This window comes from Pantoea sp. ICBG 985 (assembly GCF_002928365.1).
In the GTDB taxonomy this organism is placed as follows: domain Bacteria; phylum Pseudomonadota; class Gammaproteobacteria; order Enterobacterales; family Enterobacteriaceae; genus Pantoea; species Pantoea dispersa.
Genome location: NZ_POWM01000004.1, coordinates 346030 through 402674 on the forward strand (window position 1 = coordinate 346030; position 56645 = coordinate 402674).

Consider the following 56645-nt stretch of genomic DNA (forward strand, 5'->3'; position numbering starts at 1 on the left):
CGGACGCGGCTGCGGCGCGCTGGTGGAGGCAGGCAGATTGACGCGTACATCCACCGTGGCGAGCGGCGCAGCGACCATGAAGATGATCAGCAGCACCAGCATGACATCGATAAACGGCGTCACGTTGATTTCGTGCATTTCGCCATCGCCGACCGCATCATCGTTTAAACGCATCGCCATAATACTTACCCTACGCGCAGTTTCTGGGCCGCCGCCGGACGGTTAACTTCTTTTGCGGTATCGACGTTGCCGAGGTCCAGATCGCGGCTCTGCAGCAGCAGTACCTGCGCCGCCACGTCGCCGAGCGACGCTTTGTAGCTGGCGATCATGCGGGCGAAGACGTTATAGATCACCACAGCCGGGATTGCCGCTACCAGGCCAATCGCCGTCGCCAGCAGCGCTTCCGCGATGCCCGGTGCCACCACCGCGAGGTTGGTGGTCTGGGTTTTCGCGATACCGATAAAGCTGTTCATGATGCCCCACACGGTACCGAACAGACCGATAAACGGCGCGACGGAACCGATGGTGGCGAGGAAGCCGTTACCGCGACCGGCGTGGCGGCTGAAGCCTGCAACGCGACGCTCAAGGCGGAAGCTGGTGCGCTCTTTGATGCCGTCGAGGTCTTCGCTGCCAGCGGAGAGTTCCAGTTCGTTACGCGTGTCGGCGAGCAGCACAGCACTGTGGCTGTTGGCTTTGAAGTTTTCGGCAGCGCGATACGCGTCATTCAGTGAGCGCGCTTCGCCCAGCGCCAGCTGTTCACGCTTCAGGCGACGTTTCGCCCCGCTCAGCTCCGCGTATTTGCCAAAGAAAATCGCCCAGGTGACGACCGAGGCCAGCAACAGGCCGATCATCACAATTTTTACCACGATATCGGCATGCTGATACATGCCCCAAACGGAGAGGTCCGTTTGCATCAAGTCACTGGCTACCACGCTGCGTCTCCGACTTCTGTTGCACCGTTCACGATTGAAGCGCGGATCATAGCAAAAAAACCGACCGAAGTGATAGTGGTTCTCATTACTATTTACAAAGCTGTAACCCGCTGAATTGATACGGCGCAATGTTTAGCGCGATAAATCGCGCCGCTACGGTTGGGTGCGGTTTGCGGAATAGAGCAACAGGCACGGTTGCGCGATAAATCGCGTCGCTACGGTTGGGTGCGGTTTGTGAAATGGTGCAACTGGCGCGGACGAACATCCCGCACGGGTCGTAGCGGCGCAATTTATTGCGCTTTGCTTTTCCGCCGCGTAATAAAAGCCGCATCCAGCCTCTTTCCGCGATTGTGCTGGCGTCACTCTGATATTCGGCAAACGGGCTCAACCCCGCGCCGCGATTCGTGGTAAGTTGGATGCTTTGTGAGACGTGTCAGGAAAGGCAGTGATGGCAACGAAAAAAATTGATACCCGGCTTGTCACCGCGGGACGCAGCAAACGTTACACTCAGGGCTCGGTTAACAGCGTCATTCAGCGCGCATCCTCACTGGTTTTTGACTCCGTCGCGGACAAACAACGCGCCACCGCCGGACGCGCCAGCGGTGAACTGTTTTATGGCCGGCGCGGCACCCTCACCCATTTCTCCTTCCAGGATGCGATGACCGAACTGGAAGGCGGCGCCGGCTGCGTGCTCTATCCGTGCGGTGCGGCCGCAGTCGCCAATGCCATCCTCGCGTTTGTCACCAGCGGCGATCATATTCTGGTCAGCGGCGCGGTGTACGAACCCACTCAGGATTTCTGCACCAAAATTCTCGCGAAGCTTAACGTCACCACCACCTGGTTCGATCACTGCATCGGCAGTGAAATCGGCGAACTGGTGCAGCCGAACACCCGCGTGGTGTTCCTCGAATCACCGGCGTCCATCACCATGGAAGTGCAGGATATTCCGGCAATTGTCGCGGCGGTGCGCGCCAAAGCACCAGACGCGGTGATCATGATTGATAATACCTGGGCGGCGGGCGTGCTGTTTAACGCGCTGGAGCATGGCATCGACATTTCGATTCAGGCCGGCACCAAATACATCATCGGCCACAGCGATGCGATGATCGGTACTGCGGTGGCCAACGAGCGCTGCTGGGCGCAGCTGCGCGAAAACTCCTACCTGATGGGCCAGATGGTGGATGCAGACACCGCGTACATGGCCAGCCGCGGCCTGCGCACACTGGCGACGCGTCTGCGTCAGCACGAAGAGAGCGGCCTGCGCGTGGCCGAGTGGCTGGCGGCGCAGCCGGAAGTGGCGCGCGTCAACCATCCGGCGCTGGCGCAGTGCAAAGGCCACGAGTTCTGGCGGCGCGACTTCAGCGGCAGCAGCGGGCTGTTCTCATTCATCCTGCATGAAAAACTCACCCCGGCGCAGCTGGCAAATTATCTCGATCGCTTCCACCATTTCAGTATGGCCTACTCGTGGGGCGGCTTTGAATCGCTGATTCTGGCGAACCAGCCGGAAGAGCTGGCGGCAATTCGTCCGGCGGGCGGCGTGGATTTTGACGGCACGCTGGTGCGTCTGCATATCGGTCTCGAGCACGTTGATGATCTGCTGGATGACCTGAAAGCTGGTTTTGCCCGCCTGAAAGCGTAAAAAGATAAACCAAACTTAAACCATCCGGTGCGGCGTAGCGGAGATCAACGATTACGCCGTTCCGGACGGTTAAAATACAAGCCTTGTGACTCGATGGGATAGCTGATGGGTGTTTTACATGAGATTGTCCAGGCGCTGTGGCATCAGGATTTTGCCGCGCTGGCCAATCCGGATGTAGTGTGGATTGTCTACGGCGTGATGTTTCTGACGCTGTTCCTGGAAAACGGTTTGCTGCCTGCCTCGTTCCTGCCTGGCGACAGCCTGCTGCTGCTGGCAGGGGCGATGATCGCCAAAGGCGTGATGGATTTTGTGCCGACCATGGTGATTCTGACCACCGCCGCCAGCCTCGGCTGCTGGCTGAGCTATCTGCAGGGGCGCTGGCTTGGTAATACTAAAATCGTCAAAAGCTGGCTGATGCATTTGCCAGCGCAGTACCACCAGCGCGCCTGGCACCTGTTCAACCGCCACGGCCTGATGGCACTGCTGGTTGGCCGCTTTCTGGCCTTTGTGCGCACGCTGCTGCCGACCATGGCGGGCATTTCGGGTTTGCAGAACGGGCGTTTTCAGTTCTTCAACTGGCTGAGCGGCGCGCTGTGGGTCGGGATTGTGGTGGCGATGGGCTACGGCATCAGCCAGGTGCCGTTTATCAAGCGCCACGAAGATCAGGTGATGGCGATCCTGATGGTGCTGCCTATTGTCCTGCTGTTTCTCGGCCTCGGCGGCAGCATTGTGGTGATCTGGAAAAAGCGGCGCCAGAAAGCCTAACCTCTGTAAAGCGCCGCCGCTTCAGGCGGCGTCAAATGGCAGCAGCGCTCCGGTCTGGCGCGCGCGGCTCGCCTCTTCTCCCGGCGTCACGCCAAAGTACCGTTTAAACTCCCGCGAAAACTGTGACGGGCTTTCATAGCCGACGCGCACGGCGGCGGCGCTGGCCTTCAGCCCATCCTGCAGCATCATTAATCGCGCCTGATGCAGACGGTAACGCTTGAGATACTGCAGTGGCGAGGTCTGGGTCACCGCCTTAAAGTTATGGTGAAACGCCGAGACGCTCATGTTGACCTCTGCCGCCAGCATTTCCACGCTCAGGCTTTCGGCAAAGTGGTTCTCGATGCGGCGCAGCGCCCGGGCCACCTGGCTGAACTGCGTCTGGCGATTGACCAGCGACAGCAGCGCGCCGCCAATCGGCCCGATCAGTACGTAATAGATGATTTCACGCACCAGCTGCGGGCCGAGCACGCGGGCGTCACGCGGTTTATCCATCACATCCAGCAGCCTTTCCGCGGCGCACAGCATCTCCTCGCTAAGAAACGCAGAGTGAATGCCGGAGGTTTGCGGCTGCGGCTGAAACTGCTCGTCATCGCCAATGCTTAACAGCAGATCCTGCAAACTGGCCGGATCCACGGTGAGACTCATACCGGCCAGCGGCTGCTGCGGCGTGGCGTCAGTTTCGCACTCCACCGGCAGCGTGACCGTGAGCATCAGATATTTGGTGGCGTCGTAGCGAAACACCGTGCTGCCGAGGTAGCCGGTTTTGTGTCCCTGAAACAGGATCACGATGCCCGCCGGATACAACATCGGCGTGCGCGGCAGCGGTTCCTCTGCGTAGATCAACCGTACGTTTTCCACCGCACACAGCGGCTTTTGTGGCTCGCGCATCAGCGTGATCACGCGCTGCGCCAGCTGGCGGCAAAGGGCATCGTTCGGCATGGCACTCTCTCGGGCAGCAAAAAACGCAGTGTGCCGCATTGCTGCATAAAGCTCCAGATGGCTGGAGGATCAGGCAAGATTTTTGCAGGATTGCACCGGGCGAAAGTGCCGTTCGGTTGCCACAATGATCCTCAGGTCAGGTTTGTTGACTAGACTTAAGCACATCGTTTCTACGGTAAGTCACTGCAACCGATAAGGAGTCACTATGGCAGAGCAACCCCGGATTAAACTGCACGACGGCAACATGATGCCGCAACTCGGCCTTGGCGTCTGGCAGGCCAGCATTGATGAAGCGCGCAATGCCGTGCTGGAAGCGCTGAAGGTCGGCTATCGCTCCATCGATACCGCCGCCGCGTATAAAAATGAAGAGGCGATTGGCCAGGCGCTGCAGGAAACCGACGTGGCGCGCGATGAGATCTTTATCACCACCAAACTGTGGAATGATGACCAGCAGAATGTTGAACAGGCGATGGAGACCAGCCTGAAGAAGCTGCAGCTGGAGCAAGTGGATCTCTATCTGATGCACTGGCCGTGCCCGCAGAAAGACCACTACGTCGATGCGTGGAAGAAAATGGTGGAACTGCAGCAGCAGGGCCTGGCGAAAAGTATCGGCGTGTGTAACTTCCATGAGGCGCACCTCAAGCGGCTGATTGATGAAACCGGCGTGTCGCCGGTGGTGAATCAGATTGAACTCCATCCGATGCTGCAACAGCGCACGCTGCATGCGTGGAATGCGCTGCATCAGATTCAGACCGAGTCGTGGAGCCCACTGGCGCAGGGCGGTGAAGGCGTGTTTGATCAGGAGATCATTCGCGAGCTGGCGAAGAAGTACAGCAAGACGCCAGCGCAGATTGTGATTCGCTGGCATCTGGACAGCGGCCTGGTGGTGATTCCGAAGTCGGTAACGCCGGCACGCATTCAGGAGAACTTCCAGGTGTTTGATTTCCGGCTGGATAAGTCAGAAGTGAGCGAGATCGCGAAGCTGGATAAAGGCAAGCGACTCGGACCGGATCCGGAAGAGTTTAATGGGTGACGTGGGTTAAGGATGCGATGGGTGAAGGGTGCGGTTTGCCCCCTCACCCCGGCCCTCTCCCGCGCGCGGGAGAGGGAGATGTCCGCGCAAATCTGAAGCGGTGTGCCAGTGGGTCATACCGCTCAAAACGGTTCCCTCTCCCGCTGGCGGGAGAGGGTTAGGGTGAGGGAACAGCAACGCGCCTCACCCGACCGGATTCACCACCATCTGCCCTGCCGTGCCGCGATCGGCGAGCTCCAGCGTCTGGCTATAATAGACAAACGGGAAATGCTCTGACGAACTCTGCGGGAAACTCACCAGCAGTTCGACATCGCCATCCACCCAGACCGTATCTTTCCAGCCGCGATCTTCTCCCATCGACTGCGCGCCGTTGACGCTCTTAATCAGGAACATCACGCCCTGAATATGCAGCGACTGCGGTCGGTCGGCGTGAATGATCCAGCGCTCAAAGGTGCCCTGCTGCACCGTCGTATCGATGCGATTCATGTCCCACAGCACACCGTTAATGCCCGGCGTGCTGTCGCCGAGGCGGAATTCACGCGTGCGCACCGCCACGCCATCAAGAATCTGATCCGCCAGCAGGCGCATCGGCAGGTTGTCGGTCACCAGCGGCAGCAGGCCGGTTGGACGCAGCGTCAGCACCAGCGTATTGGTCAGAATCGATGACGGCTCAAACAGCCCGCGCAGACGATCCATAATGCCTGCCGCCGTGCCTGCGGTGATCGACACTTCATCGCCCTGCGACATGTCCACCAGCACTTCGCGACGTTCACCCGGCGCGAGCGACAGCGTTTGCACCGCTACCGGCGCGGGCAGAAAGCCCTGATCGCTGGCAATCACCGTAAACGGCCGGTTGTCGCTAAAGCTGAGATCGAAACGGCGCGCATTGGCCGCATTCAGCAGGCGCAAACGCACCCAGCCGCGCGACACTTCGACATACGGGTTTTGCACGCCGTTAACCAGCAGCGTATCGCCGAGGAACCCGCCGTCCGACGGTGGGTTATAAACCGGCGTGGCAAAGTTATCGAGGCGCTTGTCCTGAATAATCAGCGGGAAATCATCGACGCCGTAATGCTTCGGCAGCGGCAGCGCTTTGCTGATGTCATCTTCGATCAGCCACATGCCTGCCAGGCCGTTATAGACGTGCGGCGCCATGCGATTTGGCGTGTTGGCGTGATACCACAGCGTGGCTGCGCCCTGACGAATCGGCAGCACCGGCGCCCAGTCTACGCCGGCGGACATCATGCGCGGCGCACCGCCCATCAACGCGCCCGGCACCTGCAAACCGCTGACGGTCATCGCCACCGGTTCATTGAGGCGGTTGCTGTAAATCAGTTTGACATCGTCGCCGCTGTAAACGCGCACCGTCGGGCCAAGGTACAGGCCGTTAATGCCCCATACCGGCACTTTGTTGCTGTTGCCGTTGAAGGACCAGTGGCTGCGCTGCAGCGTAAGGAACAGCGGCTGACCGCGGCGTGATTCGATCAGCGGCGGCACCGGCAAAGGCACATCGCCCAATGGCGCGGCGGCGCGGGCGGCGTAAGGCATAACGCTGGAAGCCAGCGCCATACCGGCAGAAAGCTGAATAAACTGACGTCTGCTGCAAGACATAAAACTTCAGACCTTTTGAGCGTGGCGTGAAGACGCCGTGTCCATGTTGTTATTTTTAATCGTGTTGTGAAGCGCCCGAAAGGCGCGGCTGTGTGTCCGGGTTAGGTCAATGCGCATCCGGGACCCGGTGCGCATGAATGCGCACCCTACAAATGGCGGGATCCGCAACAAATCAATGCGTACCCGACAAACGGCGGGACACGGCGCGCCTCAATGCACCCGACAGATCGAGCCATGGCGCGCGCTGCGGGTGAGCCATTTTTTGCCGGCTAGATTTTACCGTTTTTTTCGCGTTCGGCGACTTCAGCGTTCAACTCTTCCAGCTTAGCAGACATTAATTCACGGCAGTGGGTCGCCAGCTTACGTACCGACGTGGTTTCAAACTGCGTGGTATCCACTGGCGGCAGCATTTCCACGATCACTAAGCCATTGTTCCAGCGATTCAGTTTGATTTTGCCGTGGGTGTTAGAGACCACCACCGGGATGATCGGCACGCCCGCCGCCACCGCCGCATGGAACGCGCCGGTCTTGAACGGCAGCAGACCGCGTCCGCGGCTGCGCGTCCCTTCCGGGAACATCCAGAAGGAAATTTTCTTCTTTTTAAACTGCGCCACCAGCTCGCCGATGGTGCCGTGCGCTTTGGCGCGGTTATCGCGGTCAATCAGCAGGTTACCGGTCAGCCAGTAGAGCTGGCCGAAGAACGGGATCCACAGCAGGCTTTTCTTACCCACCGTGACCGTGGTCGGCTGCACGATATTGGCAGCGGTGATCATGTCGTAGTTGTTCTGATGGTTAGCGATGTAAATCGCGTTACCGTAGCTTTCGGCATCCGCCGGTTTACGCAGTTCGACTTTGACGCCAAACACCGTCGACAGACGACCAAACATGTGACCAAAGGTCGCCACGTGGCGCGGATTACGCGGTGAAAACAGACACCAGATGCTGCCAAATATACAAACCAGAATCGAATAAATCACAACGATCAACGTGCGTAAAATTAGTAACATAGCTTCCTCAAATGTGGCAGTCCTTCGCCTTTTCAGTCTTACTCTTCGCTATTCGCGTCACTTTTTGGCCGCGCTGGCGCATTCACTTCCACGCTATCGATCCGCTGCAGTCCGCGCGATACGCTACCGCGACGGCCGCGCTCAGCACGCACTTTCTGCAGATCTTCATCACGCATGATCAGCTTACGCTTGCCGACATAGATAGTGATGGAACTGCCCGGCGGCAGAATCAGCAGCCACTGCAGCTTGTCCACGCCCGCGGCGGCGTCCGCGGACGGAATCGAGATAATCTTGTTGCCCTTGCCTTTCGACATCTGCGGCAGATCGGCCACCGGGAACATCAGCATCCGCCCCGCCTGGGTGATGGCCAGCAGCATGTCGTCGCCAGAGTGCACCGCCAGCGGCGTCATCACTTTGGCGTTTTCCGGCAGTGTCAGCAGCGCTTTACCGGCGCGGTTGCGCGACACCAGATCGGCAAAGGTACAGATGAAGCCGTAGCCGGCATCGGAGGCCATCAGCAGCTTCTGATCATCCGCTTCCATCAGCACCTGCTCAATCACCGCGCCCGGCGGTGGCGTCAGCTTGCCGGTGAGCGGCTCGCCCTGCCCGCGCGCCGACGGCAGCGAGGTCGGATCCAGCGTATAGCTGCGGCCGGTGGAGTCAATAAACGCCACCGGCTGGTTGCTCTTGCCGCGCGCGGCGGCACGGTAGCTGTCGCCGGCTTTGTAGCTTAATCCTGCCGGATCGATATCGTGACCTTTGGCGCTGCGCACCCAGCCCATCTGCGACAGCACAATGGTGACCGGCTCAGCGCTCACCAGCTCGTTCTCGCTCAGCGCTTTCGCTTCTTCACGTTCGTGCAGCGGTGAACGGCGATCGTCGCCGTAGGTCTGGCTATCGGCCAGCAGTTCTTTCTTCAGCAGGTTACTCATTTTGCGGTCAGAGGCGAGGATCGCCTGCAGCTGATCGCGCTCTTTTTCCAGCTCGGCCTGTTCACCGCGAATCTTCATCTCTTCCAGTTTGGCGAGATGGCGCAGTTTCAGTTCCAGAATCGCTTCGGCCTGGGTTTCGCTGATGTCAAAGCGCGACATCAGCACCGGCTTCGGCTCATCCTCGCTGCGGATGATGTGAATCACCTCATCAATATTGAGGAACGCCACCAGCAAACCTTCGAGGATATGCAGACGACGCAGCACGCGTTCCAGACGATGATTGAGACGGCGCGTCACGGTATCGCGGCGGTACACCAGCCATTCCGAGAGGATCTCCAGCAGGTTTTTCACCGCCGGACGGTTATCCAGCCCGATCATGTTGAGGTTAACGCGGTAGCTCTTCTCCAGATCGGTGGTGGCAAACAGATGGTTCATTACCTGATCGAGATCCACCCGGTTGGAGCGCGGCACAATCACCAGCCGCGTCGGGTTTTCGTGATCCGATTCATCGCGCAGATCCTCCACCATCGGCAGCTTTTTATTGCGCATCTGGCTGGCGATCTGCTCCAGCACGCGCGCACCCGACACCTGATGCGGCAGCGCGGTGATCACCACCTCGCCATCCTCTTTTTTCCACACCGCACGCTGGCGGATCGAACCACGGCCGTTCTGGTAGATTTTGCGGATCTCGTCGCGCGGCGTGATGATCTCGGCTTCGGTCGGGAAGTCCGGCCCCTGCACGATCTCCAGCAGCTCATCCAGCGTGGTGTTAGGCTTGTCGATCAGGCGCACCGCGGCTTCGGCCACTTCGCGCAGGTTGTGCGGCGGAATGTCGGTCGCCATACCCACTGCGATGCCGGTGGTGCCGTTGAGCAGGATGTTCGGCAGGCGCGCCGGCAGCATTTTCGGCTCCTGCAGCGTGCCGTCGAAGTTCGGGATGTAATCCACCGTGCCCTGCCCCAGTTCGCTGAGCAGCACTTCGGCATATTTCGACAGGCGCGATTCGGTGTAACGCATCGCCGCAAAGGATTTCGGATCGTCCGGCGCACCCCAGTTGCCCTGACCATCCACCAGCGGATAACGGTAGGAGAACGGCTGCGCCATCAGCACCATGGCTTCATAGCAGGCGCTGTCGCCGTGCGGATGGTATTTACCCAGCACGTCACCCACGGTACGCGCCGATTTCTTGAATTTTGCGCTGGCGTTAAGCCCCAGCTCGGACATGGCATAAACAATGCGGCGCTGCACCGGCTTGAGACCGTCACCGATGTACGGCAGCGCACGGTCCATAATCACGTACATGGAGTAGTTCAGGTACGCGTTTTCAGTAAACTTGTGCAGGGCAAGACGCTCTGCGCCATCCTGTGTCATTTCACTCATTAAGCTGGCATCCTCACTTCGTGGCCCGCAACGGCGGGTCATCCGGCGGTCATTTGGCGAGGATAGTACCTTATTCGCGGGATTTAGTCACAGGGAAGCCGTTGAGGAGAGAAAGAATCTCCCTGACTTAAATAACGTGACGCCGGTTGGAAAAATAAAAAGGATTGAGAGCATCATCACACTTATTTAGCGCGTTATTGTGTGAGCAGACTCGCATTTAATTTCCCGTCAACGCGGTGTATTAATGCTGTCCGCCTGACGGGACAACATTTAGTATTGTTGCTGCCGCCATCCTTTCCTAAATTCATACTCCATACGACACACCTTTTTCGCGACGGCCTGCTGGCAATGAAATAAATGCCACAAGGAAAAATCCCATTAGGTTTTACCAAAATAAAGGGTGACCGAATGCAAATACTGACTTCGCGACAACACCGGTTAGTGAAATTGCTGTTGCAACAGGCGGCGCCGCAGCCGATTGGTCAGCTGGCGTTACAGCTCGGCGTCTCCGGGAAGACCATTCAGCGCGACCTGCAGTGGCTGGAGAGCTGGCTCAGCAACTGGGCGCTGACGCTGGAGAAAACCCCTGGCCGCGGCGTGCGGCTGCGGGTTGAGGATATTCAGCAGCGTTTGCAGCTGGAGCAGCAGCTGAACGGCGATGAGGCCGGCGACGCGCTCAGTCATAACAGCCGGCGGATAAAAATCGCCTCCCAGCTCCTGAGCGATGCGCCGCGCGCCACGTCAATCAGCAAGCTGTCCGAGCGCTACTTTATCAGCCACGCCTCGATTGTGAACGACCTGAAAGTGATAGAAGAGTGGCTGCAGCCGCTGGGATTAACGCTGCAGCGCGGCCCGGGCGGCACGCACATAGAGGGCCATGAGCAGGCGCTGCGTCAGGCGATGGTGTCGCTGATCAACGATGTGATGCAGCAACAGGTCGCCGGTACGCCGCTGCTGCCGCGGCTTGATCCCGGCAGCCAGCAGGCGCTGGTGCACTATTTTGGCGAAGAGGATGTGGCCTTTGTGCAGACGCTGCTGCAACAGATGGAGCAGCAGCTGAGTTATCCGCTGGGCGATGCCTGGTATCTCAATCTGTGCACGCACATCCTGATCATGATGCACCGCATGGCGCAGGGCAACGCGCTGGCGCTGGACATTCTCACCACCGCGCACGATCTCGATCAGTCGATTCTCACCATTGCCCGGCAGATGGTGGCGCGCATTGAGCAGCGCATCGGCTGTGCATTGCCGGCCGATGAAGTCGGTTTTATTTATCAATATATCGTCTCCTCCGGCATTGTGGTGGAAGAGCGTGGCGATCAGGTGACGCTGCATAATCAATTTTCCACTGCCGAGTCGGTTAAAATAACCTGCGAATTAATTGATCGTTTCTCGGCGTTTATTCAGCAGGACTTATCTCAGGACCGTTTATTATTTGACGGTTTACTGGTGCACATAAAACCATTATTAAACCGGCTTAAATATCACATTCATATTCGCAATCCGCTGCTGGATGATATTAAACAGGAAATGAAAGAGATATTTTCTCTGACTCAGCAGGCAATGCAGCTGACCGCGCGCACCTTCGCCCTGTCGCCGGTGGCTGAGGATGAGATTGGTTATCTGTGCGTTCATTTCCAGGCGGCACTGGAGCGGCAGATTGCTCATAAACGCATCCTGGTGGTGTGCTCCAGCGGCGTGGGTACCTCGCACCTGCTCAAGAGCCGCATATTACGCGCCTTTCCGGACTGGGAAATTGCCGGCGTTGTGTCAGCCAGCAATCAGGCGGCGTTTTGTCAGCACCACGCGGTGGATTTGGTGATCACCACCATCCACCTCGACGCCGGTGCCATTCCGGCCGTGTATGTCAGCGCCTTTTTTAATGATGACGATATCCGGCGGGTCACTGACGCCATGATTGGCAGCCAGCTGCCCAACGGCACGCCCTGCGCGTTGGCCGCACACTGATTGAATGAGGAGCAACCATGGACATTTCCCGCATTCTGACGCCGCGCCGCGTTAACCTGGCGCTTAGCGCCACCAGTAAAGAAGAGGCGATCAACGAACTCACCGATCTGCTGGTGAGCGACGGCGCCATCAGCGATCGCGCCGCGTTTATTGCCGATGTCTGGCTGCGTGAAGCGGAAGGCTCGACCGGCTTCGAGAACCATATCGCGATTCCGCACGGCAAATCGTCGGCGGTCAGACAAACCACGCTCGCCATTGGCCGCACCCAGCAGGACATTCCGTGGGAAACGCTGGATGGCAGCCAGGTGCGCTGCATCATCCTGTTCGCCGTGCGGCTGGAAGATCAGAACACCACCCATATTCGCCTGTTGTCGCAGGTGGCCAGCGCGCTGGCCGATGATGAGGTGATAGCCCGACTGCTGGCGGAGAATGACCCCGGCAATATCATCCGGCTGTTTAGTCAGTACGCCGAAACCGACTTCTGTTAACACCCAACACCTTGAGGTGCCACATGAATATCGTCTGTGTAGCGGCCTGCACCGCAGGCATCGCGCATACCTACATTGCGCGCGAAAAACTGATTAAGGGGGCTCACGCGCTGGGCCACACCATCCACGTTGAAACCCAGGGCACCATCGGCACTGAAACGCCGCTGACGCGTGAGCAGATCGACGCCGCTGACGTGGTGATCCTCGCGGTTGACGTCAAGATCAACGGCGAAGAGCGCTTTCAGGGCAAACCCATCGTGCGAGTGAAAACCGAAGTGGTGATCAAGTCACCGGTGAAATTCCTCGAAAAAGTGGCGGATTCACTGGCGCGCGCCTGAGGAGATCGATCATGAGCGATCACAAACGTCAGTACGGCCAGGAGATCAAAGGCCATCTGCTCACCGGCATCTCATGGATGATCCCGCTGATCGTTGCCGCCGGCATCTGTATCGCGCTCGGCCAGGTGATTGGCGGGCCAGACGTCGGCAAGCAGACCGGCAGCATTGCGTGGATGCTGAACCAGATCGGCGGCTGGGGCATGGGGCTGATTGTGCCGCTGATCAGCGCCGCCATCGCCTACTCCATTGCCGATCGTCCCGGCTTTGCGCCCGGCCTGATCGTCGGCTTCATCTGCGGCCAGATCGGCACCGGCTTTATCGGCGGCATTCTGGGCGGTTTCCTCGTCGGCTACACCGTGCTGCTGCTGCGCCGGGTGATCAGGCTGCCGCAGTCGATGCAGGGGCTGATGCCAATCATGGTGCTGCCGCTGCTCAGCACCATCATCGCCGGTCTGCTGATGATGACCTTTATCGGCCAGCCGATCGTCTGGCTGCAAAAAACGCTGATTCATCTGCTGGAGTCCATGCAGGGCGGCTCAAAGTTCGTGATGGGCGCCATCCTCGGCGCGATGGCTACCTTCGACTTTGGCGGGCCGATCAATAAAACCATGTCGCTGTTCGCCGACGGCATGCTGGTCGATGGCATTTACGGTCCGGAAGCGGTGAAGTTTGTCGGCTCCATCATTCCGCCGTTCGGCATCACCCTCTCTTATCTGCTGACGCGCCACAAATACACCAAAGCAGAGAAAGAGGCGCTGAAAGCCGCCTTCCCGATGGGCATCTGCATGATTACCGAAGGCGTGATTCCGATTGCGGCACGCGACCTGCTGCGCGTGGTGGCCAGCTGCGTGGTGGCCTCAGCGCTGGCCGGCGGACTGATTATGGTGTGGGGCGTGGAAGCGCCGGTGCCGCACGGTGGCATGTTCGTGGTGCCGCTCTTCACCAAACCGTGGCTGTTCTGCCTGGCGCTCGGCATCGGCACCGTGGTGTGCGGCGTGATGCTGTCGCTGATGAAAAAACCGGTCACGCAGCAGGATGAAGAGTTCGATGACGTGGAAGCACCCGGCGTCCGCGATGAAGAGATCAAATTCACTCTGGAATAAGGAGCCCGCATGTTTGCCATGATGAATGACCTGATTCAGGCCGCCTTCCAGCACAAGTACGCGGTGCTGGCGATCAACTGCTTCAACCTCGAAACCGCCCGTGCGGCGATTCAGGCAGCGGAACAGCAGCGCGCGCCGCTGATTCTCAACTTGTATCAGGGACACAGCGCGCATTTTCCGCCAGCGGTGGCGGCGCCGCTGGTACAGGCGCTGGCGGCTCAGGCCGCGGTGCCGGTGGCGCTGGCGCTCGACCACGGCAAAGCTTTTCCGCTGATTGGTCAGGCGTTTCGTGCCGGCTTTACCGGGCTGATGATTGACGCATCGGCCGAGCCGCTGGCGGACAATATTCGTCAGACCGCAGCGGTAGTGAAGATGGCGCATACCGCTGGCGTGTGCGTTGAAGGCGAGCTGGGGCATATCGCCGATGCGCCCACATACGAACTGGCCGATGCCGCCGTGAAGATGACGCGGGTGGAAGACGTACTGCCGTTTATTGAGCAGACCGGCATCGACCTGCTGGCGATTTCGGTCGGTACCGCGCACGGGCTTTATCCGCCAGGCGTAAAGCCGAAGATCGACTTCGAACGGCTGCAGCAGCTGCACGCGGTGACGACGCGGCCGCTGGCGCTGCACGGCGGCTCGGGCACCCCGGCGGAGGATATACGCCGCGTCAGCGCCTGTGGCGTCGCCAAGATCAACGTCGGCGCTGCGGTGTTCGACGCCGGTAAGCACGCGGTGCAGCAGGCGCTGCGCCAGCATCCGCAGGCTGAGCTGGCCGATGTGCTGGCGCTGATGGAGTCCGCCTGTCGCGAAGTGGTTATTGAATATCTGAGCTGGTCAGGGTCGGCAAACCGCTACTGACACCCCGATCGCGGCGCAATTTCCAACTGTTTCTTTTTATCCCTCATCGGGTCGGCGCGTGCGCCGGCTCTGGTAAAACTCACGCTAAGGAAACATAAACATGTTGATTTCAATGAAAGAGATGCTGGCCCCGACCCGTGAACATCGCTTCGCCATCGGCGCATTTAACGTCGCTGACAGCTGCTTTATCCGGGCCGTGGTGGAAGAAGCCGAAGCCACTAATACGCCCGCCATTATTTCTATCCATCCGAGCGAACTGGAATTTGTCACCGATGAATTTTTTGGCTACGTGCGCGAACGCACCCTGAAAAGCCGCGTGCCGTTTACTATTCACCTCGATCACGGCGCTTCAATTGCGCAGGTGCTGCGCGCTATTCAGTGCGGCTTTACCTCGGTGATGATTGACGGCTCGCTGCTGCCGTACGAAGAGAATGTGGCGCTGACCAAAGAGGTGGTGAAGCTGGCGCACGCGGTGGGCGTGTCGGTGGAAGGCGAGCTCGGCACCATCGGCGATACCGGCACCACGGTGGAAGGCGGCGTGAGCAAGGTGATCTACACCGAACCGGCGCAGGCGGAAGATTTTGTGCAGCGCACCGGCGTCGATACGCTGGCGGTGGCAATTGGCACCGCGCACGGCATCTATCCCAAAGATATGAAACCGGAGCTGCAGATGCACATTCTGAAGGATATCTCTCAGCGCGTAGATATTCCGCTGGTACTACACGGCGGTTCGGCCAATCCGGACGCGGAGATTGCCGAGGCGGTGACGCTGGGCGTGGGCAAGATCAATATCTCCAGCGACATGAAGTTTGCCTATTTCGCCCGACTGCGCGAGATCCTCGCGCAGGAAAGCTGGTGGGATCCGAATGTGATTTATCCGGACGCCATCGCCGCCGCGAAAGCGGTGATTCGCTACAAGATGAATCTGTTTGGCGGGCTGGGTAAAGCCGGATTGTATCGTTGATTTCAAAACAATAAATAGGGCCGCTACGCAAGTGCAGGATGTCAGTTGCACATGCCGTAGCGGCGCGATTTATCACACGTATTCACCCGCCGCACTGCTGCTGATTGCGCAATAAATTGCGCCGCTACGGGACGGTAACGCCTGTCGTAATACCCTTTATCGCTAACGATTACTTCACTACGCCCAGCCACTGTCTGGCGATCTGCGCATATTCGCCGGTGGCAGTGCTGAGGTGCAGCCACTGATCGACATACAGCTTCCAGCTCATGTCACCACGCGGAATCATGTAAGCCTTCTCGCCATACTGCATCGGCTGCTGTGGATTAATGGCACACAGCGACGGATAGTGCTGCTGCTGGAACAGCGCTTCGGAAGCATCGGTGATCATCACGTCGGCTTTGTTATCTACCAGCTGCTGGAAAATCCCGGTGTTTTCCGCCAGCTGCAGGCTGGCCTGCGGCAGATGACTGTGCACAAACGCTTCGTTGGTGCCACCAGCCGGCTCGATTACCCGCACCTGCGGCTGATTGATCTGCTCAACCGTCTGGTACTTCGCTTTATCCGTGCAGCGCACCAGCGGAATCTTGCCATCGACGCCCAGCGGCTGGGCAAACCAGGCGATCTGCTGACGTTTAAGTGTCACCGAAACACCGCCCAGCGCGATATCACACTGTTTCGCCACGAAATCCTCGCTCAGGGTTTTCCACGTGGTTGGTACCCACTCTACTTTTGCGCCGAGGCTGGCGGCCAGCGACTGCGCCATGCTGATATCCAGCCCTTCATACTGGCCGTCGCTGCGCAGAAAGGTGTAAGGCTTGTAATCACCGGTGGTGCAGACCTTCAGGGTTTTGCTCTGGCGAACGTCATCAAGGTGGGATTGCGCCTGAGCCGCGCCGGCCACCAGAAGTAAAGCACTCAGTATCACAGTTTTCATGGTGTGTTCTTTTTAAGGGGATGTTGGTTTGCGTGTGGATTGTTGCATAAGTGACGGCATTATTGCTTTGAGAGCAAAAGTCTTGTGATCAATCACGCATTTTTTTGCCCCGCGCGCGCGCGTAGAGTGGGCGGCATCTACGAGAAACGGAGCGAATTATCCATGAGCAAGATTTTGATTATTGACGGCGGCAAGACCTTTGCCCATTCCAAAGGCGAACTGAACCATACCCTGACCGAGGTGGCGGCCAGCCAGCTGCGCGATCTGGGCCATGAGGTTCAGGTGACCGTTGCCGATAGCGACTACAACGTGGCAGACGAAGTGCAGAAATATCTCGACAGCGACGTGGTGATTTATCAGATGCCGGGCTGGTGGATGGGCGAGCCGTGGACGGTGAAAAAGTACATCGATGAGGTGTTTACTCTGGGCCACGGCGCGCTGTACGCCAGCGATGGCCGTTCGCGCAGCGATGCCAGCAAAAAATACGGTTCCGGCGGCCTGATTCAGGGCAAAAAATATATGCTGTCGCTGACCTGGAATGCGCCGCTGGAAGCCTTTACCGATGCCGACCAGTTCTTTGAAGGTGTCGGCGTGGACGGCCTGTACCTGCACTTCCATAAAGCCAATCAGTTCCTCGGCATGGAAAGTCTGCCGACCTTTATCTGTAACGACGTGATTAAACAGCCGGACGTGCCGCGTGATATCGCACGTTATCGGACTCATCTCAGCCAGATCTTTGCTTAACTGTAAGCACACCGGGAAAAAACAGAAGGAAGCGTTATGTTAACTGTGGTTGCAGAAATTTGCGTTAAGCCGGGCCGCCGTCAGCAGGTACTGGAGGCGATTAATAAACTGATCCCTGTCGTGCTGGAAGAAGAGGGTTGCCATCAGTACGATGCGCTGGTCGATCACCAGGCGCAGGTGCCGTGGAAGCAGAACTCGCCAGACTCGATCTTTATGCTTGAGCAGTGGGAATCGCTGCGCCATCTGGAGCAGCATCAGCAGATGCCGCACATGGATGCGCACCGCGCCACCATCAAAGATGACGTGGTGGACGTGAAAATTCTGGTGCTGGAACCGACCGCCTGATTTTTCCGCTGCAGGCATAAAAAAAGCCCCGGTTTTGCGACCGGGGCTTTTGTTTAGCAGCTAATCAATGATCAGTGCTGTTCGTTGTGCAGGTTCTGCACCAGCAGTTCCGCATCACCGTTGCTGTAGACGTTGTACTCGGTGCCGCCGACGGTGACGGTACCGGTCGCCTGCTGCCAGGAACTGGCATCTTCACCGGCTGGCAGGATGTCTTCCAGCGTCAGCGCCTCGCCCTGTTTAGCGTTCACTACCAGCTGTGACTTGCCGTTGTCGATAAACAGTGAATCCTGACCCTGCGTCATGATGTCGTTGAGCGACATGCTCATCAGCCCTTCTACATCCGTAGCACCCGCAGCGAAGATCGAGTTGATTTCTGGCGGCGGCGGCGGGGTGACGTCGACGTTGGTCTTAACGGTATGGTCGATGACCAGTTCGTTTCCGGCTGCATCGCGAACCGTGACGTTAAAGGCATAATCGCCTTCTGCCAGTTTGTCTGACTCATAGCGCCACACGCCGTTTTCTACCACGGTAGAACCGATCAGCTGGGTACGCGCTTCGTCGCCCCAAATCATCACGATAGTACCGTCTTCTGAGCCCTTACCTCTGAAGATCAGCGTGTCATCGTTGGTGTCCGGCCGTACAGGAATTTCAGTGCCGGTTTTATCAGCGAAGACGCCTTCGAAGTTAGCCTTGTCGCCGCCTTCTACTGGCACCGGCTTAGTGGTATCAACGTCAAAGTTAATCGCCGCCTCTTTATCGCCTTTCACACCGGACTGGCTCACTGGCTGTACTTCAACTTTATGGTTGCCTTCGCCCAGTTCTGGCAGCTCGTAGCTCCACTCGCCGTTTACGACGTCAACCACGATCGGCTCCAGATCGTCGATGTAGATGATGACCTGCGACAGATCCGGTGACGTGCCCTTCAGCGTTGGCTGTTTGTCATCGGTGACCGTGCCATTTTCGATCTCACCCTGGATAGGACCGACGTTATCCTCCAGTATGTACGAGCCTTCCATTGAGCCTGGTTTTTTGGTGTCGATGATCAGATCGATAGGATCGGATGGCTGCGATTCGTTGCCGGCCGGATCGGTGATCTCGATGATAACCTGATAGTTACCGTCATCAATTGGGTTCTCAGGTTTCACTTCCCACTTGCCGTCTTCACCGACGATACCGGTACCAATCACCACCGGATTACCTTTACCGTCATCAATGATGACTTCCACTTTGTCGCCCGGGGTACCGCCTTCGCCGCCGAAACCTGGACGGTTGTCATCAATTGGCTTACCTGGTTCAACCGGACCGGTGTTCTCACCTTCGTTATCGACAATCGTTGGTGGTTTCGGCTGATCCGGTGGCGTAATATCGATAATCACGTTGATTGGATCTGAAGTCGGTGACTCTTTGCCGCTAGCCGGATCTTTGGCGATCAGTTCAATATCGTGTGAACCTTCTGCCAGCTCTGGTAATTCAATTTCCCACTTGCCATCTTTAACAATCGCGGTTGCCACCGGCTCAGTGCCGCCGTCAACAATTACATAGATGATGTCGCCGTCGTTGCCTTCACCGCGCAGGACTGGCGTGGTGTCGTTGGTGGAATCGCCTGGCTGCAGAACACGCTCTTCATCACCGTTGTTGGCGACCATCTCATCCACCACCGGTGCCGGCAGGATGTTGCTGTCGATAACCAGTTTGAACGGATCGGTTTTCTCAGAAACGGTGCCGCCTTTGCTGATGGAATCCACAACCAGCGAGTGTTCACCTTCACCCAGCTCAATATCCAGACTCCACTGACCGCGGTTGTTCGCCACGGTAGAGCCAATCAGTTTGTCGCCATCCCACACGCGCACAATCACGCCCGCATCTGCCACGCCCGACAGGGTTGGGGTTTTGTCATCGGTGATGTCACCTGACTTCAGCGGACCGGTAACGCGTCCTTCATCATCGTAAACCTGAGCCAGCTCTGGCGTACCCGGTACGGAAGTATCCAGCGACAGCGTAAAGTTGTCAGAACGCGGGCTCTCGGCGCCGAAGCGGTCAGTGTAGCTGGCGCTAAACACGTGGGTGCCATCGGTGGTCAGTTCCGGCGTGAAGCTCCAGCGGCCATCGGCACCGGCTTTTACGCTGCCAATCACATTGGAGCGAATATCGTAGATTTTTACTACGCTGTCCGGCTGAGCAACACCGTACAGGGTTGGTGTTTTGTCGTTGGTGTAGTTGCCCGGCGTCAGATAGCTATCCGCGCTGCCTTCATTATCGATCACGCGCATAATCTGCGGTGCTTCTGGTGCAGAGGTGTCGATATTGCGGATAAGCTGAGTCGATGGTCCCCAGTTGCCCGCACGGTCCAGATAACGAATGCCGGCAACGTGCAAACCCTCTTTCAGCTCCGGTGACTCAAACTGCCATTTGCCGCTGCCATCAGCACGGGTAGTGTAAACTGTATCATCAATAACGATCTGTACTAATGCATTGGGTTCAGCATTATCAGCACTCAACGAGATAATGTTTTTATTGATGGTTTTAATGGGTTTACCCGGAAACGGATCCGCGTCCATAGTGATTGATTCTGCCGGCGTTTCAGATACCGCTTCGTTCACTGCCTGAGTGATCACACCGTCGGCAATCGTCAGGTTGAAAGCATCAGAAACCGGGCTTTCATGGCCAACCTTATCTTTCGCCATCACGGTCAGTTTGTGCTCGCCGTCTGCCAGCTCCGGCGTGATGCTCCATGCACCCATTTTGTCTGCTACCACTGAACCGATCTCTTCACCGTTATCGTACAGGGTAACAATGGTGCCAGGCTCTGCCACACCGGACAGCGCCGGCGTTTTATCGCTGGTGGCATCACCCGGCGTCAGGTAGTGATCTTCCGCCGCAGCGTCATCAATCACGCGCCAGATTTCCGGTTTTGCCGGAGGCGTCGTATCCATATCAAGAATGAAGATACGCGGTGGGCTCGGGTTAGTCGCTTTATCAATCGATACCAGCTGAATGACATGGGTGCCGTCTAACCAGCTGGTTTTCGGGTCGAATGACCATTTACCGTCCTCGCTGATATCAACCATGTGCACTTCACCATCGATTGTAATCTCCAGCTTGCCGCCGTTGGCACCTGCTACGCTCTTATCAATCCATTTATAAAACTGATCTTTGGTCGAGATAACGGTCGCGTTATCTGCTGCTGTAATATTAGCCATGATGTGTATTCCTTTTACGTTAAATAATGTTTCGGGATTTCCAGCCGAATACAGGTTTAATTTCGCTCTTTATGCCTGAAGACAATACGAGAAACGTCTTAATCGATTAAGTTATATGAACCCTTAATAACTTTATCGAGGCACAGCGCCTCACACCTCATCAATATGAGATGTGAGAATGCGCTGCTAAAATAATTAAATCAGATTACTTGTTTTCAACGCTGATAATAACCCGGCGCTCGCTGGCATAGCATGCTTTCTGCTCCTGCAGGCTGCCTGAACAGTTAGTATCAACCTGAGACTCACCCATGCTCTGCGCGGTGATATTGGCCGCATTCATTCCCTGAGCAATCAGCAGTGCTTTCACCGCCTCAGCGCGACGCTGGCCCAGCGCCATATTGCTGCTGTCGCTGCCAATCGGATCGGTAAAGCCGGTGACGATGATGTGGCGTTGAGCAGCATTTTCCTTTTTCAGCATGCTGGCAAAACTGCTGAGTGCTTCGCGCCCCTGTGCGGAGATGTCGTTGCTGTTGGCGCTGCCGAAACGGAACAGCAGGTCAGATGAAAACGCATAGTTATCATAAGCTTCAGTTGTTCCTTCCTGACAGCGCTGTACCGACGATGCGCGTGACAGCAGATGAGCCTGACGTTTGGTGCTCAGCAATTCCTGCTGCGCCTGCTGCTGGCTGACCACCAGCGGACGACCGCTGTCATCGAGGTTAGCGCGAATGTAGTAGGTTTTACCGGCAGCCAGTTTATCAGTCCACGATTGCGCGCGTTTACCCTGATAATCTGGCGCGTCGTTGACATAACTGCCCAGCGAATGCGTTCCCGGCGCAACACAAAACACCGTATAGCCACCGGCCAGTAACGACGTATGGAATTCACCGTCGACATAAATATTCGCCGGTTTTTCCCCGGTTAATGAAGCCGGACGATAATAAACCACCCGCGCCTGCTCTGCCGATACCGGCGATAAACTACGCCATGCGCCATCAAATGAATTTTGCGCCTGGGTTGAAAAAGTCGTGAATACTGGCGCACACACCAGTGAAGCTAAAAGTAATTTTTTTGCAATTTTCATTTAAGTTTCACAGGTGCAATAAATTGCACCTGTATGCTCCAGATAAATTAGAATTGTTCGATTTCGTTCTGTAAGAACAGCGCATCTGATTGGGAATTATTTTCAGCTATCACACCACTCTGGCTTTCCTGATTATTCCAGTCATTAAACGCATCGTTATTAAGCTGCAGTAATTCCGCATTAATCGGCTGCGGCTGATCGTCGGCCTCATTGAACAGTTCATGATTGTCCAGGGAAAGCAGAGCGGAAATATCAAGACCGGCCAGCTCCAGCGCATTAATCTCCGGCGACGGCGGTGGAATGGTGTCGACTTCCACTTCATAAATGTCCGTTTTGCCGGTCACTTCGCCATCGCTGGAGAACACGCCGCGCAGTTGATAAACATCATCCGCCAGATCCGGCGTCGTCAGCTCCCATTTGCCGTCAGCCCCAATCGTGGTAGTGAAGCTGTAGCTGTTCTCGAGACCGACAATATAGATGGTTACCAGTTCACCCGGCACGCCTTTACCGGCGACAATGATGCTCGGATCGTTCATCGCGCCGCCGTTTTCGATTGGCGTACGCACGCCGGCGTCGTTATTGTCTTTAAAGATATGCTCAATCATGCCGGAAACCGGAACGTCCGGATCGGGCAGGCCGTCAACAGGCTCAGGATCGACCGGCACTTGCGTGTCGCCTTCAAACCCAATCGTGACCTTTTCAGAGGCCGGCGATTCGTTGCCTGCCGGATCGCGCACCACGATTTCCAGCTCGTGCTCGCCCGGTTGCAGATTGTTTTCTGGCGTGAAGGTCCACTTGCCGTCTTCCACAATCACCGAACCAATGGGCTTGCCGTTGTCGATAATCACCACGATATCGCCATCTTCACCGGTGCCTTCCAGCGTCGGACGCAGATCTTTTGTGGTGGAACCGTCTTCCAGCGGATTACCTTCGCTGTCTTTGATCACGCCAATGCCCGGATTTTCCGGCGCCACGGTGTCCACATCAACGATGAACGGATCGGATGGCAGAGATTTGTTACCCACCTGATCGACCACCACGATGCTCAGCTCGTGTCGCCCATCCTGCAGCGCCGGAGCCGTAAAGGTCCAGTTACCCTCGGCGTCCACCTTTGCGGTGCCCAGCTTCACGCCATCGTTCCAGATTTCTACCGTCGAGCCCGCTTCAGCTTTACCGGTCAGCGTTGGCGTATTGTCTTTCGTCACGCCGCCTTTTTCGATCAGCACCGGCGGATCCTGCATATCGTCCATCACGCTGCCGATGGTGCCTTTGGCTGGTGCAGTCAGATCGATGATGAATTCCCACGGATCGCTCTCTTCACCCACCACGCCTTCGGCGTTACGCTCGGCGGTAACGATGCTGTGATTGCCAGCCGCCAGCGGTTTTTCCGGCGTAAAGGTCCAGTTACCCTCGTCATCCACCAGCACTTCACCCAGCAGCGTCTCACCATCCCATATTTCAATGGTATTGCCTGGCGTACCGGTGCCGTTGAAGGTGGGCATGGTGTCGTCGGTGCGGCCGCCATTTGCTACCGAACCGGTTACGTCGCCGATATCATCAATCACATCGCTGATGGTGGGCTTGCTGATATCGCCGCCGCCGCTGCCACCGCCGCCTTCACCTTTGCCGCTGTGGCTGCCGTCGTTATTGTCGTAGTGGTGTTTCGCCGCGACATAGCCGAGGCCTGCCGCTGCCGCGATAGCCGCCAGGCCACCCAGCGCAATCAGCGCCGGCGACCATTCAAAGCCGCTGGCCAGTGCGTAGCCGGAATTATCATCAACGCTGCCTTCACCCAGCGCCAGCGCGGTGGTTTCGCCGTCGGCCAGCGCGGCCGCTTCGTGGTCGGCATTGCCGTCCGTCGCGACGTAAGCGTGCATTTCGCCGTCTTCCGCTTTACCCACTAAGGTGCCGGATTTAGCGAAGAAATCTTCGATAATCAGATCCGGCTTGCTGGCGTCTGAGCCTTCCAGCATCACCAGCAGGTTTTTCCCTGCGCGTTTAACGGTGATGTTTTCAGGCGCGGTGCCGTCCTGGTTCTGCGTCAGCAGATATTTACCGTTGGTAATTGCCTGAATCTTCACTGCTTTGCCGTCTTTACCGGCGAGCAGCACTTCCGCTTTGGTTATGGTTTTCTTATCGATAACCGCCACACTTACGGGTGAAACGTTCATGATTCTTCCTTCCGTCGATTAATTTTGACTGCGCGTTTGCAGGCAAGCGCCGCAATCTCCCTGGCTCTGCCCACGGGTGGGCTCAAAGTTGCGACATAATCCGGAAAGAGATAAATCCGAGACATAAGAAATGTCCCGTTAGGAAAAAATTCTTAAATGGGCGGCCGAAAGATAGCTAAATCATTAACCGATTGAATTAAAGCGTTTTTATCGATGAGGGCAGAACATAACAGGAAAGGTTATTCAAACAGAACAGGACTATAACAGATGATTTTCCTGAATTTTTTCCCGTAAAAAATCCAGAAAACAGGTGATGCGGGAACTGAGCGACTGGTTGCGATAGTACACCGCGTGAATCGGCAGGCGCAGTTCGCGCGTGTCATTTTCCAGCACCTGCACCAGCCGGCCGCTGGCGCGATCCTCGCGGCTGACAAAATCCGATAGCCGCACAATGCCCTGGCCGGCCAGCGCCAGCTGGCGCAGGGTTTCGCCGCTTGACGCGCACAGCGTAGGTTTGATGCGCAAGAACTCGCCTTCACGCTGCCATACCGGCCAGACATTGTGCGCGTCCAGCTGGCTGAATCCCAGCAGCTGGTGCGTCAGCAGATCTTCCACGCTCTGCGGCGCGCCGGCTTTTTCCAGATAGGCCGGACTGGCCAGCAGGCGAATCGCGCTGCTGCCCAGCACGCGCGCGCGCAGCGTCGAATCGCGCAGTTCACCAATGCGAATAGCGATATCGGTTTGCTGCTCAAGCAGGTCGATGACAATGTCATCGGTGTTCAGCTCCAGCTGAATTTGCGGATAGCGCGCGCAAAATTCGGCAACCAGCGGCACGATAACATGCAGGGTAAACGGCGTATTGGCGTTGACGCGCAGCCGTCCGGAAGGAATGTCGCGCCGCTGCGCGATATGCTCTTCGGCCTGCTCCACCGACGCGAGGATTTGCCGCGCGTGATCGAGAAAAATCAGCCCCTCTTCGGTCAGTGCCAGGCGACGCGTGGTGCGGTGCAGCAGCGTGGTTTGCAGTTTGCTTTCGAGGCGGCTCAGCGCCCGGCTGATGCCGGAGCTGGTTTGATCCAGCTGTTCCGCTGCGGCGGTAATCGAACCGGTATCCACCACCGCGACCCAGGCGCGTAACTCTTCCAGTGTGATTTTCACTCTTCCTACCTCAGCGCATTGCTACTTCGAGACCTGTCTTAGCCTCGTTCTCACGGCTGCTGAGGTAGATTGCTCCACGTTCAGCAGCGGCAGGATACCACAATGCAGCAAAACGCAGGGATTATCGCTGACCCGGGTCAGCGGGCGGCCTGGTTGTGCCGCGCACAGCGCGGTTTTTATTAACGGGCATGCGGCGATGGGACAGATCGGGACGGGCAGCGATGGCACGCGTTGCAGGCATAAAAAAGGGACGCCGCAGCGTCCCGTTTGCATCACACTTCGAGGTCGGCGAGGTCGCCTTTTTCCTGTAGCCAGTTGCGGCGGTCTTCCGAGCGTTTCTTCGCCAGCAGCATGTCCATCATCCGTAACGTCTGCTCGACGTCTTCTTCGTTGACCGTCAGTTGCACCAGACGACGGGTGTTAGGATCGAGCGTGGTTTCGCGCAGCTGCAGCGGGTTCATCTCACCCAGACCTTTAAAGCGCTGCACGTTCGGCTTGCCTTTTTTCCGCTTCAGCTGCTCCAGCACGCCCTCTTTTTCGTCTTCATCGAGCGCGTAATACACCTCTTTACCGAGGTCGATGCGGTACAGCGGCGGCATCGCCACATAGACGTGGCCCTGCTGCACCAGCGAGCGGAAGTGTCTCACAAACAGCGCGCACAGCAGCGTGGCAATGTGCAGGCCGTCGGAGTCCGCATCCGCGAGGATACAGATTTTGCCGTAGCGCAGCTGGCTGAGATCTTCACTGTCCGGATCGATACCGATCGCCACCGAAATATCGTGCACTTCCTGCGACGCCAGCACTTCGTCCGACGACACTTCCCAGGTGTTGAGGATCTTGCCTTTCAGCGGCATGATCGCCTGATATTCGCGGTCGCGCGCCTGCTTGGCGGAGCCGCCCGCAGAATCCCCTTCCACCAGGAACAGTTCGGTTTTATTCAGATCCTGCGCAGTACAGTCGGCCAGCTTGCCCGGCAGCGCCGGTCCGCTGGTCAGCTTTTTACGCACCACCTTTTTCGCCGCGCGCATACGGCGCTGTGCGCTGGAGATCGCCAGCTCGGCCAGCATTTCGGCAGCCTGCACGTTCTGGTTGAGCCACAGGCTGAAGGCATCTTTCACTACCGCCGAGACAAACGCCGCGCACTGGCGTGAGGAGAGACGCTCTTTGGTCTGTCCGGCAAACTGCGGATCCTGCATTTTGACCGACAGCACATAGGCGCAGCGATCCCAGATATCCTCCGCCGACAGCTTCACGCCGCGCGGCAGAATATTGCGGTATTCACAGAATTCGCGCATCGCGTCGAGCAAGCCCTGACGCAGGCCGTTAACGTGCGTTCCGCCCTGCATGGTCGGGATCAGGTTGACGTAGCTTTCGGTCAGCAGCTCGCCGCCCTCCGGCAGCCACAGCAGTGCCCAGTCGACCGCCTCCACATCACCGGCAAAGCTGCCGACAAACGGTTTTTCCGGCAGCGTTGGCAGGCCGTTCACCGCTTCGCTCAGGTAATCCGTCAGGCCATCCTGATACAGCCAGGTTTGCTCGGTATCGTTCACCTTGTCTTTAAAGACAATTTCGACACCCGGGCACAGCACCGCTTTGGCTTTCAGCAGATGCTTGAGGCGGGAGACCGAGAAGCGCGGGCTGTCGAAGAAGCTTTCGTCTGGCCAGAAGTGAACGCTGGTGCCGGTGTTACGTTTGCCTACCGTACCAATTACCGCCAGCTCCTGCACTTTATCGCCGTTTTCGAAGGCGATCTGGTAAATCTCACCGTTGCGGCGCACCGTGACTTCCACACGCTTCGACAGGGCGTTCACTACCGAAATCCCCACGCCGTGCAGGCCGCCGGAGAACTGGTAGTTTTTGTTGGAGAATTTACCGCCGGCATGCAGGCGACAGAGAATCAGTTCGACCGCTGGCACGCCCTCTTCCGGGTGGATATCGACGGGCATACCACGGCCATCATCGATCACTTCCAGCGACTGATCGGCGTGCAGGATGACTTCCACGCGTTTGGCGTGACCGGCCAGCGCCTCATCGACGCTGTTATCGATCACTTCCTGGCCCAGATGGTTAGGGCGTGTGGTATCGGTGTACATGCCCGGACGGCGACGTACCGGTTCGAGGCCGGTTAAAACCTCAATGGCGTCAGCATTATAGCTAGATTGGCTCATCGTAACAGTCTGATTAGCAATAGGAAAATGGGCCCATCCCGCAGCATCAGGGAGTATTCAGTCCCAGAAAATCAATCATCTGCGCAAAATGGCGTTCGAATCCGATATAGGCATGATTGCCGCCCTCTTCTACCGTCTGACGGCACGCGCTGTAGTAATCCAGCGCCTGGCGATAGTCGAGCACTTCATCGCCGGTTTGTTGCAGCAGCCAGAGTAGATCGGGCGCTTCCAGAGGGTCAATCTGCATCACTTTCAGATCGTAAATGTGGCGAGACTCTAACACATATTGCTGGCCGGTGTAGGGATTCCGGTTTTCACCCAGATAATCCACCAGCAGTTCAAACGGCCGCACCGCCGGATTCACCACCACCGCCGGCAGCATGAAACACTGCGACAGCCAGGTGGCAAAATAACCACCGAGCGATGACCCCACCAGCCCGAGCGGTTCCCCGGCATACTGCATCACCAACTCTTCCAGCAGCGCAGCAGCCTCAGCGGGAAAAGTCGGCAGCTGCGGCATCAGCACCTCAATGTGCGGGTGCTGCGCCTGACACCACTGCTGTAACTGCGTCGCTTTAGCCGACTGCGGTGAGCTGTTGAATCCGTGCAGATAAATCAGCACCGCCATGGTTTAGTAGCCCTCGGAATCCAGATCCGGACGGAACAGATCGCTCTGCAGACGATTCACTTCGGTGTGCAGCGTGCCATCCGCCTGCAGCGTCAGCCAGCGCCAGCCGGGAGCCACGGTATCAATGGTGAAGTTGGTGCAGTGCGGTTTGAACTGGACGCAGGTCGAAGGCGACGCCAGTACGCGGCGGCCGTGCCAGTCGAGATCCAGCTCCTGATGAATGTGGCCGCACACCAGGTGGCGCGCCAGCGGGAAGTTTTGCAGCACTGCATCCAGCTGATGCGGATTGCGCAGGCTGTGCTGGTCAAGCCAGGTACAGCCAGAGGCCAGCGGATGATGGTGCAGCAGCACCAGCGTGTAGCGATCGGGGAACTGACGCAGCGTGCGGTCCAGCCACTCCAGCTGATAGTCGCTCAGCATGCCGTGCGGCACGCCAAAAACCTGGCTGTCCAGCAGCACCAGTTGCCAGTGCTCGCCGAGCAGCACATGCTTGTCCGCGGCGATGCCGGCCTGCGCCAGCGTATCCACCATCGCTGGCTGAAAATCGTGATTGCCCGGCAGCCAGACGCACGGCTTCGGCAGACGTGCAATGCCCGCAACAAAATGCTGATAAGCTTCGACGGTGTGATCCTGGGCGAGATCGCCAGTGGCGATAATCAGATCGTAATCGCGCTGTTGCGCCGCGATGGCGTCCAGCACCGCATCAAAACTCGACCAGGTATTCACTCCAAGCAGCGATTGATGTTTTCCCGCGAAAAGATGGGTATCCGTAATTTGTAAAATTCTGATATCGGACCCATTTGCCGCAGGAAGAGTTAGCAGGCTATCCAAAGCGTTTCCTTTCTCTCCACGCTATCGTTGCGTTATATACCCGTGCGGATTCAGGGTATCGCTATCAGCATACTGGCACGGCCATCGCGCCGTGCGCCAGGCAGTACCGCAACCAGTCGGCAAGGAACTGGTTAATCTGATGTTTTTCATCGCGCTGATGCAATTTTTTATTAGGATAATCATAGCGCGCTTTGAAGCGATAGATCTGCTGAGTGGAACACACTTCAGCCACCATCGCATCATGGTAGAGCCGCACCGACATGGACGGCAGGCTCCAGTAGCTCACTGCGGGTGCCACCTGGCGGATCTCCACCAGCGTGGTATAGCGCGTCGACTCTTCAATAGTCAGCTGATAACTGGCGCCGTTCACCTGATACATCACCGACGCACCTGCCTCGTCACTGCGCGGCAGCAGGCGGCGCAGCTGAGCGAAATTGGTTTCGCACAGACGCATCATTTCGGGGAAATCAGGGGTATAGCGCTGTTTCATGTTGGCTTCCACTCTTCTCTTAGTTTCTCATGGTGCAACGCCAGCCATTGCAGAGCGATGACAGATGCCGCGTTATCAATAATCCCCTCTTCCACCCAGCGATAAGCCTGTTCGCGGCTTACCACATGCACAAGAATATCCTCATTCTCTTCCTCCAGCCCGTGATTTCCCTCTGCCTGGCTGGCATCCACTTCGCCCACCAGCACCGACAAACGCTCTGAGGTTCCGCCGGGGCTGGCTAAGTAATTCACTATCGGTTTGACGCGGCCAACCTTGAGGCCAGCCTCTTCGACCGCTTCACGACGCACCACATCTTCCGGTGTTTCACCCGGTTCAATAATGCCGGCCACCATCTCCAGCAGCCAGGGCGTGGCGCTGGAATCATAGGCCGGAATGCGGATCTGTTCGATCAGCACTACTTCGTCGCGCAGGGGATCATAGGGTAGCAGCACGGCAGCGTGTCCGCGCTCAAAAACTTCGCGCACCACTTCACCGCTCATGTCGCCATTGAAACGGCGGTGGCGGAAGCGGTAACTGACGATGGAAAAAAAACCATCGTAGCGAGTATCGCGTGCAATAATTTCTACATCGTTTTTTGTGAAAGTCACAGGGGATTTTTTTTCACCCGCCATCATCTGGTTCCTTATGCAGATTGGGATGGAGCGAAGAAAAGCCAACCCTTGTGCTCCGTCCGAGTGGTTCTTTCTGAATTATTTACGTAAATTAGGGGGAGAAGGCACGTTCAGCCAACTTATCTCTGACGCCGCCTCTGTAGAATCGGCGATTATTTTTTGGCTTACCTGCAGCACACTCTCTGTGCATTTGCTGCAACACAAGGAATGCAAATGAAAAAACTGCTCCCACTTTTTATTGGACTGAGCCTGGGCGGTTTCAGCCTTGCCAGCCAGGCAGAAAACCTGTTGCAGGTCTACCAGCAGGCGCGCCTCAGCAACCCGGATCTGCGTGCTTCAGCCGCCGATCGCGACGCTGCTTTTGAGAAAATTAACGAAGCGCGTAGCCCGTTGCTGCCGCAGCTGGGTCTGGGTGCAGATTATACCTATAACAGCGGCTATCGCGACAACAGCGGTCTCCATTCCAACACGACCAGCGCCTCGCTGCAATTAACGCAGACGATTTTCGACATGTCGAAATGGCGTGCGCTGACGCTGCAGGAAAAAACGGCCGGCATTCAGGACGTTACTTATCAGGTAGCGCAGCAGGATCTGATCCTGAACACCGCAACCGCCTATTTCAACGTGCTGAAGGCCATTGATACGCTTTCTTACACTGAAGCGCAGAAACAGTCGATCTACCGCGAACTGGATCAGACCACCCAGCGTTTTAACGTCGGTCTGGTGGCCATCACCGATGTGCAGAACGCCCGTGCTCAATACGACAGCGTGCTGGCCAACGAAGTGACCGCGCGTAACGACCTGGATAATGCGGTGGAATCGCTGCGTCAGATCACCGGCATGGATTATCTGTCGCTGGCGTCACTGAATATCGATCGTTTCAAAACGGCGCGTCCGGAAGCGGTGTCCAGTCTGCTGAAACAGGCTGAGAGCCGTAACCTCAACCTGCTGTCTGCCCGTCTGAGCCAGGATCTGGCGCGTGAGCAGATTCGCTCCGCCGAGTCCGGCCACATGCCGACGCTGGATCTGACCGCTTCTACCGGTCTGTCGAACAGCAAATACGGCGGCAGCCGCGCTAATCAGAGCGCCGGTACCACTGACTCGATCACCGGCTCCAACCAGGTTGGCCTGAGCTTCTCACTGCCCCTGTACAGCGGCGGTTCAGTGACTTCGCAGGTGAAACAGGCGCAGTACAACTTCGTCGCCGCCAGCGAGCAGCTGGAAGGCGCGCACCGTAGCGCGATCCAGACCGTTCGTTCTTCGTTCAACAACGTAAACGCTTCGATCAGCAGCATCGACGCTTACAAACAGTCGGTAATCTCGGCGCAGAGCTCATTAGATGCCTCGGAAGCCGGTTATCAGGTGGGTACGCGTACCATCGTTGACGTGTTAGACGCGACAACTACGCTGTTTAACGCTAAACAGCAGCTGTCGAATGCGCGTTACAGCTACCTGATCAACCAGCTGAACATCAAATATGCGCTGGGCACGCTGAACGAGCAGGATCTGCAACAGCTGAACAGCACGCTGGGCAAAGAAGTGACGACCTCGCCAGAAGTGGTCGCGCCGGAAAACAGCCAGCAGGCCGCGCGCGTGGATAACGGCCCGAAAGCGACCTCCGCTTCCGCCGCCGCTCAGGCCCGTCCGGCCGCGGCACGTAACAGCGCCAATCCTTTCGCTAATTAAGCCTTCAAGGGGCCGCTTGCGGCCCCTTTCGCATTCAAACGTATAACAACGTAAAGATCCCCTTGCCACCCGGCTTCCCGCTTCATTTTCCACCACTCATCACCTATCCTAAGCCCCACCTTTGGGCACAGGATGAAGATAATGAAACGGACAAAAAATATTCGTCATGCCGCTTTCCGTAAAAGCTGGCAGGCACGCCATTTAACGCCGGTCGCACTGGCGGTCACCGCCGTGTTTATGCTGGCAGGCTGCGAACAGAGCGATGAAACGGTTTCGATGTACCAGAACGCCGATGATTGTGCGAAAGCCAATCCGGGCCAGAGCGCCCAGTGCACCACCGCTTACAACAACGCGCTGAAAGAGGCTGAGCGCACCGCGCCAAAATACGCCACGCGTGAAGATTGCGTCGCGGAATTCGGCGAAAACCAGTGTCAGCAAACTCCGGCACAGGCGGGCGTCGGTACCACGGCGAACAACGCTGAAGCGCAGCAGAGCGGCAGCTTCTGGATGCCTCTGATGGCCGGCTACATGATGGGTCGTCTGATGGGCGGCGGTGCCGGCTTTGCGCAGCAGCCACTGTTCTCGCCAAAAACCCCTAACAGCCCGGCTAACGGCCAGTTTGTTGATGCTTCCGGTAAGAACTACGGTGCGGCCACCTCGGGCCGGACGGTAAACGTGCCGAAAACCGCGCTGGCGCCAAAACCGGCCACTACGTCCACCATCACCCGTGGCGGCTTTGGTGAGACGGTAGCCAAACAGAACACCATGCAGCGCAGCAGTGCCACCAGCACCGGCAGCCGCTCGCTGGGAGGCTAAGCCCGCGCATGCAACGTATTGCTATCAGCGAACGTCCGAACTGGCGCGAAAAGGCGACCGAGTACGGCTTTCAGTTTCACACCATGTATGGCGAACCCTACTGGTGCGAAGACGCTTATTACCAGTTTACGCTGGCGCAAATTGAACAGCTGGAAGCGGCCACCGCTGAACTGCACCAGATGTGCCTGAAGGCGGTAGAAAAAGTGGTGAACAGCGAAGCGCTGCTCACCCGTTTCTGCATTCCGAAACACACCTGGGATTTTGTGCGCGAATCCTGGCAGCAGCGTCAGCCGTCGCTCTATTCACGTCTCGATCTGGCGTGGGATGGCACAGGCGAGATCAAGCTGCTGGAGAACAACGCCGATACGCCAACCTCGCTGTACGAAGCGGCGTTTTTCCAGTGGATCTGGCTGGAGGATCAGCTCAACGCCGGCAACCTGCCGCAGGGCAGCGATCAATTCAACAGCCTGCAGGAGCAGCTGATTGAGCGCTTCGCCACGCTGCACCAGCAGCACGGTTTTAACTGGCTGCACTTTGCCTGCTGCCGCGATACGGAAGAGGATCGCGCCACGGTACAGTATCTGCAGGATTGCGCCACTGAAGCCGGCCTGCCGAGTGAATTTCTCTACATTGATGAGATCGGGCTGGGCGAAAAAGGCCAGTTTACCGATCAGCACGATCAGGTGATCAGCAACCTGTTCAAGCTCTATCCGTGGGAATTCATGCTGCGCGAGATGTTCTCGACCAAGCTGGCCGATGCCGGCGTGCGCTGGCTGGAGCCGGCGTGGAAAAGCATTCTCTCCAACAAAGCGCTGCTACCGCTGCTGTGGGAGATGTTCCCCAACCATCCTAACCTGCTGCCCGCCTGGTTTGCCGACGATGCCAGCGCGCCGCAGATGGACAAATATGTGGTGAAACCGCTGTTTTCCCGCGAAGGTGCCAACATCACCATCGTGGAAAACGGTCAGGAAATCGCGCGTGCCGACGGCCCTTATGGCGAAGAGGGCATGATCGTCCAGCAGTTCTGGCCGCTGCCGAAATTTGGCGACAGCTACACGCTGATTGGCAGCTGGCTGATTGACGATCAGCCTGCCGGTATCGGTCTGCGGGAAGATCGGGCGCTGATCACCCAGGATCTGTCGCGTTTCTATCCGCACACCTTTATTGAGTAACGCACGTGCCGCCCGGTCTGCGGGCGGCACAGGTGTCAGCCAACCTGCACTGACAGCATACTGATCGACCCCATCTCCATGCCCTCCACCGGGATGCTCACCGCCTCACCTTCAGCTCGCGCACCGAGAATATACAGCAGCGGCAGATAGTGCTCCGGCGTCGGGTTAGCCAGCTGCGCGCCTTCATGCTGCTGATAATTCACCAGCGGATGCTGCGCCGCTTCGCCTTCGTAGTCCAGATTATCGCGCACAAACTGGTTGAAGCTCTCCGCCCACGGATAAGCGCTTTCCGCACCCTGCCAGCGAATCATGCGCAGGTTATGCACCACGTTGCCGCTGGCCACCAGCATCACGCCTTCGTCACGCAGCGCCGCCAGTTTACGTCCCAGCGCAAAATGCCACGCCGCCGGCTGGGTGCCATCGATGCTGAGCTGAATCAGCGGAATGTCCGCCTGTGGATACATCTTCGCCAGCACGCCCCACGAGCCGTGATCAAAGCCCCACTGCTGATCGGCCTGCACTGCTACCGGCGCCAGCAGATCGATAACGCGCTGTGCCAGCGCAGGCGAACCCGGCGCCGGATAGCGCACGTCGAACAGCGCCTGCGGGAAGCCACCAAAATCATGGATGGTGCGCGGATTGCTCATCGCCGTCACCGCCGTGCCGCGCGTGTACCAGTGCGCCGAGATGGCGAGAATAGCGCGCGGACGCGGCAGGGTTTCGCCCAGCTGTTGCCATACGCGGGTATAACGGTTGTCTTCTAATACGTTCATCGGGCTGCCATGGCCGAGAAACAGAGCGGGCATGCGGGTCATTATTCATCCTCTGGCGTCGGGATCGCGTTAATGACTGTCACGATACGCGCTTTCGCCAGGGGAAAAACGCTGATAAGCGTGATGATGTTTATCAGCAAATTTGAACAAGATTTTGCCGACATAACTTTACGCTAAATAACTCGATATTTTATGGGGTTAACTATATTGTAACTGGTAATCATTATCATTAAGGAGCCCATCATGTCAGTACCTTTGCTGCTAACCATCCTGGCTGGCGGTGCCACTTTCGTCGGCGCGATTTTTGGCGTGCTCGGTCAGAAGCCGTCGAACCGCGTACTGGCCTTTGCGCTCGGCTTTGCCGCCGGCATCATGTTGCTGATTTCCCTGATGGAGATGCTGCCTGCTGCGCTGCATGCGGAAGGCATGTCGCCGGTGCTTGGCTACGGCATGTTCATGCTCGGCTTACTGGGTTATTTCGCCATGGATCGCCTGCTGCCGCACCAGCATCCGCAGGACCTGATGGCGGTCAATCGCCGCCCCACTAACCTGAAACGCACCGCGATCCTGCTGACGCTCGGTATCAGCCTGCATAACTTTCCCGAAGGCATTGCCACCTTTGTCACCGCCAGCAGCGATATGGAACTGGGGCTGGGCATCGCGCTGGCCGTCGCGATCCACAATATTCCGGAAGGGCTGGCGGTGGCCGGACCGATGTACGCCGCCACCGGCTCGAAAGCCAAAGCGCTGTTCTGGGCCTGCCTGTCCGGTATGGCGGAGATTCTTGGTGGCATCATCGCTTTTCTGCTGCTGGGGCCGGCGGTCTCACCGGTGATGATTGCGGCCATCATGGCGGCGGTGGCGGGCATTATGGTGGCGCTGTCCGTGGATGAACTGATGCCGCTGGCGCGCGAAATCGATCCGCATAACAACCCCAGCTACGGCGTTCTGTGCGGCATGACGGTGATGGGCCTGAGCCTGACGTTGCTGCAAACCAGCGGGGTAGGCTGACACGCGATTCGTCTCATTCATCACCACTTCGTCCTTAACTCTCAACGAGTTAGGATTGTTAAGGCGTAGTCGAGACGGGTCTTGTTAACACCCAACGGCGGGCTCATTACACTCCACGCGACTCTTAGAAAGCAGTGGAGTGTTATGTTAATTCAGGGAGCCATTTTATGCCTGGCGATGAATATCTATCATGAAGCGCGCGGCGAACCGGTAAAGGGGCAGATTGCCGTCGGCACTGTCACCATGAACCGGGCTAACTGGGACGTCAAAGAGATCTGTCCGGTGGTGTACGCACCCAAACAGTTCTCCTGGACGTCTCTGCACAAACATCCCCATCGCCATCCGCCGCAGCATGACAAAAGCTGGCAGCGCGCGCAGCGCCTGGCCCAGCGGATTGTCGAGGGTAAGCTGGCGGATGTGACAAAGGGCGCGACCTTCTTTCATGCACACAGCGCCAGACCCGCGTGGCGCCACGCCTTCCAGCGTACCGTGGTGATAGGTAATCACGTTTTTTACGCCAGCCGTTAATCATAAAAAAGGCCGGATGCATCACATCCGGCCTTATTTATTTCACGTCGGCTTAGCTGGCCTGACGGGTTTCATGCTGGCGGCGCCAGGCCACCAGGTCTTCAATAGTCACCACCGGCATGGCGTGCTGCTTCGCAAACGCAATCACTTCCGGCGCGTGCGCCATGCTGCCGTCGTCATTGGTCAGTTCGCACAGCACACCCGCAGGTTTGAAGCCCGCCAGCGTCACCAGATCGAGCGTCGCTTCGGTGTGGCCGCCGCGCGCCAGCACGCCGCCATCGCGCGCGCGCAGCGGGAATACGTGGCCGGGACGATTCAGATCGGACGGTTTAGCGTCATCGGCAATCGCCGCGCGGATGGTGGTAATACGGTCGGAGGCCGATACGCCGGTCGTCACGCCGCTGGCCGCTTCAATAGTCACAGTAAAACCGGTGCCGTAAGAGCTGGTGTTGTTCTCTACCATCATCGGCAGATCCAGCTGCTGGCGGCGCGCTTCGTTAATGCACAGGCAGACAATGCCGCTGCCGTGACGAATGCTCAGCGCCATCTGTTCAACGGTCATGGTTTCGGCGGCGAAGATCATATCGCCTTCGTTTTCGCGATTTTCATCGTCCAGCACCATCACGCCGCGCCCGTTGCGCAGCGCATCGATGGCGCGTTCTACACGCTGTTCCGGCGTGCCAAATTCAGAAAGAAGCGTCTGATTCATGGTAAAAAAACCTTATTAATAAAATATGAGTTACCAGAACCAGGGCGAGCTTAGGAGTGCGTAGAAAACACATGGCAATAACGTGACGCGGGCGCAGCCCGGCTGATGTCGTTACCCTCTCCCATCCGGACTTTAACCGTCGGCCCCGGAATTACACCGGATCTGCTGACCTTTCACTGTAAGCGAAAGCGCTCGCGGGCTTTCAGCCGAAGCTGATTTACCGCCGGTGGGGAATTTCGCCCCGCCCTGAGAATAAGCGAAATTACTATAGCGCCAATCACCTGGTCGGGCAATCAACAAAAGTGCAAATGCTTTTGCACTTCATGCGTTGCGGATTTCGGGTTTAACCTTTTCGTTTCTGGCATTACACTTAATGTTTGATGAGTCGGAACACGCGCTGTTATCAGCCACCGTAACCAGGAAACAACCATGATCGACACGAAAAAAATTGAACAACTGGCGCGCCAGGTGCACGAAGCGATGCCAAAAGGTATTCGCGACTTTGGCGACGATGTGGAAAAGAAAATTCGTCAGGTATTGCAGGCGCAGTTAACCCGCATGGATCTGGTTAATCGTGAAGAGTTTGACGTGCAGACCCAGGTGCTGCTGCGCACGCGTGAAAAACTGGCGGCGCTGGAGCAGCGTCTGGCGAAGCTGGAGAGTGAAAGTCCGGCGGCCCCGGCTCCGGCGGTGATCACGCCAGATCCGGCAGGCAAAATCGATACGCCTCAGTAAGGTTTACGCGGCGGGAGTTCGCTCCCGCCGGCTACGTGTTTACTGATTGCGAATGGTTTTGATGATGTTGGTGGTGGAAATACCGTCTTCAAAGTTGAGCACGCGCACGTCACCGCCGTTGGCCCACACCTCTTTACTGCCCGCGATATCTTCCGGCTTATAATCACCGCCTTTCACCAGCAGATCCGGCAGCACTTCGGCAATCAGCCGCTGTGGCGTATCCTCTTCAAACAGCACCACCCAGTCTACGGCTTCCAGCGCACCCAGCACGATCATGCGGTTTTCCTGCGGGTTCACCGGGCGGGTTTCGCCCTTAAGACGTTTGGTGGAAGCATCGCTGTTGACCGCCACGATCAGGCGATCGCCCAGTTTGCGCGCGTTGGCCAGATAGGAGACATGGCCGGCATGCAGAATGTCGAACACGCCGTTGGTCATCACCACTTTCTCACCGCGCTGGCGCGCCTGCGCCACCGCCACTTTCAGCTCGGCTTCGGTCATCACGCCAAAGCCGCTGTCCGGCCGCGCGTGAATTGCATTCTCCAGCTCCACGGTACTGACGGTTGAAGTCCCGAGCTTGCCGACCACCACGCCAGCCGCAGCATTGGCGAGGAAGCAGGCATCTTCCAGACTTTCACCGGCAGCCAGCACTGCAGCCAGCACACCGATCACCGTATCGCCAGCACCGGTCACGTCATACACTTCCTGCGCCTGAGTGGGCAGATGCAGCGGCGCTTTGCCCGGCTGCAGCAGCGTCATCCCGTTTTCCGAACGCGTCACCAGCAGCGCGGAGAGATCGTAATCGGCAATCAGCTGCATACCGCGGCTGACAATCTCCTCTTCGCTTTTGCACTTGCCCACCACCGCTTCGAACTCGGACAGATTGGGCGTCAGCAGCGTCGCGCCGCGATAGCGTTCAAAATCGGTGCCTTTCGGGTCGATCAGTACCGGCACCTGCGCCGCACGCGCCAGCTGAATCATGGTCTGCACGCTGCTCAGCGCGCCTTTGGCATAATCAGACAGCACCAGCGCGCCCGCCTGTGCCAGCGACTGACGCAGGCGATCGTGAATCGGCTGCGGGTCGACCTGCTCAAAGCCCTCTTCAAAGTCGAGGCGAATCAGCTGCTGGTTGCGCGACAGCACGCGCAGCTTGGTGATGGTCGGATGGCTGTCGAGGGCGACGAAATCGCACTCAACCTTCACCTGCGCCAGCGTTTCGCGCAGCACGCGCGCAGCGTCATCTGCACCGGTCAGGCCGATAAGGCGCGAGTCCGCACCGAGTGCAGCGATATTCATCGCCACGTTGGCCGCGCCGCCCGGACGCTCTTCAATGGTATCCACTTTAACCACCGGCACCGGGGCTTCCGGTGAGATCCGGCTGGTCGGGCCGTACCAGTAGCGGTCTAACATCACATCGCCGACAACCAGCACAGCGGCCTTGCCAAACGCGGGCAGTGTTACTTTCATGCAGAGACTCCAGACTTCAACGTTCAGTCAAAATAATGCGCGGATAATAGCATAGAAGCCGCCAGGCTCACTGCTCCGTGTCATCCGCGTCGCTCGCGGCCAGCCAGCGCTGCCAGCTGGCGTGCACCACGGCGCGTTCGTCAGCGAACGATGCCGGATCGACATGACCCGGCAGTTCCTGCAGCGCCAGATGGTGCAGCGCATCGCGCAGCGTGACGTAAGCGTGCGTCAGCGCCTGCGCTTCCTCATCAGCCATGATGCCGTGGCGCGCCATCAGTTCGAAAATGCGCACGTTATCCGACCAGCGCGTCAGCGCCGGCTGGCTGGCGGCGTAACCTAAGACCAGATACTGCGCGATGAATTCAATATCGGTGATACCGCCCTCATCGGTTTTAATCTCCCAGCGGCCTTTGTGCTTGTTACTGAGGTGCGCGCGCATTTTCTCACGCATCTCACGCACTTCGGTTTGCAGCTTCGCGCCTTCACGCGGCAGGCAGAGAATACCGCGCCGGATCGCATCGAAGCGCTCACACAGCGCCGGTTCGCCAAACACGATGCGCGCGCGCACCAGCGCCTGATGTTCCCACGTCCAGGCTTCATGGCGCTGATAGTCGTCAAAGGCGGCAAAGGTGCTGACCAGCATGCCGGCCGCGCCAGAGGGGCGCAGGCGCGCGTCCACCTCATACAAAATGCCGGACGAGGTGCGGGTGCTGAACAGATGCATGACGCGCTGGGCGAGACGCAGGTAAAACTGGCGCCCGTCGATAACGCGTTCACCGTCGGTTTCGGCATCGTCCGGACAGTCATGCAGAAACACCAGATCGAGATCCGAGCTGTAACCCAGTTCCCAGCCGCCCAGTTTGCCGTAGCCGACCACGGCGAAGCCGCGCTCGCTGTCGCTGGTGAGGTGCGAAGGGCGACCATAGCGCTGCACCATCATCTGCCACGCCTGCTGAACCACCGATTCAATGATCGCTTCCGCCAGCCAGGTTAAGTGATCGCTCACTTTCATCACCGGCAGGGTTCCGGCGATGTCGGCGGCGGCGATACGCAGATTCTGTGCCTGCTTGAACTGGCGCAGCGCTTCCAGCTGCTGCTCTTCATCATCGGTGGGAATGCGCAGCAGATACTGGCGCAGTTCATCACGATAGGCATCGGTGGCAGTGGGCTGATACAACGTGGCCGGATCGAGCAGTTCATCCAGCAGCAGCGGATAGCGCGCCAGCTGGCTGGCAATCATCGGCGAAGCGCCACACAGGCGAATCAGATGGCGCAGCGCGCCGTGGTACTCAGTCAGCAACTCGAGATAGGTGCTGCGCGTTAATACGCCGAGCAGCAGCGGCGTCAGGCGTGCCAGCACCACATCGGCGTCGTCACGCGCGCACACTTCGCTTAGCAGGCGCGGCATTAATTGATCGAGCGCCAGCCGGCCGCGCGGACCGATGGTGCGGCGACTGACATCCTGACGGAAATCATTCAGCGCCCGATACAGCGCATGGCGCTGTTCCGCCTGCAGCTGCGGTACCACCGGCAGCAAATCGCTCTCTTCCAGCGCGTCCTGCCACAGGCTGGCGAACTCCGCCAGCTGCGGCTGATCGTCGACATCCGGCGCATCATCGCCTATCAGCTCGTCGAAAATGTGGCGCACGCCGGCCATGTGCTGTTCCAGCTGTGCCAGCAGCGTCGCCCAGTCCGCCATGCCCATCGCCCAAGCCAGGCGCTGGCGATCGAGCGGATTTTCCGGCAGCGTCTGCGTCTGCTCATCGTTGATGCTCTGCAGCAGATTCTCCAGCCGGCGTAAAAACAGGTAGGCGTCACGCAGATGGTCAACCTGCTCCGGCATTAACAGTGCCAGCTCACCGATGGCCTGCAGCGTCGGCAGCAGCGAACGCAGCTGAAGTGAGCGCTCACGTCCACCTCGAATCAGCTGAAACACCTGGACAATGAATTCGGTTTCGCGAATGCCGCCGGCGCCGAGTTTGATGTTGTCCTTCAGGCCGCGCCGCCGTACTTCGCGGGCAATCATGCCTTTCATGTTACGCAGCGACTGGATCACACTGAAATCGATGTAGCGGCGATAGACGAACGGGCGCAACATCTGCTGCAGCTCCTGGCTCCAGTGGCCGCCGTCGTCGCCCATCAGGCGCGCTTTCACCATCGCGTAGCGCTCCCAGTCACGACCCTGCTCCTGGTAGTAATCCTCCAGCGCGGCAAAGCTCAGCACCAGCGGACCGCTGTCACCGAACGGGCGCAGGCGCATATCCACGCGATAAACAAAGCCATCGACGGTAGGTTGATCCAGCACCTTGATCAGGCGCTGCCCCATGCGGGTAAAGAACTGCGCGTTGTCGAGCTCGCGCCGGCCGCCGCGGGTGACGCCGTTTTCCGGCCAGGCAAAGATCAGGTCAATATCGGAAGAGAAGTTGAGTTCACCGCCGCCCAGCTTGCCCATACCGAGAATCAGCATCGGCTGGGCTTCGCCGGCGGCGTTGCACGGCGTACCGAAATCGCGGCAGCAATCCTGCCACACCCAGTCGCGCGCGGCGGTAATCAGCACTTCCGCCAGCGTGCTGAGCTGCGTCAGGCTCTGCCCGGTGCTGGCCTGCTCCAGCGCCTGCATCCACGCGATGCGCACCAGCATATGACGACGGAACAGGCGCAGTTCGCGCATCAGGGAGGCTTCGTTATCCACCGGCTGCAGCGCCGCTACCAGCCAGGCCGCATAGTGCTGCCACTCTTCGGGCTGCGGCGGTTGCTGCTGCAGCTGTTGCCACCACGCCGGATGCTGCTGCAGGTTGTCCACGATAAAGTCACTAAAGGTCAGTGCGCCAGCCTGCTGCGGCGTGATCGCCGTCAGCGGCAGGCCCAGACGTTCTGCCACGCTGGCGAGCTGCGCCTGCATCAGCGCCGGTAACGGTAACGACATCTTCCCTCCCTGATGATTGATGGTGCCGTAGCCTTAGCGTTTCGCACCGTTATTCAGCCAGAACGGCGGTTGACGGATCGCCAGATTGACCAGCTGAATCAGACCGCGCTCCTGTTTTTCACGAATGGCGTGCTGCAACTCCTGCCAGCCCGCCAGCCACTGGCTGACTTCTTCAGCCGGATACGCCCCCGCCAGCAGATGCACCGCCAGCAACTGGCGGTTCAGGCGCGTAGCTTTGTCCTGAAATTCATTGAACAGCTGCACGTCGACGAAGGTTTCACGCAGATCCGCGCCGATGCGCCCCAGCATGATGTCGCTGAAGCGTTTAAACGAGCCCTGCAGCTTACTTTTGTTCTTCTCGTCCAGCCACGGCTGCCACTGCGACTCCACCAGCCAGTGAGTAAGTGCTAACTGGGCTTCAACCGAGGCAGGTGAGAAGCAGACGGTTTCCGCGCTGACCTCGCTGTCCGCCAGCAGCTCTTCCAGCCGGGTCAGCTTCTGACGCAGTTCGCTGTTGGCCTTGCGCGGCACCAGCGTGCCAAACAGGGAAAACGCCTGACGCAGCGTTTCCAGCGCTTCAATTACCCGTGCCCGGGCGTCTTCGTTACCGCGCAGCCAGACCTCTTCATGGTACTGCCAGTGGCCGAGCGCCGCGCTCATGGCGTGAACCATGCCCTGCTCCACCGTGGCTTTAGGGGCAATTTTCTGCAGCGGCAACGCGCGCAATGGTCGCGGCGCGTTGCCCTGCGCCAGCTGATAACCGCGTGCCGCTTTGCTCAGGCTGCCGAGGCGCAGGCCGCCCGTGGCGATCAGCGCACTGGCGAAGGTCAGCATATCGCTGCGCGCTCCACGCTTAAGCTCCAGCTCCACTTCATACAGCGGCTCGCTCAGCTCCCCTGCGGCAACGCTGCCGCAATCGAACGCTACTTCAATTTCGCTGTCGCCAACGCTCACCAGCCAGGTTTCACGCTGGAAATGGGTGCTGAACAGCGGCTGCAAACGCGACTGAAGCGCGGCAATATCGGTCCCCTGCGGCCAGATCTCTGCCGGCAGGCGGGCAATGTCCAGCTGCGGCTCGCTGAGGTTGACATTGTACTCCGGACGCTGATGCAGACCGCCCAGCGTTTTGCCAGCGGTTTTCAGCGTCATTTCATAGCGCTGATCCACGCCGCGAATCCGCAGGCCCATATCCCAGCGGCGCAGCTGGTTGTCATCGGTTTCGTAATAGATGTTGGTCAGCTCACGCGCGGCGTGGTGCTGATGTGGCCAGGCGGCAAGCGTCTGCGCCAGTTTTTCGGCGGCTTGCGGGGTGGCAATGAACTTTAATTCGATTTCGATGGTCATAATTTTTTATTCAATACGCTGCTGGCACTTACGAGTTTAATCTGGCGAAGAGTAATGCACCGCAAGCCTGCTGTCTCTGCTTTCTTGTGCTTTTACGACCCTTTTCGCACCGCATTGAGACCAGGATAGTTCTCATTCAGATTTATGCGAAGCGACTCCAGACTGTGCCGGTAAATTTACGCCCATCATGAAAAAACGATATCGAATGAAAAAAATCACACTTGCCGCCCTCTCTTTGCTGGCTTTCAGCGCCATCGCACCGGCTCACGCGGCCGATGAAAAACGTTACATCTCCGACGAATTATCCACCTGGGTACGCAGCGGCCCTGGCGATCAGTATCGCCTGGTTGGCAAGCTGAATGCCGGGGAGGAAGTCACGCTGCTGCAAACTAATAATGACTCGCAGTACGCGCAAATCCGCGATGCAGAAGGCAAAACTAACTGGATCCCGCTGTCGCAGCTCAGTGCCTCTCCCAGCCTGCGCACCCGCGTGCCGCAGCTGGAGCAGCAGGTTAAAGAGCTGACCGACAAACTGGCGAACATTGATAACAGCTGGAATCAGCGTACGTCAGAGATGCAGAACAAGGTGGCCAACAGCGACGGCACCATCAACGGCCTGAAAGAAGAAAACCAGAAGCTGCGCAACGAGCTGATTGTGGCGCAGAAGAAGGTCAGCGCCGCTAACGTTCAGCTGGATGACAAACAGCGCACCATCATCATGCAGTGGTTTATGTATGGCGGCGGCGTGCTCGGCGTCGGTCTGCTGCTCGGTCTGCTGCTGCCGCACATGGTGCCGCGCCGCAAGAAAAACGATCGCTGGATGAATTAAAGCCGCCACGCCATTTGTGGTTTGCCTGGAGGGGATCGTAAGATGCCCCTTTTGGCATGCCCGCTTTTTCGCCAAAGTATGCAACAATAACGTAACAAGCGTGCGCGGCACGCAAAAGTGGATTGCCTCTGGAGTGGTTGAGTGAAGACGTTTCTGGTCGGTGGCGCAGTGCGTGATGCCTTACTGCGTTTGCCGGTAAAAGATAGAGATTGGGTGGTGGTGGGCGCAACGCCTGACAGCATGCTGGCGCAGGGCTATCAGCAGGTGGGCCGGGATTTTCCGGTTTTTTTACATCCTGAAAGCCGCGAAGAGTATGCGCTGGCGCGCACCGAGCGCAAAAGCGGCAACGGTTATACCGGCTTCGTGACCCAGTTCGCGCCGGACGTGACGCTGGAGCAGGATTTACAGCGTCGCGATCTGACCATCAATGCCATCGCGCAGGCCGCTGACGGCACGCTGATCGACCCTTATCACGGCCAGCAGGATTTGCAGCAGCGCACCCTGCGTCACGTGTCGGCAGCTTTTAATGAAGATCCGCTGCGCGTGCTGCGCGTGGCGCGTTTTGCTGCCCGTTTCGCCCACCTCAATTTCCGCGTGGCACCTGAAACCCAGGCGCTGATGCGCGAGATGGCGCACAGCGGTGAACTGGCGCACCTCACCGCAGAGCGGGTATGGAAAGAGACGGAAAAAGCGCTGCTGACGCGCAATCCACAGGTCTATTTCCAGCTGCTGCGCGACTGCGATGCATTGCAGGTGCTGTTCCCGGAAATCGACAACCTGTACGGCATTCCGGCCCCCGTTAAGTGGCATCCAGAGATCGATACCGGTGTCCACGCGCTGATGACGCTGACCATGGCCGCAGCGCTCTCCGACCAGCTTGACGTGCGTTTCGCCACGCTGTTCCACGATGTGGGTAAAGCGCTGACGCCGCCAGAGAAGTGGCCGAGCCATCATGGTCACGGCCCGGCCGGTGTACCGATTGTTGAAGCGCTGTGCCAGCGACTGCGCGTGCCGAACCAGGTGCGCGATCTGGCCCTGGTGGTGACGGAGTTTCACGATGTGGTGCACACCATTGAACGCCAGCCGGCTGACGCGCTGGTGGCGCTGTTTGACCGCATCGACGCCTGGCGCAAGCCCGATCGCGTGGAAAAGATGGCACTGACCAGCGAAGCCGATGCACGCGGGCGTACGACGCTGGAGAGCATGGCTTATCCGCAGGGCGATTATCTGCGGCGCGCGTTTGCGCTGGCGCAGGCAGTGCCCACCAAAGCGGTGGTCGAGGCCGGTTTCACAGGCGCGGCGGTGCGGGAAGAGCTGACGCGTCGGCGCGTGCTGGCGTTGCAGGAAGGGTTAATCGACGCGCGGCCAGCGTAACCGGCCGCGCCTCGCGCATTACATAAAGATGGCGTAAACCGCTGCCGCGACGATAAAGCGGTAGATGGCAAACGACACAAACGAGATACGTTTGATCAGCTCAAGGAACACTTTGATCGCCAGCAGCGCGACAATAAAGGCGGTCACGAAGCCCACGGCAAACATCGGGAAATCCTGCATCGTCAGGAAGCCCATGCTCTTGTAGAGATCGAGTCCGGTAGCACCGATCATCATCGGTACCGCGAGGATGAAGGAAAACTCGGACGCCGCATAGCGGCTGACGCCCATCAGCATACCGCCGGAGATGGTGGCGCCGGAACGCGAGAAGCCCGGCCACAGCGCCAGACACTGGAAGCAGCCAATCATAAACGCCTGGCGATAGGTGATGTCATCAATGCCCACCGCTTTCGGCTGCTTTGGCTTAAGATATTCCGCTGCCAGCAGCAGCACGCCGCCCACCACCAGCGCGTACATCACGTTGATCGGGTTAAACAGGGTTTTAATCTGGTCATGCAGCACCAGGCCAATCACCACCGCCGGCACCATACCCAGCAGAATGTGAATCAGCGTCAGTTTTCCGCTGCCGACGCCTTCGTGGCGCTCCTGGCCGAAGTGAATGCCGATCAGGCCAAACAGCCGGCGCCAGAACATCACGACTACGGCGAGGATGGAGCCCAGCTGGATCACTACTTCAAAGGTTTCCGCCTTCTCACCCTCGAACCCCAGCAAATGGCCAACAATAATCATGTGGCCTGTGGATGAGACCGGCAGGAACTCCGTAAGGCCTTCCACAACCCCCAGGATTGCAGCTACCCATAGCTGATGAATGTCTGCCATCAAATTTTACCCTCTATCCGTTTTAAACAGTAAAAAGGCGGTCGCGCACCGCTACCGCCTGAAATTATGCCTGCACCTTGCTGAAGGAAACCTTAAGGATTTCGGTCACTTCCCCTTCATCAGCGCAGCGGCCTCCACTGAGACACACCATAATTTGGTTTGGTTTCATTGTGATGGCAATCACGCAGGATTTATTTAGGAATAGTCCCGCGCTCAATTCTCACGCCCACGCTCGCCGCCTGGGCGACAGCCCCCGGTTTACCTACCTTCACGCGCACACCGGGCGTTTTGAAACGATTCATCAACAGATCGGCGATTTCTTCTGCCACCCGTTCGACCAGCGCAAAACGCTGCCCCTGCAGATGACTGAGGATCGCTTCGGTGACATCGGCGTAGCTCAGACAGTGGTTCACATCGTCGCTCACCGCCGCCTGACGGTTGTCCCACGCCATTTCGACATCGAGCACCAGCTTCTGCTGCATGCCCTGTTCCCAGTCGTAAACGCCAATAGTGGTGAACACGGTGAGTTGTTCTATAAATACGATATCCATGATGTCACTCTCTGTTTTTGGCTTAGCCGGATACCACTTCCGGCGGATTATGCGTATTATCCACGCTTATCGAGAACAAAACGACCCAAAAGGAACGGTACGAAGCTATGAGTGCTATCGCGCTTGGTATGATTATTTTCGCGTATCTTTGCGGCTCGATTTCCAGTGCGATCCTGGTTTGTAAACTCGCTGGTTTACCCGATCCCCGCAGCGCAGGCTCTGGCAATCCAGGCGCCACCAACGTGTTACGTATTGGCGGTAAAGCCGCCGCTGCCGCGGTACTGATTTTCGACGTGGCAAAGGGAATGGTGCCGGTGTGGATCGCCTGGTGGCTGCACGTCACGCCGATGTATCTTGGCCTCACGGCCATCGCCGCCTGCCTCGGCCACATCTATCCGGTGTTTTTCCGCTTTCGCGGCGGCAAAGGTGTGGCCACCGCGTTTGGGGCCATCGCGCCGATTGGCTGGGACCTGACCGGCCTGATGACCGGCACCTGGCTACTGACGGTGCTGCTCAGCGGTTACTCATCGCTGGGCGCGATCGTCAGCGCGTTAATTGCCCCGTTTTATGTCTGGTGGTTTAAGCCGCAGTTCACCTTTCCGGTGTCGATGCTGTCATGCCTGATTTTGCTGCGCCATCACGACAATATTCAGCGCCTGTGGCGCGGTCAGGAAAACCGCGTGTGGAAGCGTAAAAAGAAGAAATAAAAAAACCGGCGCGCAGCCGGTTTTTTATCATCAGATGGCCGGTAATTCCGCCAGCGGCCAGCGTGGCCGCACGCTGACGCCCAGCTCACCGCGCGTGCCGCCTTTCAGCCGCACCATGCCGGCATAGGCAATCATCGCGCCGTTGTCGGTGCAGAACTCCGGACGGGCATAAAACACCTCGCCGCCGCGCGCGCTCATCATGGTTGCCATGCGTTCACGCAGCGTGCGGTTGGCGCTCACGCCGCCGGCAATCACCAGGCGTTTGAAGCCGGTCTGCTCCAGCGCACGCTTGCATTTGATCATCAGCGTGTCTACTACCGCATCTTCAAAGGCGCGGGCGATATCGGCGCGCGCCTGTTCGTCACCGTCATGTTCGCGAATGGTATTCGCCGCGAAGGTTTTCAGGCCGGAGAAGCTGAAGTCCAGCCCCGGACGATCGGTCATCGGACGCGGGAACTTAAAGCGATCCGGCGTGCCCTGCTGTGCCATGCGCGACAGCATCGGGCCGCCCGGATAATCCAGCCCCAGCAGCTTGGCGGTTTTATCGAACGCTTCCCCGGCGGCATCGTCAATCGATTCACCCAGCAGCGTATATTCACCAATGCCGGTGACGCTGATCAGCTGCGTGTGGCCGCCGGAGACCAGCAGTGCCACGAACGGGAATGCCGGTGGGTTGTCTTCCAGCATCGGCGCCAGCAGATGGCCTTCCATGTGATGCACCGGCACCGCCGGCACGTTCCAGGCGAACGCCAGCGCACGGCCAATGGTGGCGCCAACCAGCAGTGCACCGACCAGGCCGGGACCGGCGGTGTACGCCACGGCGTCAATCTCTCTGGCCTGTAAGCCCGCCTGTTTCAGCGCGGCCTGGATCAGCGGCACGGTTTTCCGCACGTGATCGCGCGAGGCCAGTTCCGGCACCACGCCGCCGTAATCGGCATGTAATTTTACCTGGCTATATAATTGATTCGCCAGCAGACCGGACGCATCGTCATAAATCGCGATGCCGGTTTCATCGCAGGACGTTTCAATACCCAGAACTCGCATAGCTTTATCACCCTCTTCTTGCGGCGCGCAGTGTAGCACAGGCCGGCTGACGCCTGCCCCCTTCCGCACGCGAAAAAGTGTTTTTCTGTCGCGCAAAGAGTGCGCTATACTCCACGGCCTGAAAAAACCGGCAGCCGCACAGGCAAACGCTCCTGTTGGTTCTAAATTGTCCATGGTGCTTTACAAGCCAGCCGCGCCTGGAGTAAAATGCTGCACCATTTTGAAAAGTGCTGGCGCCGCAGTCAGCAGCAAAAACCGAATTTTATCGAGGTGAGAGTTACATGCCGGTAATTAAAGTACGTGAAAACGAGCCATTCGACGTAGCACTGCGTCGCTTCAAGCGTTCCTGCGAGAAAGCAGGCGTTCTGGCTGAAGTTCGTCGTCGTGAGTTCTATGAAAAACCAACGACTGAACGTAAGCGCGCTAAAGCGTCTGCTGTTAAGCGTCACGCCAAGAAACTGGCTCGCGAAAACGCACGCCGCACTCGTCTGTACTAATTTCTTTCGGAAGTTCGCTTCCGCCGCGTGTTAAACGCAGACAGAGTCAAGTAAGAGGCCGTGCTTTCCGAAAGGAAGCGCGGCTTGTTGCCGTTTATGAGCTGAAAAACCGGGGCTTATGGCTGGACGAATTCCACGCGTATTTATCAATGATTTACTTGCCCGCACGGACATCGTGGATCTTATCGATGCCCGCGTTAAGCTGAAAAAGCAGGGTAAGAACTATCACGCGTGCTGTCCTTTCCATAACGAAAAAACCCCCTCTTTCACCGTAAGCGGCGAAAAGCAGTTCTACTACTGCTTTGGTTGTGGTGCCAAAGGCAACGCCATCGACTTCCTGATGAATCACGATCGTCTGGATTTCGTCGAAAGCGTAGAGGAGCTTGCCACGCAGCACGGCTTAGAAGTGCCGTACGAAGCGGGCAATGGTCCGAGCCCGATGGAGCGCCATCAGCGCCAGAGCCTGTATCAGCTGCTGGAAGGTTTAGACAGCTTTTATCAGCAGAGCCTGCGCAATCCGCAGGCGAAATCAGCACAACAGTATCTCGCTACACGCGGTCTGAGCCAGCAGGTGATCGATCACTTTGCCATTGGCTATGCGCCAGCCGGCTGGGACAACGTGCTGAAGCGTTTCGGTCAGCAGAAAGAAGATCGTGAATCGCTGATGGAAGCGGGCATGCTGGTCAGCAATGACAGCGGCCGCACCTACGATCGTTTCCGCGATCGCGTGATGTTTCCGATTCGCGACAAGCGTGGACGCGTGATTGGTTTTGGGGGCCGCGTGCTGGGCAACGATACGCCCAAGTACCTGAACTCACCGGAAACACCGATTTTCCATAAAGGCCGCCAGCTGTACGGCCTGTATGAAGCGCAAAAAAATCATCCGCAACCGGCGCGTCTGCTGGTGGTGGAAGGCTATATGGACGTGGTTGCGCTGGCGCAGTTCGGCATTGATTATGCTGTCGCCTCGCTGGGCACCTCGACCACAGCGGAACATATCCAGCTTTTGTTCCGCTCGACCGATAACGTGATCTGCTGCTACGACGGCGACCGCGCCGGTCGTGAAGCTGCATGGCGTGCGCTGGAAACCGCATTGCCTTACATGAATGACGGTCGTCAGCTACGCTTTATGTTTTTGCCCGACGGTGAAGACCCGGATACCCTGGTGCGTAAAGAGGGCAAAGCAGCGTTCGAAGCGCGGATGGAGCAGGCCATGCCGCTCTCCACGTTTCTGTTCGACAGCCTGATGCCGCAGGTGGATCTGAGTACGCGCGACGGCCGTACCAAGTTGGCGACGCTGGCGCTGCCGCTGATTAGCCAGATTCCGGGTGAAACGCTGCGGATTTATATGCGTCAGACGCTGGGTAATAAACTCGGCATTCTGGACGATAACCAGTTAGACAAGCTGATGCCGAAGCAGGCGGAAAGCGGTACCGCGCCGGTGGCGCCGCCGATGAAACGCACCACCATGCGCGTGCTGATTGCGTTGCTGGTGCAGAATCCGCAATTTGCCGCCATCGTGCCTGCCCTGGACGGGCTGGAGCAGTCTAAATTAGCGGGATTGCCACTGTTTGTGGAGTTAGTCCGCCGTTGTACTGAGAATCCTGGCCTGACCACCGGACAGCTACTAGAGTTATATCGCGGGACAGAATTTAGCCAGCCCCTTGAAACACTGGCCACCTGGAACCACATGATCGTAGATGACGAAGCGGAAGAAGTGTTCCAGGACTCGCTGGCAAGCATCTATGATGCTGCGCTGGAGCAGCGCCTCGAAGCACTGATTGCGCGCGACCGGACTGAAGGCCTGAGTGCCGCCGAACGCCGTGAATTCTGGGCATTAAGCCAGGCATTAGCCAAAAAATAAGATTTTACCGGGTCAGAATGATGAAGGCTGATAACGCCACCGTTCTTGCCTGATGTTTCTGGTTTATGGACGCTGTAAGCGAAACCGGAAGCAATGCATACGTACCAGAGGCGTTAACGTCGCTGTCAGTTTCAAGGCTGCCAGCGCGCAGCAACCGGAGCGTACTGGCGTACGTAAGGATTGCAGGCACTGCCAGCATTGAAAATGGCAAGTGAGTTAGCGCCGGACAGAATATTAAGCGGCTTAAGTGCCGATTTACGATGGGCCAAAGCCCTGGCCGCGTTGAAGGCAGCGGCAAAAATACAACGCCTTCACTGTTATAGTTGGCTCGCTGCCGACCGACACCAATCTAATTAACAGAAGTGTGGATACCGTCTTATGGAGCAAAACCCGCAGTCACAGCTTAAGCTGCTTGTCACCCGTGGTAAGGAGCAGGGCTATCTGACCTATGCTGAGGTCAATGACCATCTGCCGGAAGATATCGTCGACTCCGATCAGATCGAAGACATCATCCAAATGATCAACGATATGGGTATTCAGGTGGTGGAAGAAGCCCCGGATGCCGATGATCTGATGCTGAATGAAAACAGCACCGATACTGACGAAGATGCCGCGGAAGCTGCCGCTCAGGTATTATCCAGCGTTGAATCTGAAATTGGCCGTACCACCGACCCGGTACGCATGTACATGCGTGAAATGGGTACCGTTGAACTGCTGACGCGCGAAGGCGAAATCGACATCGCCAAGCGTATCGAAGACGGTATCAACCAGGTGCAATGCTCTGTCGCCGAATACCCGGAAGCAATCACCTACCTGCTCGATCAGTACGATCGCGTTGAAGCGGGCGAGTCACGCCTGTCTGACCTGATCACCGGTTTCGTCGATCCGAACGCCGAGGAAGATCTGGCGCCAACCGCGACCCACGTTGGTTCTGAGCTGTCAGAAGAAGACCGCGACGACGACGAAGAGGAAGACGAAGAGAGCGACGACGACAGCTCCGACGACGATAACTCTATCGATCCGGAACTGGCGCGCGAGAAGTTTAACGACCTGCGTACGCAGTACGAAACCACGCGCAACGTGATCAAAGCCAAAGGCCGCAGCCATGCGGACGCCGTGGCCGAGATTAATAATCTCTCTGAAGTGTTCAAACAGTTCCGTCTGGTACCGAAGCAGTTCGATTACCTGGTGAACAACATGCGTGAAATGATGGAGCGCGTGCGTACGCAAGAGCGCCTGATCATGAAGCTGTGTGTTGAACTGTGCAAAATGCCGAAGAAAAACTTCATCACCCTGTTTACCGGTAATGAAACCAGTGAGAGCTGGTTCAAAGCGGCACTGGCCATGAACAAACCGTGGTCAGAAAAACTGCAGGAAGTGGAAGAAGATGTCATGCGTTCGCTGCAGAAACTGCTGCAGATTGAAGAAGAGACCGGCCTGACCATTGAGCAGGTGAAAGACATCAACCGTCGTATGTCGATCGGCGAAGCCAAAGCGCGTCGTGCGAAGAAAGAGATGGTTGAGGCTAACCTGCGTCTGGTGATCTCCATCGCCAAGAAGTACACCAACCGTGGCCTGCAGTTCCTCGATCTGATTCAGGAAGGCAACATCGGTCTGATGAAAGCGGTGGATAAGTTTGAATATCGCCGTGGCTATAAGTTCTCAACTTACGCCACCTGGTGGATCCGTCAGGCTATCACCCGTTCCATCGCCGACCAGGCGCGTACCATCCGTATTCCGGTGCATATGATTGAGACCATTAACAAACTCAACCGTATTTCGCGCCAGATGCTGCAGGAGATGGGCCGCGAGCCAACGCCGGAAGAGCTGGCTGAGCGCATGCTGATGCCGGAAGATAAAATCCGTAAGGTGCTGAAAATCGCTAAAGAGCCGATCTCCATGGAGACGCCGATTGGTGATGATGAAGATTCGCATCTGGGCGACTTTATCGAAGACACCACGCTGGAGCTGCCGCTGGATTCCGCGACCTCGGAAAGCCTGCGTTCTGCCACCCACGACGTGCTGGCTGGCCTGACCGCGCGTGAAGCCAAAGTCCTGCGTATGCGTTTCGGTATCGATATGAATACCGACCACACGCTGGAAGAGGTGGGCAAACAGTTTGACGTAACGCGTGAGCGTATCCGTCAGATTGAAGCCAAAGCGCTGCGTAAACTGCGCCACCCGAGCCGCTCGGAAGTGCTGCGTAGCTTCCTCGACGATTAATCGTCCTGGTCAGTAAAAACCCCGGCTAGCCGGGGTTTTTTATTGTCTTCAGTATGGCGTCAGCCCTTTCTCCTGCATCACGCTGCGCGCCTTGTCGCTCTGCAGGTATTTCACGAACTTCGCCGCGGCCTGCTGCTGCTGGCTGCTGCGCGTGATGACCGCACCGTACAGCGTATCCTGCTGTGCCGCCGGCGGAATCAGTCCCACGATAGTAATGCCTTTCACCGCCTTCAGCTCGCTGTTCTGCTGGAAGCCCAGCTCGGCTTTGCCCTGCGCGACCGCCTCACCCACCGGCGTGGCCGGAATCACAGTAATCTTCGCCGCCGTTTTCGGGCCCAGCTGCAGCTTATCCAGCATCTTGCTCTGAATATATTTGCCGCTGGCGCTGTCAGACACGGCGATACTTGAGGCGGAGGTCAGCACCTGTTTGAACTTCGCGACGGTACTGATATCCGGCGGCGTGGTGCCCTGCTTCACCGCCATGGCAATGTACGAGTGCGCCAGCACCTGATGGCTGGCGCTATCCACCCATTTGGCCTGCTCCAGCGGCTTGATGGCGTAATCCACCATCACCAGCACGTCGGCGCTTTCATGGCGTTTGAGGCGATTCGGAATCGCCTGCGGCGTGTCACCCATCGACGGCGCCGCTTCCAGCTCAATGCTGTCACCGCTCTGCTGCTGATAATCCTGCTTCAGGCTTTCAATTACCGGGTACATACCACCGGAACTGAATACCTTCAGCGTTGCGGCCTGGACGCCCGGTTGCGCCGCCAGCAGCAGTGCCGCCAGAACCATGGTGCGTTGCTTCATCTCCCTGCTCCTTTTTTTGCGTGGAGCATCCGGTTTAGCCAGAAACAAAACGATGAACAACGTTATTACCTGATGAAACAGAGCCAGCTCACGCCTTATTCTGTAACCAATCATGAAGCTGGCGATAAGCGGCGACCATCTCCTCCAGCGAAGCGCGGTTTAATCCGCTGGGATTGGGCAGTACCCATAAACGGGTTTCGCCCAGCAGCTGCGGCTGCTCGCCCCATGCCACGTTGCGCTGACGAAACGCCTTCTGAAACGCATCCTTACCCAGCACGGCCAGCGTGCGCGGCTGAAAGCGCAGCACCTTTTCCTGCAGACGCGCACCGCCGTCGCGCAGCTCCGCGCCCGCCAGCTCGCTGGCCAGAATGGTGGGGCGCTCTACCAGCATGGTGATGCCGCAGCCGGTCTCCAGCAGCCGCTGTTCCTGCTCCGGCAGCAGCTGTTCGCGGGTAAATCCGGCCTGATGAATCACCTTCCAGAAGCGGTTGCCGGGATGCGCAAAGTGAAAGCCGGTATGCGCCGAGGATTTGCCCGGATTGATGCCGCAAAACAGCACCTGCAAATCGGGTGCGATGATGTCGCGGATGTCGTGATCGCTCATGCTGTCACCAGCCCGGCGCGCAGTTTGACTGCCTGACGCGTCACCTCCAGCATCTGGCGCGCTTCCGCTTCATCGGTGCAGGCGCGCGCCAGCGCCAGCGCACCGACCATTTCGGCCTGCATGCTGCTGGCGATGCTCTCCGCCTGCGCATGTCCCAGCTGCTGCAGCGCCTGTACCAGCTGACGCCGCACCGCTTCGCGCTTCGCCGAAAACAGCGCCCGCGCATCCGGCGGTAAATGCGCCACTTCGCTGACCAGCGCCGGTATCGGACAGCCCTCGCCCGGCGCGCCACAATGCTGGTCCGACAGATAGCGATCGATCCACTGGTTCAGCCGTTCAGCCGGATCCTCTATCGCCAGCACGGCGGCAAAACGCTGCGCCGAGTCGGCAAACATCTCGCTAATCACCGCTTCGACCAGCGCTTCACGCGAGGCAAAATGCGCATAAAACCCGCCGTGCGTCAGGCCGACGCGCTTCATCAGCGCTGCCACGCCAATGCCTTCGGTGCCGCATTCGCGCATCACCACCGCCGCTTCCTCCAGAATGCGCTGCCGCGTACGCGCCTTATGGCTTAGCTTTTCCATCGGTTGTTACCCTGCTCATCGTTAATGGCAATCAGTTTAATTATTACGATCGTCATATTCCAGCTTGACCATGGATATGATGGTCGTCATATTACCAACACACCAATATGACGACCATCATATAGAGGGCTTTTCCATGTCACACCAACTGGCTTTAATCACCGGCGCCTCCAGCGGTATCGGCGCAACTTTCGCTAAACAGCTGGCTGCACGCGGCAATGATCTGATTCTGGTGGCGCGCGATGCTGCACGTCTGAGCGCACTGGCGCAATCGCTGCGTGAGGCGCACGGCGTGGAAGTCAGCGTGCTGGCTGCGGATCTGACGCGCCATGAGGATCTGGCGCGTATTGATAGCGAGCTGCGGAACAATACGCGTATTACCACGCTGATCAACAATGCGGGCATGACGGTGGAAGGCGAGTTTATTGATGCCAGCATCGACCAGACGCAAACCATGCTGGCACTGAACGTGGTGGCGCTGACGCAGCTCTCTCACACGGCCGCGCAGGTTTTCCGCAGCCGCAACGCGGGCACTATCGTAAATGTGGCGTCGGTACTGGCGCTGGTCAACGAACAGGCAAACGGGGCCTATAATGCGACGAAAGCTTTTGTGCTCTCGCTGACGCGTAACATGCAGCGCGAGCTGGCAGGCCATAACGTACGCGTGCAGGCGCTGCTGCCGGGCCTGACGCGCACCGAAATCTTTCAGCGCACCGGGCGCTCGGTGGATGACCTGCCGGCAGAGATGGTGATGGAGGTCGATGACTTAGTCGCCGCCGCGCTGCGCGGTCTGGATGAAGGTGAAGCGATCACCATTCCTTCGGTAGAAGATATGGGCCTGTGGCAAAGCTTTGAGCAGGCGCGCGGCGCCATCCTGCCGTTTATCTCGCTGAATAAGCCTGCCTCTCGCTATCGCTGAACCTGCGCATCCGGAGACAAGGCAGCAGCAAGCCTTGTCTCAAAAACGCGACAGCAGTGGGCGCTAATTGCCCGCTTCTGCCAGGGTTCGGGGATTTTTTGCTGTGAGATCAAGGACTCAGTGATTGCGGGAATTTTCACCAACCGATTGAGCAACGCTGGATCGCCCCACCGAGATACTTTATAATCCCCGCTCCGCTGGCCCCTTAGCTCAGTGGTTAGAGCAGGCGACTCATAATCGCTTGGTCGCTGGTTCAAACCCAGCAGGGGCCACCAAATTTAGTGATAAAAATC

Annotated in this window: 52 protein-coding genes, 1 tRNA gene and 1 riboswitch (1 of these 54 running past the window's edge); of the genes, 25 read left to right on the forward strand and 28 right to left on the reverse strand. The window is 57.9% G+C overall.

Annotation, left to right across the window (positions count from 1 at the left end; translation table 11 throughout):
- The 3 genes from exbD to C1Y42_RS23450 form a co-directional block, all read right to left on the reverse strand.
- Positions 1–180 carry the 5' end (the start) of a TonB system transport protein ExbD gene (gene exbD, locus C1Y42_RS14145; protein ID WP_021509588.1) on the reverse strand. The gene continues 243 nt to the left of window position 1, outside the view, so the window shows 180 of its 423 coding nt (coding positions 1–180); its start codon is at positions 178–180; its stop codon lies off the left edge, out of view.
- A gap of 5 nt (positions 181–185) precedes the next feature.
- Positions 186–914 (reverse strand): tol-pal system-associated acyl-CoA thioesterase, encoded by a 729-nt coding sequence (exbB, locus tag C1Y42_RS14150; RefSeq protein WP_031280126.1) that lies wholly within the window; start codon positions 912–914, stop codon positions 186–188.
- Between the two features lie 106 nt (positions 915–1020).
- Positions 1021–1320: a hypothetical protein gene (locus C1Y42_RS23450; protein WP_146068798.1), complete on the reverse strand. Its 300-nt coding sequence runs from the start codon at positions 1318–1320 to the stop codon at positions 1021–1023.
- A 60-nt stretch (positions 1321–1380) separates the two neighbouring features.
- On the opposite strand from C1Y42_RS23450, the gene metC reads away from it, so the two are divergent.
- Together metC and C1Y42_RS14160 are read left to right on the forward strand one after the other, a co-directional pair.
- Positions 1381–2571, forward strand: coding sequence for a cystathionine beta-lyase (gene metC / locus C1Y42_RS14155; protein WP_021509590.1), 1191 nt, complete (start codon positions 1381–1383; stop codon positions 2569–2571).
- A 105-nt stretch (positions 2572–2676) separates the two neighbouring features.
- Positions 2677–3336: a DedA family protein gene (locus C1Y42_RS14160; protein WP_021509591.1), complete on the forward strand. Its 660-nt coding sequence runs from the start codon at positions 2677–2679 to the stop codon at positions 3334–3336.
- Positions 3337–3357: 21 nt separating this feature from the next.
- On the opposite strand, the gene C1Y42_RS14165 is transcribed toward C1Y42_RS14160, so the two are convergent.
- Positions 3358–4275 carry an AraC family transcriptional regulator gene (locus C1Y42_RS14165; RefSeq protein ID WP_104093787.1) on the reverse strand — a complete coding sequence of 306 codons (918 nt, stop codon included), beginning with the start codon at positions 4273–4275 and terminating at the stop codon, positions 3358–3360.
- A gap of 205 nt (positions 4276–4480) precedes the next feature.
- On the opposite strand from C1Y42_RS14165, the gene dkgA reads away from it, so the two are divergent.
- On the forward strand, positions 4481–5308 hold the full coding sequence (gene dkgA / locus C1Y42_RS14170; protein ID WP_021509593.1) for a 2,5-didehydrogluconate reductase DkgA: 828 nt from the start codon (positions 4481–4483) through the stop codon (positions 5306–5308).
- A gap of 183 nt (positions 5309–5491) precedes the next feature.
- Here dkgA and ftsP read toward each other — a convergent pair whose 3' ends face one another.
- The 3 genes from ftsP to parC form a co-directional block, all read right to left on the reverse strand.
- On the reverse strand, positions 5492–6919 hold the full coding sequence (gene ftsP / locus C1Y42_RS14175) for a cell division protein FtsP (RefSeq protein WP_104093788.1): 1428 nt from the start codon (positions 6917–6919) through the stop codon (positions 5492–5494).
- Positions 6920–7188: 269 nt separating this feature from the next.
- Positions 7189–7926 (reverse strand): 1-acylglycerol-3-phosphate O-acyltransferase, encoded by a 738-nt coding sequence (locus C1Y42_RS14180; protein ID WP_021509595.1) that lies wholly within the window; start codon positions 7924–7926, stop codon positions 7189–7191.
- Positions 7927–7964: 38 nt separating this feature from the next.
- Positions 7965–10238, reverse strand: coding sequence for a DNA topoisomerase IV subunit A (parC, locus tag C1Y42_RS14185; RefSeq protein WP_021509596.1), 2274 nt, complete (start codon positions 10236–10238; stop codon positions 7965–7967).
- A 408-nt stretch (positions 10239–10646) separates the two neighbouring features.
- Between parC and C1Y42_RS14190 the strand changes: the two genes are divergently transcribed.
- From C1Y42_RS14190 to C1Y42_RS14215, 6 genes are all read left to right on the forward strand, one after another.
- On the forward strand, positions 10647–12206 hold the full coding sequence (locus C1Y42_RS14190; RefSeq protein ID WP_104093789.1) for a transcription antiterminator: 1560 nt from the start codon (positions 10647–10649) through the stop codon (positions 12204–12206).
- 17 nt (positions 12207–12223) lie between these two features.
- Positions 12224–12694: a PTS sugar transporter subunit IIA gene (locus C1Y42_RS14195; RefSeq protein ID WP_104093790.1), complete on the forward strand. Its 471-nt coding sequence runs from the start codon at positions 12224–12226 to the stop codon at positions 12692–12694.
- A 23-nt stretch (positions 12695–12717) separates the two neighbouring features.
- Positions 12718–13032, forward strand: coding sequence for a PTS fructose transporter subunit IIB (locus C1Y42_RS14200; RefSeq protein ID WP_021313325.1), 315 nt, complete (start codon positions 12718–12720; stop codon positions 13030–13032).
- An 11-nt stretch (positions 13033–13043) separates the two neighbouring features.
- Positions 13044–14135: a PTS fructose transporter subunit IIC gene (locus C1Y42_RS14205; RefSeq protein WP_058771377.1), complete on the forward strand. Its 1092-nt coding sequence runs from the start codon at positions 13044–13046 to the stop codon at positions 14133–14135.
- Between the two features lie 9 nt (positions 14136–14144).
- Positions 14145–14996, forward strand: coding sequence for a class II fructose-bisphosphate aldolase (locus C1Y42_RS14210; RefSeq protein WP_104093791.1), 852 nt, complete (start codon positions 14145–14147; stop codon positions 14994–14996).
- Between the two features lie 100 nt (positions 14997–15096).
- Positions 15097–15960 carry a ketose-bisphosphate aldolase gene (locus tag C1Y42_RS14215; RefSeq protein WP_104093792.1) on the forward strand — a complete coding sequence of 288 codons (864 nt, stop codon included), beginning with the start codon at positions 15097–15099 and terminating at the stop codon, positions 15958–15960.
- 169 nt (positions 15961–16129) lie between these two features.
- On the opposite strand, the gene C1Y42_RS14220 is transcribed toward C1Y42_RS14215, so the two are convergent.
- Positions 16130–16894: a transporter substrate-binding domain-containing protein gene (locus tag C1Y42_RS14220; protein ID WP_104093793.1), complete on the reverse strand. Its 765-nt coding sequence runs from the start codon at positions 16892–16894 to the stop codon at positions 16130–16132.
- A 162-nt stretch (positions 16895–17056) separates the two neighbouring features.
- Here C1Y42_RS14220 and C1Y42_RS14225 point away from each other — a divergent pair, with 162 nt between their 5' ends.
- Both C1Y42_RS14225 and C1Y42_RS14230 read left to right on the forward strand, forming a co-directional pair.
- On the forward strand, positions 17057–17638 hold the full coding sequence (locus C1Y42_RS14225) for an NAD(P)H-dependent oxidoreductase (RefSeq protein ID WP_059009793.1): 582 nt from the start codon (positions 17057–17059) through the stop codon (positions 17636–17638).
- Between the two features lie 36 nt (positions 17639–17674).
- Complete coding sequence (locus C1Y42_RS14230) at positions 17675–17983, forward strand: putative quinol monooxygenase (protein WP_021509602.1); 309 nt, start codon at positions 17675–17677, stop codon at positions 17981–17983.
- A 71-nt stretch (positions 17984–18054) separates the two neighbouring features.
- On the opposite strand, the gene C1Y42_RS14235 is transcribed toward C1Y42_RS14230, so the two are convergent.
- From C1Y42_RS14235 to nudF, 9 genes are all read right to left on the reverse strand, one after another.
- Positions 18055–21183, reverse strand: coding sequence for an Ig-like domain-containing protein (locus tag C1Y42_RS14235; protein WP_104093794.1), 3129 nt, complete (start codon positions 21181–21183; stop codon positions 18055–18057).
- 205 nt (positions 21184–21388) lie between these two features.
- Positions 21389–22267, reverse strand: coding sequence for an OmpA family protein (locus C1Y42_RS14240; protein WP_021509604.1), 879 nt, complete (start codon positions 22265–22267; stop codon positions 21389–21391).
- 47 nt (positions 22268–22314) lie between these two features.
- A complete protein-coding gene (locus C1Y42_RS14245) occupies positions 22315–24438 on the reverse strand; it encodes an Ig-like domain-containing protein (protein ID WP_104093795.1) in 2124 nt (707 codons plus the stop codon).
- Between the two features lie 258 nt (positions 24439–24696).
- Positions 24697–25596, reverse strand: coding sequence for a LysR substrate-binding domain-containing protein (locus C1Y42_RS14250; RefSeq protein WP_058776526.1), 900 nt, complete (start codon positions 25594–25596; stop codon positions 24697–24699).
- Positions 25597–25868: 272 nt separating this feature from the next.
- On the reverse strand, positions 25869–27764 hold the full coding sequence (gene parE / locus C1Y42_RS14255) for a DNA topoisomerase IV subunit B (RefSeq protein WP_104093796.1): 1896 nt from the start codon (positions 27762–27764) through the stop codon (positions 25869–25871).
- Positions 27765–27810: 46 nt separating this feature from the next.
- Positions 27811–28392, reverse strand: coding sequence for an esterase YqiA (gene yqiA / locus C1Y42_RS14260; protein ID WP_104093797.1), 582 nt, complete (start codon positions 28390–28392; stop codon positions 27811–27813).
- A gap of 3 nt (positions 28393–28395) precedes the next feature.
- Positions 28396–29223, reverse strand: coding sequence for a 3',5'-cyclic-AMP phosphodiesterase (gene cpdA / locus C1Y42_RS14265; protein ID WP_031280131.1), 828 nt, complete (start codon positions 29221–29223; stop codon positions 28396–28398).
- A gap of 64 nt (positions 29224–29287) precedes the next feature.
- Positions 29288–29713, reverse strand: coding sequence for a DUF1249 family protein (locus tag C1Y42_RS14270; RefSeq protein WP_021509611.1), 426 nt, complete (start codon positions 29711–29713; stop codon positions 29288–29290).
- Positions 29710–30345: an ADP-ribose diphosphatase gene (gene nudF / locus C1Y42_RS14275; protein ID WP_021509612.1), complete on the reverse strand. Its 636-nt coding sequence runs from the start codon at positions 30343–30345 to the stop codon at positions 29710–29712. Before nudF ends, C1Y42_RS14270 begins: the two co-directional genes overlap by 4 nt.
- Positions 30346–30558: 213 nt before the next feature.
- Here nudF and tolC point away from each other — a divergent pair, with 213 nt between their 5' ends.
- The 3 genes from tolC (at position 30559) to C1Y42_RS14295 (ending at position 34019) form a co-directional block, all read left to right on the forward strand.
- Positions 30559–32031, forward strand: a complete 1473-nt coding sequence (gene tolC, locus C1Y42_RS14285; RefSeq protein ID WP_058776524.1) for an outer membrane channel protein TolC — start codon at positions 30559–30561, stop codon at positions 32029–32031.
- Positions 32032–32172: 141 nt separating this feature from the next.
- Entirely contained in the window at positions 32173–32847 is a 675-nt protein-coding gene (locus tag C1Y42_RS14290; protein ID WP_021509614.1) for a DUF1190 family protein, read from the forward strand.
- A gap of 8 nt (positions 32848–32855) precedes the next feature.
- On the forward strand, positions 32856–34019 hold the full coding sequence (locus C1Y42_RS14295; RefSeq protein WP_104093798.1) for a glutathionylspermidine synthase family protein: 1164 nt from the start codon (positions 32856–32858) through the stop codon (positions 34017–34019).
- Between the two features lie 35 nt (positions 34020–34054).
- Here C1Y42_RS14295 and ygiD read toward each other — a convergent pair whose 3' ends face one another.
- Entirely contained in the window at positions 34055–34825 is a 771-nt protein-coding gene (gene ygiD / locus C1Y42_RS14300) for a 4,5-DOPA dioxygenase extradiol (RefSeq protein ID WP_370445707.1), read from the reverse strand.
- 210 nt (positions 34826–35035) lie between these two features.
- On the opposite strand from ygiD, the gene zupT reads away from it, so the two are divergent.
- Complete coding sequence (zupT, locus tag C1Y42_RS14305; protein WP_021509618.1) at positions 35036–35803, forward strand: zinc transporter ZupT; 768 nt, start codon at positions 35036–35038, stop codon at positions 35801–35803.
- 144 nt (positions 35804–35947) lie between these two features.
- On the forward strand, positions 35948–36331 hold the full coding sequence (locus tag C1Y42_RS14310; RefSeq protein WP_021509619.1) for a cell wall hydrolase: 384 nt from the start codon (positions 35948–35950) through the stop codon (positions 36329–36331).
- Positions 36332–36383: 52 nt separating this feature from the next.
- On the opposite strand, the gene ribB is transcribed toward C1Y42_RS14310, so the two are convergent.
- Complete coding sequence (ribB, locus tag C1Y42_RS14315; RefSeq protein ID WP_010618704.1) at positions 36384–37040, reverse strand: 3,4-dihydroxy-2-butanone-4-phosphate synthase; 657 nt, start codon at positions 37038–37040, stop codon at positions 36384–36386.
- A gap of 109 nt (positions 37041–37149) precedes the next feature.
- Positions 37150–37298: riboswitch (FMN riboswitch) on the reverse strand.
- Between the two features lie 171 nt (positions 37299–37469).
- Between ribB and C1Y42_RS14320 the strand changes: the two genes are divergently transcribed.
- Positions 37470–37775 (forward strand): accessory factor UbiK family protein, encoded by a 306-nt coding sequence (locus tag C1Y42_RS14320; RefSeq protein WP_010618705.1) that lies wholly within the window; start codon positions 37470–37472, stop codon positions 37773–37775.
- 39 nt (positions 37776–37814) lie between these two features.
- Here the strand turns inward: C1Y42_RS14320 and hldE are convergent, their stop codons facing one another.
- The 3 genes from hldE to C1Y42_RS14335 all read right to left on the reverse strand — a co-directional run bounded on the left by hldE (position 37815) and on the right by C1Y42_RS14335 (position 43509).
- Positions 37815–39239 (reverse strand): bifunctional D-glycero-beta-D-manno-heptose-7-phosphate kinase/D-glycero-beta-D-manno-heptose 1-phosphate adenylyltransferase HldE, encoded by a 1425-nt coding sequence (hldE, locus tag C1Y42_RS14325; protein WP_021509620.1) that lies wholly within the window; start codon positions 39237–39239, stop codon positions 37815–37817.
- Between the two features lie 67 nt (positions 39240–39306).
- Positions 39307–42165, reverse strand: a complete 2859-nt coding sequence (gene glnE / locus C1Y42_RS14330; protein WP_104093799.1) for a bifunctional [glutamate--ammonia ligase]-adenylyl-L-tyrosine phosphorylase/[glutamate--ammonia-ligase] adenylyltransferase — start codon at positions 42163–42165, stop codon at positions 39307–39309.
- A gap of 33 nt (positions 42166–42198) precedes the next feature.
- Complete coding sequence (locus C1Y42_RS14335) at positions 42199–43509, reverse strand: inorganic triphosphatase (RefSeq protein ID WP_104093800.1); 1311 nt, start codon at positions 43507–43509, stop codon at positions 42199–42201.
- Positions 43510–43714: 205 nt separating this feature from the next.
- On the opposite strand from C1Y42_RS14335, the gene C1Y42_RS14340 reads away from it, so the two are divergent.
- Both C1Y42_RS14340 and C1Y42_RS14345 read left to right on the forward strand, forming a co-directional pair.
- Positions 43715–44338 carry a TIGR04211 family SH3 domain-containing protein gene (locus C1Y42_RS14340; protein ID WP_010618709.1) on the forward strand — a complete coding sequence of 208 codons (624 nt, stop codon included), beginning with the start codon at positions 43715–43717 and terminating at the stop codon, positions 44336–44338.
- 141 nt (positions 44339–44479) lie between these two features.
- Positions 44480–45712, forward strand: a complete 1233-nt coding sequence (locus tag C1Y42_RS14345) for a multifunctional CCA addition/repair protein (protein WP_021509623.1) — start codon at positions 44480–44482, stop codon at positions 45710–45712.
- An 18-nt stretch (positions 45713–45730) separates the two neighbouring features.
- Here the strand turns inward: C1Y42_RS14345 and bacA are convergent, their stop codons facing one another.
- Positions 45731–46549 (reverse strand): undecaprenyl-diphosphate phosphatase, encoded by an 819-nt coding sequence (gene bacA, locus C1Y42_RS14350; protein ID WP_031280132.1) that lies wholly within the window; start codon positions 46547–46549, stop codon positions 45731–45733.
- 191 nt (positions 46550–46740) lie between these two features.
- The gene (folB, locus tag C1Y42_RS14360; protein ID WP_021509625.1) at positions 46741–47100 is read right to left on the reverse strand and encodes a bifunctional dihydroneopterin aldolase/7,8-dihydroneopterin epimerase; all 360 of its coding nucleotides are present in this window, start codon (positions 47098–47100) and stop codon (positions 46741–46743) included.
- A 107-nt stretch (positions 47101–47207) separates the two neighbouring features.
- Between folB and plsY the strand changes: the two genes are divergently transcribed.
- Positions 47208–47807: a glycerol-3-phosphate 1-O-acyltransferase PlsY gene (gene plsY, locus C1Y42_RS14365; protein WP_021509626.1), complete on the forward strand. Its 600-nt coding sequence runs from the start codon at positions 47208–47210 to the stop codon at positions 47805–47807.
- 30 nt (positions 47808–47837) lie between these two features.
- Here the strand turns inward: plsY and tsaD are convergent, their stop codons facing one another.
- Positions 47838–48851: a tRNA (adenosine(37)-N6)-threonylcarbamoyltransferase complex transferase subunit TsaD gene (gene tsaD, locus C1Y42_RS14370; RefSeq protein ID WP_104093888.1), complete on the reverse strand. Its 1014-nt coding sequence runs from the start codon at positions 48849–48851 to the stop codon at positions 47838–47840.
- 281 nt (positions 48852–49132) lie between these two features.
- Here tsaD and rpsU point away from each other — a divergent pair, with 281 nt between their 5' ends.
- The 3 genes from rpsU (at position 49133) to rpoD (ending at position 53435) form a co-directional block, all read left to right on the forward strand.
- A complete protein-coding gene (gene rpsU / locus C1Y42_RS14375; RefSeq protein ID WP_001144069.1) occupies positions 49133–49348 on the forward strand; it encodes a 30S ribosomal protein S21 in 216 nt (71 codons plus the stop codon).
- Positions 49349–49466: 118 nt separating this feature from the next.
- Positions 49467–51212 (forward strand): DNA primase, encoded by a 1746-nt coding sequence (gene dnaG / locus C1Y42_RS14380; protein WP_021509629.1) that lies wholly within the window; start codon positions 49467–49469, stop codon positions 51210–51212.
- A 378-nt stretch (positions 51213–51590) separates the two neighbouring features.
- Positions 51591–53435, forward strand: a complete 1845-nt coding sequence (rpoD, locus tag C1Y42_RS14385) for an RNA polymerase sigma factor RpoD (protein WP_058759769.1) — start codon at positions 51591–51593, stop codon at positions 53433–53435.
- Between the two features lie 48 nt (positions 53436–53483).
- Here the strand turns inward: rpoD and C1Y42_RS14390 are convergent, their stop codons facing one another.
- The 3 genes from C1Y42_RS14390 to C1Y42_RS14400 form a co-directional block, all read right to left on the reverse strand.
- Complete coding sequence (locus C1Y42_RS14390; protein ID WP_058759768.1) at positions 53484–54245, reverse strand: substrate-binding domain-containing protein; 762 nt, start codon at positions 54243–54245, stop codon at positions 53484–53486.
- Between the two features lie 88 nt (positions 54246–54333).
- Positions 54334–54849, reverse strand: coding sequence for a G/U mismatch-specific DNA glycosylase (mug, locus tag C1Y42_RS14395; protein ID WP_104093803.1), 516 nt, complete (start codon positions 54847–54849; stop codon positions 54334–54336).
- Complete coding sequence (locus C1Y42_RS14400; protein WP_021509633.1) at positions 54846–55433, reverse strand: TetR/AcrR family transcriptional regulator; 588 nt, start codon at positions 55431–55433, stop codon at positions 54846–54848. The genes mug and C1Y42_RS14400 overlap by 4 nt, the downstream gene beginning before the upstream one ends.
- 136 nt (positions 55434–55569) lie before the next feature.
- Between C1Y42_RS14400 and C1Y42_RS14405 the strand changes: the two genes are divergently transcribed.
- The gene (locus tag C1Y42_RS14405) at positions 55570–56352 is read left to right on the forward strand and encodes an SDR family oxidoreductase (protein WP_104093804.1); all 783 of its coding nucleotides are present in this window, start codon (positions 55570–55572) and stop codon (positions 56350–56352) included.
- Between the two features lie 199 nt (positions 56353–56551).
- Positions 56552–56627 (forward strand) — tRNA-Ile (locus C1Y42_RS14410).
- Positions 56628–56645 lie beyond the last annotated feature (18 nt).

Excerpts from the sequence above, each read along its gene's own strand:
- exbB (WP_031280126.1), bottom strand. The coding sequence starts at position 914 with ATGCAAACGGACCTCTCCGTTTGGGGCATGTATCAGCATGCCGATATC.
- metC (WP_021509590.1), top strand. The coding sequence starts at position 1,381 with ATGGCAACGAAAAAAATTGATACCCGGCTTGTCACCGCGGGACGCAGC.
- C1Y42_RS14160 (WP_021509591.1), top strand. The coding sequence starts at position 2,677 with ATGGGTGTTTTACATGAGATTGTCCAGGCGCTGTGGCATCAGGATTTT.
- C1Y42_RS14165 (WP_104093787.1), bottom strand. The coding sequence starts at position 4,275 with ATGCCGAACGATGCCCTTTGCCGCCAGCTGGCGCAGCGCGTGATCACG.
- dkgA (WP_021509593.1), top strand. The coding sequence starts at position 4,481 with ATGGCAGAGCAACCCCGGATTAAACTGCACGACGGCAACATGATGCCG.
- ftsP (WP_104093788.1), bottom strand. The coding sequence starts at position 6,919 with ATGTCTTGCAGCAGACGTCAGTTTATTCAGCTTTCTGCCGGTATGGCG.
- C1Y42_RS14180 (WP_021509595.1), bottom strand. The coding sequence starts at position 7,926 with ATGTTACTAATTTTACGCACGTTGATCGTTGTGATTTATTCGATTCTG.
- parC (WP_021509596.1), bottom strand. The coding sequence starts at position 10,238 with ATGAGTGAAATGACACAGGATGGCGCAGAGCGTCTTGCCCTGCACAAG.
- C1Y42_RS14190 (WP_104093789.1), top strand. The coding sequence starts at position 10,647 with ATGCAAATACTGACTTCGCGACAACACCGGTTAGTGAAATTGCTGTTG.
- C1Y42_RS14195 (WP_104093790.1), top strand. The coding sequence starts at position 12,224 with ATGGACATTTCCCGCATTCTGACGCCGCGCCGCGTTAACCTGGCGCTT.
- C1Y42_RS14200 (WP_021313325.1), top strand. The coding sequence starts at position 12,718 with ATGAATATCGTCTGTGTAGCGGCCTGCACCGCAGGCATCGCGCATACC.
- C1Y42_RS14205 (WP_058771377.1), top strand. The coding sequence starts at position 13,044 with ATGAGCGATCACAAACGTCAGTACGGCCAGGAGATCAAAGGCCATCTG.
- C1Y42_RS14210 (WP_104093791.1), top strand. The coding sequence starts at position 14,145 with ATGTTTGCCATGATGAATGACCTGATTCAGGCCGCCTTCCAGCACAAG.
- C1Y42_RS14215 (WP_104093792.1), top strand. The coding sequence starts at position 15,097 with ATGTTGATTTCAATGAAAGAGATGCTGGCCCCGACCCGTGAACATCGC.
- C1Y42_RS14220 (WP_104093793.1), bottom strand. The coding sequence starts at position 16,894 with ATGAAAACTGTGATACTGAGTGCTTTACTTCTGGTGGCCGGCGCGGCT.
- C1Y42_RS14225 (WP_059009793.1), top strand. The coding sequence starts at position 17,057 with ATGAGCAAGATTTTGATTATTGACGGCGGCAAGACCTTTGCCCATTCC.
- C1Y42_RS14230 (WP_021509602.1), top strand. The coding sequence starts at position 17,675 with ATGTTAACTGTGGTTGCAGAAATTTGCGTTAAGCCGGGCCGCCGTCAG.
- C1Y42_RS14235 (WP_104093794.1), bottom strand. The coding sequence starts at position 21,183 with ATGGCTAATATTACAGCAGCAGATAACGCGACCGTTATCTCGACCAAA.
- C1Y42_RS14240 (WP_021509604.1), bottom strand. The coding sequence starts at position 22,267 with ATGAAAATTGCAAAAAAATTACTTTTAGCTTCACTGGTGTGTGCGCCA.
- C1Y42_RS14245 (WP_104093795.1), bottom strand. The coding sequence starts at position 24,438 with ATGAACGTTTCACCCGTAAGTGTGGCGGTTATCGATAAGAAAACCATA.
- parE (WP_104093796.1), bottom strand. The coding sequence starts at position 27,764 with ATGAGCCAATCTAGCTATAATGCTGACGCCATTGAGGTTTTAACCGGC.
- yqiA (WP_104093797.1), bottom strand. The coding sequence starts at position 28,392 with ATGGCGGTGCTGATTTATCTGCACGGATTCAACAGCTCACCGCAGTCG.
- C1Y42_RS14270 (WP_021509611.1), bottom strand. The coding sequence starts at position 29,713 with ATGAAACAGCGCTATACCCCTGATTTCCCCGAAATGATGCGTCTGTGC.
- nudF (WP_021509612.1), bottom strand. The coding sequence starts at position 30,345 with ATGGCGGGTGAAAAAAAATCCCCTGTGACTTTCACAAAAAACGATGTA.
- tolC (WP_058776524.1), top strand. The coding sequence starts at position 30,559 with ATGAAAAAACTGCTCCCACTTTTTATTGGACTGAGCCTGGGCGGTTTC.
- C1Y42_RS14290 (WP_021509614.1), top strand. The coding sequence starts at position 32,173 with ATGAAACGGACAAAAAATATTCGTCATGCCGCTTTCCGTAAAAGCTGG.
- C1Y42_RS14295 (WP_104093798.1), top strand. The coding sequence starts at position 32,856 with ATGCAACGTATTGCTATCAGCGAACGTCCGAACTGGCGCGAAAAGGCG.
- ygiD (WP_370445707.1), bottom strand. The coding sequence starts at position 34,825 with ATGCCCGCTCTGTTTCTCGGCCATGGCAGCCCGATGAACGTATTAGAA.
- zupT (WP_021509618.1), top strand. The coding sequence starts at position 35,036 with ATGTCAGTACCTTTGCTGCTAACCATCCTGGCTGGCGGTGCCACTTTC.
- C1Y42_RS14310 (WP_021509619.1), top strand. The coding sequence starts at position 35,948 with ATGTTAATTCAGGGAGCCATTTTATGCCTGGCGATGAATATCTATCAT.
- ribB (WP_010618704.1), bottom strand. The coding sequence starts at position 37,040 with ATGAATCAGACGCTTCTTTCTGAATTTGGCACGCCGGAACAGCGTGTA.
- C1Y42_RS14320 (WP_010618705.1), top strand. The coding sequence starts at position 37,470 with ATGATCGACACGAAAAAAATTGAACAACTGGCGCGCCAGGTGCACGAA.
- hldE (WP_021509620.1), bottom strand. The coding sequence starts at position 39,239 with ATGAAAGTAACACTGCCCGCGTTTGGCAAGGCCGCTGTGCTGGTTGTC.
- glnE (WP_104093799.1), bottom strand. The coding sequence starts at position 42,165 with ATGTCGTTACCGTTACCGGCGCTGATGCAGGCGCAGCTCGCCAGCGTG.
- C1Y42_RS14335 (WP_104093800.1), bottom strand. The coding sequence starts at position 43,509 with ATGACCATCGAAATCGAATTAAAGTTCATTGCCACCCCGCAAGCCGCC.
- C1Y42_RS14340 (WP_010618709.1), top strand. The coding sequence starts at position 43,715 with ATGAAAAAAATCACACTTGCCGCCCTCTCTTTGCTGGCTTTCAGCGCC.
- bacA (WP_031280132.1), bottom strand. The coding sequence starts at position 46,549 with ATGGCAGACATTCATCAGCTATGGGTAGCTGCAATCCTGGGGGTTGTG.
- folB (WP_021509625.1), bottom strand. The coding sequence starts at position 47,100 with ATGGATATCGTATTTATAGAACAACTCACCGTGTTCACCACTATTGGC.
- plsY (WP_021509626.1), top strand. The coding sequence starts at position 47,208 with ATGAGTGCTATCGCGCTTGGTATGATTATTTTCGCGTATCTTTGCGGC.
- tsaD (WP_104093888.1), bottom strand. The coding sequence starts at position 48,851 with ATGCGAGTTCTGGGTATTGAAACGTCCTGCGATGAAACCGGCATCGCG.
- rpsU (WP_001144069.1), top strand. The coding sequence starts at position 49,133 with ATGCCGGTAATTAAAGTACGTGAAAACGAGCCATTCGACGTAGCACTG.
- dnaG (WP_021509629.1), top strand. The coding sequence starts at position 49,467 with ATGGCTGGACGAATTCCACGCGTATTTATCAATGATTTACTTGCCCGC.
- rpoD (WP_058759769.1), top strand. The coding sequence starts at position 51,591 with ATGGAGCAAAACCCGCAGTCACAGCTTAAGCTGCTTGTCACCCGTGGT.
- C1Y42_RS14390 (WP_058759768.1), bottom strand. The coding sequence starts at position 54,245 with ATGAAGCAACGCACCATGGTTCTGGCGGCACTGCTGCTGGCGGCGCAA.
- mug (WP_104093803.1), bottom strand. The coding sequence starts at position 54,849 with ATGAGCGATCACGACATCCGCGACATCATCGCACCCGATTTGCAGGTG.
- C1Y42_RS14400 (WP_021509633.1), bottom strand. The coding sequence starts at position 55,433 with ATGGAAAAGCTAAGCCATAAGGCGCGTACGCGGCAGCGCATTCTGGAG.
- C1Y42_RS14405 (WP_104093804.1), top strand. The coding sequence starts at position 55,570 with ATGTCACACCAACTGGCTTTAATCACCGGCGCCTCCAGCGGTATCGGC.